We start from the raw sequence: 43,824 nt of genomic DNA on the forward strand, positions 1-43,824 counted from the left end.
CACAGGCCTATATGAACAACAATGATGTCACAAGCACCGAAGTTGAGCAGGTAGAAACCACTCAGCCTGATCAAACAGTTCCATCCAAGACCGATGTCTACGATCAAATGAGGAGTTCCGACGCGTCCATGAATGATCAAATGCAAAACATGCCGATAAATACTCAGATGCAAAATATGCCTATGAACACTCAAATGAATGACCAGATGAATAGTTCCCAACACACGCAAGGAATGACTGGAACGAATAAACCGAACAAACCGAACAATTCTAACGCTTCTCAACAGCCAGCCCAAAAATCAAGCGGCAACAATATGATGGGATCCATGGGAAGATAAGTCCTAAGAAGTGGCATAAATGGAAAAAGAAAAGTAGTGGCTGAGGAAATCTAATCCTCAACCACTACTTTTATCTCTATAGGAAGCTGGACGATGAATTCAGTCTCTTGTCCGACTTTACTCTGTACGCCGATCGTGCCTTGATGGAGGTCCGTAATCTGGCGGACCAGCGCCAGACCAATTCCGGTTCCCCCTGTCTCACGGGTCCGAGATTTGTCAGCACGGTAAAAACGCTCGAATATTAAAGGCAGGTCGTCTTCTGAGATGACTATACCTGTGTTTCTAATCTTAATTACGGCAAAATCCGGTGTTTTTGTAAGCATCGGCTATTACTTCGGAAACCGTTGGCATTCTTATGCCTTCAAATGTCTGTCTCTGGGATGATCTTTGTCTTGTAACATTTATTCACATTTTCGCAAAACAATTTCATAGTTTGGTAAATGCCATTTAATATGCCTCCAGTATAATTGGCTTCGAGAGGAGGAGTAGTTCAAATCTCCAGGGAGGAGGCGATAATCTATGCAAATTCTATAAAATGATTTAATGTTAGAAATTTACGAAGGTAGAATTGTGTTTTCTTGCGCTGAAACAACGAGAGTGTTCCTAAATCTTATTAAGCCAAGGAGGAAAGATTTATGTTTATAACAAAAGATAAATTAGCAAAGATTGCCTTAGGTTCTATGATGACATCAGTTATGACTTTCGCGACATTAATGCCTGTCAGTGCTCATGAATTACAGCCCAATGCAGACAGGAATGCCAGTATGTCCATGCAAAGGGGAGTTCAGGAGGGCCTATTACCCTTATCCAACTTAGGTATTCTGGATAAAGCTGCAGCGCAGATTATCCCCCTGATGGGTGGACAAGTCGCCATATCTGACGGCGATGAACAAGTGGCAAACAGCGAAACTGCTACTACCACAACGGACCATGGCCAGGTGATAAATTGCGGAACTACCACTCCAGTGGACGAAGAGGAAGCGGTAGAAAATGAAACCGCTGCGCCAGTGGAGGAAGAGGAAGCGGTAGAAAATGAAGCTGCTGCTCCTACGGACGAAGGACAAACGGTGAATAGAATGTACGCTAAGCTCCTCACCTCTTACGATAAATTGCTGAGCATTTACGACCATCTGTTAAGTATTTTTGGAACAGCTTTCACCCACTAATCGGATTACCATAATAACGATCTACCAATTCTTAACACCTAGCTAGCACAGGAAGTATATTCCTAGTGCCAAAGGGTTGACATATTCTTAACTAACAACTTATAATAATGATAGAGGTTGTCAGTCGTTCCGACTAAATAGTTAAAGACGCGCTGAGTTCAGCACAAGTGGAAACGGGGGACCCATCATTTTGGGGTGAATCCGGCTTTTGCCGGTAGGGCTGTCTCTTTAGCCCGAATCTGTCAGCTAACTTCGGAAGCGCTTCCCAGAGAGAAAAAATCTTCTGTAAAGGGTCCTACGTCTAGTTCAACGTGGGACCCTTTACGCATTATTGAGAGAAGGACAAACTATAAACCTCCGGAACGGTCTAGTGACGACTTACCAACCTCGCCTGACTCTTTTGAGATGAACCCCTTAAACGTCAATTATCCTTTCGTACAACTAATTGGAGATATTATGGAAGTTACAAAGGAGGTAACAAAAATTGAAGGAAATTAAATTTAGAGTTTGGGACAAGGTTAGGCAGAAAATATTTAAGCCACAAGCTATAACATTTGATACACAAACTCTGGTTCCATTTGCCGTAAGTGTGCCCGGTCGTTCGTGGGAACCAGCCGGAAAATTTGAATTGCTACAGTGGACCGGTTTGCATGATGCCAATGGAACTGATGTCTATGAAGGTGATTTTATTAAAATTTCATCTGCAATTTACAAAGTGATTTGGAATAAATCAACAGCGAGTTTCGACCTTGTTGAACCAGGAAGCTCTTTAAATCGAAATATCAGTGATGTTGGGATTGGTGATATAGTAGGAAATCAGTATCAAAATGCTGATCTCCTCCGGTAATAGCTCCGTGATAGTAAATGCCAATATAACCAGAATTATAGGCAATTAGTACAATTCAGAGGAAAGATCGGTACCATCCCATCAAATACATAGATGGAAAAGGATACCGCTGAGGGAGGGAGAAATGGCGTATTGTGGTAAAGTTTTGATAGTTGACGACGACCAAAACGTATTGGAACTGGTCACGTTATATGGTGAAAGGGAAGGTTTTAAAGTCATCGGGGTAAGCAACGGTGACTTGGTTCTAGCCGCATTCGATCGGGAAAATCCTGATGTGGTAATACTGGATATCATGCTTCCGGGTCAGGACGGGCTTACTCTATGTCGCAATTTAAGGGCGGTACGCATGGTTCCCATAATCATGCTTACAGCCAAGGGAGAGGAAGCAGATCGTGTTTTAGGACTGGAAATGGGAGCCGATGACTACGTTTCCAAACCTTTCAGTCCCCGGGAACTGGTAGCCAGAATCAAAGCGCTACTGCGCCGTACCCAACCTGTGGATGCAGCGACGAATTGGAAATTGAAATATCCCGGGCTGGAAATCTTCGCCGATTCCAGGACAGTTTTGATTGATAGTCAAGAAATAGAAGTCACTCCCAGAGAATACGATTTGCTCTATTACCTGGCCCAGAATCCTCGCCGGGTTTTCAGCAGAGAGGAGCTGCTGGCGGCTGTCTGGGGATATGATTTCTTCGGTGATGAGCGTACGATAGATGTCCACATTCGCAGGCTGAGGACCAAGCTGGCACCTTTGCCGTTTGAATACTTGACAACTGTATGGGGTGTGGGATACCAATTTACACCTCCTGCCAAAGGGGGAGAGACCACGCCGTGAATACTTATCTACAGCAGGGCAGGGAAAAACTTCAGTTGGTAATCCGTGCCCTACGTCGGTTCTGGCTTATTAGTAAACGCTTACTACAGGAACAATTCAACAAAAATCTTTACACAAGGATTTTGTTTACCAATATAACGGCCTTTGTTATCGCTCTGATTGGCCTGATGATATTTTCCAGCTTTGTGGTAAAGCAGGTAAGCTATGATCAGGTCCAACAGGAATTGTTACGTGAGGCCAAACGAGTAAACTTTGCCTTACTCCAGCAGACGGACAGCGCGTGGAGTATTCCACCTGACAAGCGAACAAGCACTCAGGTCCAGGCACAACAGGACTTCTTGAAATATCTGGCTGATATCTTTGACGCTAAGATTACGATCTTTGACATGGAAGGAAAGATTACGGCCACCTCGGCAGAGCAGGAAATGGTGCCCGGTAGCAAGATAGAAGAAAAATACATCGATATACTCAAAAAAAGTCCAATTGCGACGACCCAGACAGTGGATACTGATACCGATCAGCCCATCTTTGCTGCAGTTGTGCCCATGGGGAACAACAAGGATGCCATTAAAAACGGTATCCTGCTGGAAAAGAAATCATTTAATCTCGACCTTGCTTTAAGCAAAATGCGTTTGTACATGATTATCGGGGGAATGGTCATCCTGCTGATTATTATTTTCATTTCCGTTTACCTGGCTATGTACATTTCCAGGCCAATTTCCCGTTTGACTACCACAGTGGCAGAGATCAGCAGAGGGAGTTATGTGTTGAGCGATAAGGACCAGCCTCTGGATGAAATCAACGACCTCGGCGGCCAGCTTAACAAATTGGCGGAAAGACTGCAGAAGGTACAGACCGAAAGTCGCAGGATGGAAGAAGAAAGAGCCCGTTTATTTGCGGAGATATCGCATGAGTTACGTACCCCGCTGACTGCTGTGCAAGGCTTTGTCGAGGCCATCCGCGATGGTATTGTGCAAGATGAGGCAATACAGGAGAGGTATTTAGACACGATTTACACGCAAACGGTTCATATCAGCAGGCTGATAGATGACATCTTGGAATTAAGCCGTCTGGAAAGCGGCAATCTAACGGTTGAAAAACTACCTGTAGACTTGAACGCCTTGGCCCACGGTGTGGCCATGTCCATGGAGCCTCTGGCCAAGCGCACGAATACCTCGATCCTGTTGGACCAAAAAACAGAAAAAGCCATCGTGCTCGGGGACGCTGACCGGATGGAACAGGTTATCAGGAATCTACTGAAGAATGCGACCAGGGCTACTGAGAACGGCACCATCAAGGTTGGCGTAGAGACCCGACAAGGTAAAGTGGAACTGTGCATTGAGGATAATGGTATTGGCATATCGCCCGAGGATTTGCCGCACATTTGGAAAAGGTTTTACCGGATCAAGAATCAACGTGCTGATCACATGCAGGAAAAAGGGAGTGGTCTGGGGCTGGTAATTGTGAAAAAACTGGTTCAGTTACAAGGCGGCAACATAGATGTGGCAAGCCAGTTAGGGAAGGGGACAACTTTTTACATAAGCTTTCCATCTTTTGATATATCCTATCGGACTAAACACAAGTTATTAGGGAGTTGATAGCATTGACTTGTCCCTTGTGCGGTGCGCACGACACTGGCCGGATCGGCCGCAAACGTTACTATTGTCACGAGTGCTGTCTCGAATGGACAAAGGACAGTGGTGAGCTGAAAATTTATCGCATTGATCCAGACGGGACAGTTTGCCAGCTGAAAGGCGATCAGGTTCTTGAAACTGCGGTTCGCCATAGTCAGAGGTTAAGATTCGTTTATTTGTGAACTATGCCAACGGTTATCGACTATTGTTCGAAAGCCGTTGGTGTTTTTATGTCTCTGTCTGTCTCAGGATCGCTTTGTTGTAACATTCATTAACATTTACGAAATAAATTTTCAAGGTTTGGTAAAAGCTGCTTAATATTTCTCAGGTATTATTAGCTTCGAAAGGAAGGATGGTCTGTCGTCGATGTTCCCGGTTTGGTGGCAACTTTAATTGCTTTCTGGCCATACTTCGAGATTCAAAGGATTATAGTTTAAATGGGGTTGATGTAGGAAAAGATTAATGACAAGTTTTATCTTTATCGGTAATCCTATTGGGAATGACAGTTGCGATTACATGTTTTAGTTAGGTATTGATATAAACAGTGTTACTTAAGCTTCGACCTAGGCAGAAAAGTGCACTGAAGTAATGGAGGCGGTCTTTTAGTGGCTGAATACATCCTAATTGTGAATGACGAATGTACCATCAGGAATATGTTACAAGAATTTTTAGGTGAATCGGGCTACAGAACTAAAAGTGCAGCCGACGGGCGGGAATGCTTAAAGATTGCCGGATTTGCGGAAAAACCTTCTCTAATCCTGTTGGATTACCAGCTGCCCGAGATGACAGGAATTGAAATGTTAACAATGCTTAAAAAGTATAGTGCTACCTGGGAAATCCCGGTCATTATGCTCAGTGGCAAAGAAAACATTGAAGACATCGCCAAGAGTCACGGTGCCCATGTGGTGTTGAAGAAACCTTTGGATTTGAGCGCCTTAATGGAAGCAATTCATAATGTGATTACTCCTGGTTAATCCCAGTTCTTTGCCAACTCTGGCCAGCCGGCTGTTCACTTGCCACCAATTTAACCCCCTTAAACTTTGGCTTACTCACGTATTTAATATATAGCTTTGCTCAAGACCAATCCGTCTCAGACAGATGGTCTTTTTCTTTGAGCCCGGTTTCAAATGACATCTGACTATCACAGGTGAAAGAGGAGGAAGCTATGCTTGATAAGTTAAAATCTTTATTCATAAGTTTACGTTCTTCAGTACATAAAAGACTAGACCGCCTCAAGACTTCAAAGTTTTGGCAAAACCCTAAATTTAGGCGACGGTTTGCCCTTACTGCACTGCTCGGATTTCTGTTAGCCACCGGAGGAATCGCTTTCTGGGTTGCTTCCCTGGACGTAAGCAAACTGGAGAGCCCACTTGCTCATCCAACCTTCATCTATGACCAAAAAGGGAATAAGGTTTCCCAGCTTTCCTCTTCCAAAATTGAGCCAGTTTCCATTGATAAGGTACCGCTCCAAATGCGTGAGGCAATAATCGCTGTCGAAGACCGTCGTTTCTATGAACATAAAGGTGTTGATGTCTGGTCAATCCTGCGGGCCTTGGCCCATGACCTCAAATCAGGGGATTTTTCAGAGGGGGGAAGCACAATAACCCAACAATTAGCTAAAAATCTCTTTCTGCCTTCTGATAAGACACTTAGGCGAAAATTTAAGGAAGCGGCTTATGCCTTAAAGATCGAATTGACCTTAACCAAGAATCAGATTCTTGAGTCTTATCTGAATCATATTTACTTTGGCGAAGGTCGTTGGGGAATTCAAAATGCCGCCCGTTTTTATTTTGGCAAAAACGTTCAAGACCTCAGCCTGGAAGAAGCAGCCCTGCTCGCCAGCCTTCCGAAAGCTCCCAGCATTTACTCTCCTTTGAAAAGCAAAGATAAGGCTTTGGAGCGCCGCAATTTAGTACTATCCTTAATGAAAGAACAAACTTATATCTCAGAGTCTGAATACCTAAAGGCTAAGGCCCAACCGATTAACTTGAAAAAGGGCCCGGACGGGGAACTCTCCGGCAAGTATGCTCCCTATGTGGATTACGTCATCGAAGAGGCTATCTCCCGCTATGGTTTTACGGAAGATCAAATCCTGGGTAGCGGACTGCAAATTTATACTCAGATGGACCAAGCTGTTCAAAAAGCTGCTGAAGATGTGTATCATGACAACCGTTTTTTCCCTCCCGGTAAGTCTGATCAGATCGTGCAAAGCGGTATTGCGATCATCGATCAACATAACGGTGGAATTCGGGGGCTTGTCGGTTACCGGGGAGAAAGTTTGTTCCGGGGGTTTGACCATGCCACCCAACTTAAACGTCAGCCGGGTTCCTCCTTTAAACCCTTGTCAGTCTATGGTCCGGCTCTGGAAAAAGGATATATCCCTTATTCAATTCTATATGACGGCCCGCTTAATTTAAACGGCTATAAACCTACGGACTGGGATTACCAAACCCGGGGCTATGTCACAATGCAGGAAGCCCTTCAGAATTCTTGGAATATCCCTGCAGTCTGGCTCCTGAATGAAATCGGTCTGGATACCGGTATGGCATTTGCCCAGCGGGCCGGGGTTCCTCTCACTAAAGAGGACCGAACTTTGAGCCTGGCCCTTGGGGGACTTTCTACCGGGGTATCTCCCTTGCAAATGGCTCAAGCCTACAGCGGCTTTGCGAATTTGGGCGTGATGAACAAAGCTTATGCGATTACGAAGATTACAACATTTGACGGATATGTTCTGACCCAGGCGAAACCGGAAGCGGTTAAAATCACAGATCAAAGCACCGCCTATACCATGACATTTCTGTTAAAAAATGTCGTTGACAACGGGACCGGCAAAAATGCTGCTTTCGGTCGCCCAACAGCCGGGAAAACCGGCTCCGTAGAGCTTCCACATACAAAAGAATTTGCCGGTATCAAAGGGGTTAAAGATGTCTGGTTCGTCGGTTACACTCCAGAGCTTACCGCTGCTATTTGGATGGGATATGACAAAACTGACCGGGAGCACTATCTTACGATCTCTGGAGGATCAGGGCCGGCTGTTGTGTTCCGGGAAGTCCTCTCCCGGGCTTTGAGTAACAAACCCGTCGTTCCATTTAAAATACCCTCAAATTACTGGCTTAACTCTGGAAAAATGTATCCATCTTTCACTGATGAAAAGGACGATAAAAAACCGGATAGAAACAATGAATCTTTAAACAATTTTGGTATTGACCCTAACTTTTTTAATAGTTGGCTTAACCCTGGAGAAACGGATAAATTTCCATCGAAAGGAAAGGGTAAGAAAAGATAATATTCTATACGTATTATGGGAAATATAAGGAAAAGTAAGCATATCATTTTGAAGAAACGGATGTGAATTCATGTCACATGATAAGGGCTGTCTTCAGGTAAAAAGCGCCGTTTATTACATTCTTGGTGTTTTAGAAGTCTTATTGGCATTTAGATTCATGTTTAAGCTCTTAGCTGCGAATCCGCAGAACGGGTTTGTATCGCTGATATATTCTATCACTAATGCCTTTTTAGATCCTTTCTTGGGTATATTCAGAACCGAGACAGTTAGAATGGATAACATAAAGGGCATTTTAGAGCCGGCGTCGATTGTAGGGATGATGGTTTTCGCGGTGATTGCCTGGGGAATTGTTGAGTTAATAGAAGTCTTTAGGCGTAACAAATAAGAGGGTAGCAGACACCTTTATGAAGAGAGGAAAACAGATAATGCTTGAGAAACCATGAAAATATTCAGAAATTTTTATTACCGTTATTTAAGGCCAAAAAACAAAAAGCCGGTCCACCCGGAACAATTCAAAGATCACAAGCTGCTGGGCAAGCTCCAAGAAAATATAACAATCATCAGCCGCTTTTTTGTCCGGTAGCAGCATAATTATGCAAAACCTGACAGCAGCGGGAAGGGATACCTGGATATCGGTTGCTTTAGCTGTTCCTGTTTACACTTTTCCTTTTCAGGTTGTTTCGCTGGTGCTGATACTAATTTTAGCTTCCATACCCACGGTTAAAAATTGAGAATGAGAATGGACTGGTCGAAATTGACCAGCCCTCTTTTTGTGTGAATAGCTAGCAAGAACTTCTTTCTCAAAAATGGAGAAATCTTTTTCACATGCCCATGTTAAGAGACCATTGACCGGATATCTGGCTTCCACCCAAGGTATTTTTGAAGTACCCGTTAGTATTAACATTAACAGGTATTAGAACATTTTGCTGTAGTTGGAGAACATTTTGGAGAGATGGTTTTGGGCTGGAAGGTTTTTGGGGTGTTGGTTGCTGAGGAGCGCTTTGACTGGATTCCAGTTGTTGAGGAGCCAATTGTTGGATATTGGTGTCCAATGGTTGGCTATGAATGTTTTGACCGACATTCATCTCCATAGCAGCTGAGTTTCCATTAGCACCAGTATGTGTAACTGCAGTTTGAGAGTCGGCATTCATCTCTACAGCCATCGTATCAGGTTTGAGCGATGCAGCAACTTTTTCTTGGAAGTCTGTTGAAGTGGCAGCACTTATAATACCTACTGTCCCAACTATTAAGCCAAGTGATAATGAACTAACCAAAAGAGTGTTCTTAATTATTTTCACAAAAATCATCCTCTCTTAAATTATAAATACAGCTTTTGATAAAAATTGAAACAAAAAATAACGTTTTTTGGATTTTGTCTATAAATTTTTCACCACCCCCATATTCATCCAGTTGTTCGTTTAGGTTAAGTACTTTTTGAGGGGTAGGCACTTCATTTAAATCCAATAATATATTAATTCGTTGTAACATGATGTCTAAAAATAGTTATATAATTTTTTATTCTACCCCTCGAAAAGTTCTTGATTTTACGAATGAACTGATAAGCGGAGTGATAAAAGTGCAAGAAAAGGTTTTAAAAGATACTTTAATATCAGCTAAAAGTGGTAATAGGCAAGCTCGTGAGGAACTCATAAGATCTCACAAACAATTTATAGTTAAGGTAAGCTCTAAAGTATGTAACAGGTTCTTGACCTGGGATAACGATGATGAGCTAAGCATTGCACTTATAGCTTTTAATGAAGCAATAGATAACTTTAACCCTCAGGAAGGGTCTTCTTTTCACAGTTTCGTGCAAATGGTAATCCGCAGAAGGTTAATTGATTACTTTCGCAAAGAAGGAAAACATCAACATTTATCCCTCTCCCCAATGGATCCGGAGGGTGAGGAAATGAGCCGTTATGATCTTGACGTTTCCCAAGAACAATATCAAGCAAAAGAGAACATAGAGGTCTTGGCGGAAGTGGTGGAAAATTATGTCCGTATGCTAGGTGAGTATGGGGTTACCTTAGATGATTTGGTCAAAGTGTCTCCCAAACATAGGGATAGCAGGGAAACCCTAATAAGGGTAACTTTATCCTTAAGTGATAACCCCAGTCTGATGACCCATCTTAAAAAACTCAAACTATTACCGATTAAAGAACTGGGATTATTGACCGGAGTAAAACGCAAAGTATTGGAGAAGGGCCGGAAATATCTGATTGCCTTGGCACTCATCCTATCTGAACCAGAATTTTATCCGTTAAGAACTTTCACCAAGATTCCAGCACAACTTAGGGAGTAGGTGTAGGACAATGGAACAAACCAAAGGCATCGTAATGCGAACCTCAAAAAAAATCACTGTCATTTACACAGAAAAAGGCGACTTTTTCGAGATTCCTACTCCAAAAGAATTACCTCTAGTAGGACAGAAGATTGAAGTTAATCTCAAGCCCAATAGTTTATCCCAATTCAAAAATTTCGCCTTAAAATATGCATCAGCCGCAGCGGTTTTATTACTAGTTCTGAGTATAAGCGTTTTTTATTTATTATACATTCCTAATATGGCGGTAGCCGCAGTCGCTCTAGATATTAATCAAGGAATAGAATTATTAATAAACAGAGAAGGCAAAGTTATTAATGCACAAAATGTAAATGGTGCTTCAACTATTTTAGAAGGATTGTCTGTTAAAGGAATGGATGTCTATCAAGCGGTTGATTTAATCCTGGAAAATGTCCATAACAAAGGAACTCTGAACAAAACACAAAACCTGGTTTTAGCCAGAGTGGTTCCACTCAACAGCCGGGGTGACCAAATTATCGATACCGAAAAACTCCGGAACACCATCCGGGATGAATTGCTTCGCCGAAACCTTTACGGAATTGTGGTTGTGGGTAAAGCCGACGAGGAAATCCAACTGGAAGCCCGGAAACATGGGATGACCATTAACAGTTATTTGATTTACGAACGCTCTCAGCAAAAAGGTGTGGATATCCAACCGGATACACTTCGTAATGATGTGCAAAAAGCTCTCAATGATGCGAAAATTAGTGTCCCCAGCCTCTTTCCTGAAGAAAACTTAGAGGTAATACAAAACCGACAAGGGAACTATTCGGATTCTTATAGTGAAAATGCCCCAAGTAAAACCAGTCCTATAGATGAGCACGGGCAACCTTCAAACGTAGAATCGAACTTATCATCAGGTACCGCTTCCGGTAGTTCGCGAGAATCCGGTCCTTCCGGCAGTTCTTCTTTATTAGATCAACTTCCAGAAACAAATATTCAAAATCAGTTAGGTATAACCTCCGGTATTAATGTGCCGGGCAGTAAGTAAATTGCAACAGCCCGGGGTTAACCCCCATAGGATTCAGCAAATTCTATTACCATCTCCTTTATCAAGGTAGAGCCTACTCCTCTAACTTTTGCTGTATGCGAGTTTTTCATAGCCATTTGGAGCTTATCAGGATAATTGCTCGAACTCCATTCCACTAAAAGAAACAGGTTCTTAGTTGTACTGCGGTAAATTCTTTCGTATTTTTATATGTAATTTCCATATCTCCACTCCCTCAATCTTTAAGATTCAATTCTATTTTTATCTTAAAGATGACCCTGATTTAAACCAAACGCTCTGTTTATATGATGTATCCGCACTCCCCAAATGCGGAATTAGATTAAACTATATAATTGTCGAGAAAATAGCACTCTATCCTTACCGGGTCCGTCGTAATTTGTGTTTATCAAAATCCCATTAACTAGGGAACCACCTTCTGCAATTTGGAATCCCATACTAGTGTGAAAACATATCGAACCCTTGTTAACAGGAGAGGTAATACTTCGAACGATACTACAGCCTTTTGTTGCCACTTTGTCAAAGAAAGACTCGTACAATTTCCGCCCCAGCCCCTGTTTTCTATAATCCGGATGAACCCCAACAAAATGAATATAGGCTTCATTCGAGTAGCTTTGAGATACAAAACCAATTAGGAAAGCAACTATCTTACCATCTGTCTCGATAATGAAACTTGTATCCTTGAAGTGTGTAAAAAACAATTTGGGGAGCATATCCGTCATTTGACGACCAGCCCACCATTCGTCGACTACAGAAATTATTGGTATGAAGTCCGATTCATCTAACGACCTTATAATCAAGATCAAAACTTCCTCCCTTTAAAATATGAAATTAAATATATCTTCTGGACTCAAATGTTTCTTCCTCTGAGTAGAGTACAACCCCTAAAAACATTTATCTAAAAATCATACTCCGATATGTGGATATGTGGACTCTACTCTTCGAAGAGTTTCAGTAAATAACGACCTCTATTTTCTAAAAATCCTTTGGTAATCTGATAATGAGAGGTATCTTCGTATGTTGTTTGAGAAACCGGTGAAGTATCGAAATCAAGAATCTGTGCATCTGGATAAGCCAGAATAATTGGAGAATGAGTTGCAATAATAAACTGGGATTGACCCTCTTGTTCTAATTCCCTTAGGATCCTCAACAAGGTGAGTTGGCGAGCTGGTGAAAGAGCCGCCTCGGGTTCATCTAAAAGGTAAATTCCTTGTTTTCCAAACCTATTGGTGAATAGTGACAGAAATGATTCTCCATGAGATTGTTTATGTAGTGATTTTCCTCCATAAGACTTATAAGCTTCTGGACCAAGACTATCAATATGAGATGCAAAATTGTAGAGGCTTTCCGCCCTTAGAAAAAAACCATTCGTAATTTTCGGGGCCCAGGAAAGCCTTATAAAATCACCTAACGCTGATTCAGAGGAAGGGACTTCATAATAGTTATTCCTTCCTCCACCAGCTGTGTTGAAATCACTTTTATAGGCAATGGCTTCAAGGAGTGTTGATTTTCCCGAGCCATTCTCGCCAACGAAAAATGTCACGTTGCTGTTAAACTCTATCGTTTCCAATCCATTGAACGCAGCTATGGAGAATGGATAGACCTTGTGACCAGAATTGTTAAGAGAAGACCCTGAAAATGTTTGTCATTACGATGCTAGGTATTGGGCAAAAAATATAAAAAAAGAACTAAGATTTTAGTCATTTTGATTTTGATTCATTATAAGATTTAGAAAGACCTCCCTAATAGAGGTTTTTTCTCATTTTCTCCATTCCTTCCGAAACATTCATTTCACATTCATTTACGAAACTACAAAGACTAACAATCAATTATGAAGCATGATAAGAATACAGAAGTTCAAAGACCCAAAAGGAATGCGTGGGTACGGATATTTCGGGTAACGATGATTATCCGAAATTAGTTCGCATTATATGCCATATTTGGATTATATACGAAACAGGTTCGTATATCTATACTTTATATCCCCCATGTATAAGCCAATGGTACAGATAATGTCAGATCCATGAATGAAAACGACCTTTTCCGCTATGCTAAAGGATCCGGCTCTGCAATCCCTTGTAAAGGAAGCACTTAGTGAAAAATAATGATTCTGGGGATATGCAGAGATCAAATCAAATGGGCTTACATATGAATCTGATATCGTAAATGTTCTAAATAAAAGTGGCCGAGGATTCATTCCTCAGCCACTTTTATCTCTTTTGGAAGCCGGACGATGAATTCAGTCTCATGGCCGACTTTACTCTGTACGGTGATCGTACCTTGATGGAGGTCCGTAATCTGGCGGACCAGCGCCAGACCAATTCCGGTTCCCCCTGTCTCACGGGTCCGGGATTTGTCGGTACGGTAAAAACGCTCGAATATTAAAGGGAGGTCGTCTTCCGAAATTCCAATACCTGTGTTTCTAATCTTAATTTCAGCAAAATCCGGTATTTTTGTAAGCACGACTGTAATCTGACCGCCTGAGTTTGAGTACCGATAGGCATTATGCACCAGATTGTAGAAAAGCCGGGTCAGAAGGCGCTCGTCCCCGGACGTAGTCACGGATTCTTCCGGGGCGTTCCAATTGAGAGTTAATTCCTTTTCCTGGATGAGGGGATTGAGGCTGCGAATGATTTTTTCAAGAAGATGCTTTAAGTCCACAGGTTCAAGGTTTAGCTGTAACCCACCGATTTCTGCTACATTTAAGTCTTTTAGATCGCTGGACAAGTCTACTAATCGGTCAATCTCCTCATGAATGGAGGAGAGATTTTCTTGATTAGCTGGAAGGACGTTATCTTGGAAGGCTTCAATATAGCTTTTGATCGAGGTTAAGGGAGTACGCAGTTCGTGGGCGATATCGGCGGTAAACTGTTTGCGGAGGGTTTCTTGTCGATCCAAATTGTCGGCCATCATATTAAAAGCGTTCGCGAGTTGCCCTACCTCGTCTTTGGAGCGAAGGTCAACTCGTTCGTCAAGGTGCCCATGGCCAATACGATCAGCAGCTTTCGTTAATCGTTTGAGAGGAGCGACGAGTTGACGGCTTGTAAAGTAACTGAGAATAATCCCAAATAGAAGCGCCAATCCTCCAGCGAAGAGTAGAGAGCGAAAGACTGCGGATTGGAAGCGGACATCTTGGGGATTGAGAATCTGGGCGGTCGCTGGATAGCGGACATGGGCGATGGCTAAAGTCCCGAGGGGTCCTGTCACCGTAAGGTCTTTAGTTTTCCAATTTGTAGTGGAATAGGAGGACATACCCATACCCATACCCATGCCCATTCCGCTTTGTCCATGCATCATATCTTCCATGGTGTTGCTTAACGTGGCTATAAGCTTACCGTTTGGATCTGTCAAAGTAACAACGGTCCCCATTGGGAGGGAGTGAGCAACTTCATTCAAAGACGTAGGATTCCAAGTACCCTTGGTCTGATAAAGGGCACTCAGACGCAAGGGTAACTGCTCTAAGGTTGTTTCATTCGCCTGGGTTAAATAAACACTAAACTGTTGGTTGAAGACAAGTTTCACGGAAAGCATGCTGAAGGTTAGAGTAATTATCGCGATGATCAGGGTGGAAAGAAACAATTTTGTGCGCATTCTTATCCCCCCGCACTTGGATTGAACTTGTAGCCGATACCGTAAACGGTCATAATAATTTGTGGGTTGCTGGGAGTCGTTTCGATCTTTTGCCGAATCTTCTTAATATGGGCATCAATCACACGGTCATCTCCGTCAAAGTCGTGCCCTTGAACAATTTCTACCAATTGACCTCGAGATAACACCCGTCCAGGGTTTTTCGCTAAGGCTCCAAGGATCTTAAATTCGGTTGGAGTTAGCAAGATTTCCTGATCGTTAAGCCGGATTTCATGCTGGATGTTATCGATGGTGAGGCCATTATCATAGGAAATTACGTCGGCAAGGGGTGCAGTTTCGTTATTGGTCCGACGTAAAACAGCTCTGACGCGGGCAACCACTTCACGAGGGCTAAAAGGTTTTGTAATGTAATCATCTGCACCGATACTTAATCCTTGGATGCGGTCCTCTTCTTCGACTTTAGCGGTGAGCATGATAATAGGGACGGAGGATATTTTGCGGATTTCGCGGCAAATTTCTGTCCCAGACATACCAGGGAGCATTAAATCAAGGATAACCAGATCAAAAGGATTTTCTTTAAACATGGTTAAAGCGATTAGCCCGTTAATGGCCGTGCTTACCTGAAAGCCTTCCTGTTGAAGATAGGCTTTGAGAACGGTCGTAATTTTTTTTTCATCATCAACTAGTAATATCCTCATAGACAAATAAACTCCTCTCAGTCCCAAAACTTATCTAAGATCATTATATGAGGAAACAACTGACCTGGGCAATTCTGTCAATCAGCTGTATCCTTGTATTTATGCTAAACCAGTGCGTACAAGGAAGTATAAACCCAAAATGATGAGTAGGGCGCCGCTTAGATACGTAATAGTGTGGCCCCATTTTTGTAAGCGGGGTAAACTTTTTAAAACGGCTGTAAAGGTGCCCGCAATAATTAACGGTAGCCCGTGGCCAAGCCCATAGATGAAGAGCAACAAAGCCCCATACCAAAGGACACCTTGCCCCGCTACATAAGTCATCAAAACTGCTAAAACAGGAGTAGCACAGGGCGAAGCAACCAGACCGAATAATAAACCTACTCCAAACGATCCTAAAACTCCACCCTTTTTCTCTGGCATAGCCTTTAAACCCGGTAAATTGATATTGATAACCCCTATTAGCTGTAATCCCATCAAAATCGCAAATAGACCAATAATATAAAGCCATGTCGAGCCAATTTGGCCGAATACTTTACCTAATAACGATGCTACTATACCTAAAATAGCAAAGGTAACGGCCAAACCTAGGACAAAGGAAACGGACGTGATAAAACCTTTTGTTTTAGTAGGCTTTTCCAAGCCACCGATATATCCCAACATGACGGGTAACATCGACAAGATACAGGGACTCAGACTGGTCATTAATCCCCCTAAGAAAACAAGAGCCAAGATTAACAACCCGCCTTCATCCAAAGCATTCGGAATTGTTTCTTTGAAGAAGGATTCGTACCAGCTATTGTTTGGACTTCCGGAATTTATGGCGTTTTCTAAAGTAGCTTTACTTTGAGGACCAGTATCGTTGTATGTGATTTGCCCTTGTTGATCAATCACAAAAAAGGCAGGGATATAGTTGATGTCAAATTGCTGAGCAAGAACCTGTCCTTGCGGGTCATCAACATCTACTATAATAAAGTTTATATTATCGCTATATTTTTTCTCTAGAGCCAGCACCACGGGCTCCATGCTCCTACAGCTGGGTCACCATTTTGCATAAAACTCCAAGAAAATTGGTTTGCCAGATTTCTGCGCTTCTTCGAATGCAACTAACGATTGATTGGTTACCTGGAATTCGGAGGGGCCTGTAAATCTAGGGATAGCCAAAGCCATAATGGATAGGACTACAACCGTTAGTATCATAAGCATTTTTGTGTTTTTCTTCATACTTCACCTCTTCACTAGATATAGGAAAGTGCATCTAAGGGATCTAACTGAACAGCCCGCCTAGCCGGGAAAATAATACAGACAATCCCGATTAAGACAGAGGCGCTTACTGCAACCAGAGCCATCAAGGGATGAAATTGAAATGAAACGGCTTTTTGGAAAGCGATTGGACCGAGTAGAGTGGGAGCGATTTCACCTAAGAGATACCCGAGAACCCCTCCAGCAAGGCTAACCAAGGCAATTTCTCGAATTAGAATAGATAGAATATGGCGACGTCGAAAACCAATAGCTCGGAAGACACCGATTTCGGCAACGCGATCGTTAATGTTACCCATTGTCGTAACGAATACAATCAACACGCCAATAACGCCTAAGAGAGTGGAAGCTATTAGAGAGAAACTTGAAAAACGATCGACACTTTCTTTGGTACCCTGAACCAGTTGGGATATTTCAGCGACTTTGGCCTCAGGTAAAAGTTCATTCATGCGGGCTGCAGTTTTATCCGGTTCAGCCGTATTGAGTTCGATCATGGACCAGGAGTCTAGTCCGGTAATTATTCGTGACGTCGTAAAATTCGTGAACACTCCATTGTCTTCTGAGCCACCTGTTTCCTGCATCACTCCGACAACAGGGTATTTCTGGTAATTAAGTTCTAGAGTACTCCCAACCACCAGATTTTCTTGGCGTGCCAGATCAGAACCGATAATAACTTCTCGGTCACCAGGCGGAAGTCCTTCAATACGCCACCATGGTTTAATTTTTAGTTCGCTGGGAAAGTCGACTCCGATGATAAGATAACGTTTATTAATTCCAGCGACAGAACCAATTATTTTGGGCGCAATTTCTCGGATATTAAGATCTTGACTAGTTTGAATCGTAGTGAATACGTCGTAATCCAAATGTTTGATTTCGTAATCAACTCCAGGAACAGAGAGTCCTCCATAGCTGAGGGTAAAATGTTCAGATTTGGGGGTAATTACGACGTTAGCACCATATTCGGTTAAACTTTTTTGTAAATCGTCTTGCATGCTTTTAGCCAGCGTATTCAGCGTGACGGTTATGCCAATTACCAAGAGAAATGTTAGAAATAAAAAGGTCGTTTTACCTTTACGCCGGCGCAGGTTTTGGATAGCAATATCTGTTAAAGTCATGTTTCCCTCCTATATAAATGTCGAAAGTCGAAGCTTGAGGTTCCATGTTCGACTTCAAACTTCACGCTCCGAACTTCGCATATGTGTCCCGCGAATCGTATTTCGAAACACATTCGACCGCATCTGGCCTCTGTTTATCGGGCTCGAAGCACTACCTGATCTACGGTCGCTCATCGAAAACCTTACATCAAACCACGATCTGGCCTCAGGCTTCTGAACTCCGACCTCTGGTATCACATGTAGCGTAAGGATTCAGTTGGGTCAAGTCTAGCTGCTTTCCAAGCAGGATTAAGACTTGCTATTAGACTAATTAAAAGCGAGGCAAGTATTGCATAGGCGAGCAAATTAGATTGCCAAGGAATCGGAACTTGAGCCCTGACTAAAATAGATCCATACTGCACCGCGGCACCCATCCCAAGCAGGAAACCTAAAAGCCCTCCCAAACTCCCTAATAAGCCTGCCTCAGTTAGAATGATTTGGATGATGTGGCGTTTTCGGAAACCGATCGCTCTCAAGATACCGATTTCCCGGGTCCGTTCCTCAACAGAGGATTTCATAGTCATAGTTATGACGAGACTGCTGGCCAGGAAAAGTATTAAAGAAACAATTCTGGCAAATAAATTGAACCTATTGACTGTATCATCTCGGGATTCTAAAGTCGACTTAAGAGCAGTAACTTTGGTACCAGGTAGTTTGGCACTTAACTGCTGAGTTACTTCTTCGATCGGACAGGTATAACATAAAGCGGCAGTTTCTATGAGGCTGATAGCATTAGGGCGATTAGTCAGTTTTTGGAGTACAGCTAAGTCTATAAAAATAGCTTGGTCATTTTCCGTCGACCCTGTCGGTTGGATGATCCCTGCCACCGTAAAATCCTTTTCTTTGATCGTTATAGTTTGCTTAGGGCTAAGGCCTAGGGACTGAGCAACCTCGCTCCCTAAGATGACTTCGTTGGCTGATGGGATTTGGTTTTTGGCAAGACCATTCAGCTTCCACCATTTTTTAAGGTGCAATTCTTGCTCGAAGTCGACTCCCAGTAACAAAATAGTTTGTCCCTTGATTTTAGTATCGACTAAAAGTTTAGGTGCTATTGTAGCCAACGTTTCCTTATTTTTTATTGTTTTCATAAGCGGAATAAGGGACATGTCTAGTTCTTTGACCTGAGTTGGAGCTTCAACCGTTATCCCGCCAAAGGTCATAGCTTCACCGGTGTCAGGAAGGATGAGGATATTGGAACCAAATTGATCGAGTTTGTTGGCGACATCTTCTTTCATTGCTTGGGTTGTCGTATAGAGGAAAATAATCGAAGCTACCCCAATTACGACACTGAGAACCAATAAAGCAGAGCGCATTTTACGGCGGCGTAGGTTTTGAAGCGCAATATCTGTTAAACGCATATATCTTCCCTCCTTAGGACTCTAAAACCCCATCACGGATATAAACTGCGCGGGAGACCCATTCCAGGTTTTCTTGGTTATGAGTCACCATAATAATGGTTAAACCACCTTGGTTAAGGGATTGAAATAATTCCAACAGCTCCACTGCCGTTTTCGAATCTAGACTGCCTGTAGGCTCATCAGCAAAGATAATAGCTGGCTCATTAACGATCGCCCGAGCAATAGCGACTCGATTTTGTTCGCCGCCGGATAATTGATTCGGTAATCGTAGAGATTTGGCTCCTAAACCAACTTTATCGAGGACAGTTTGAGCCATATCTCGTTGTACTTTACCAGGGCGAGAGGTTATAGCCAGAGGGAGCATGACGTTTTCCAGGGCTGTAAGATAAGGAATTAATTGATATTGTTGGAAAACAAAGCCGACGTACTCGTGCCGAAAATCGGCTAACTGTTCAGGTGCTAAGGCGTAGACATCAATATCATCGATCATGAGTTTACCAGAGGTGGGCGGATTTAACCCGCCTAGAACACTTAGCAAGGTGCTTTTCCCGGAACCGGAAGGACCCATCAGGGCCAAGAATTCCCCTTCAGCAATATCTAAATTAATATTCTTTAGGGCTTCAACAACCCCGTCCCCACCTTTATAGGTCTTAGTGACCTCGTGAACCTTTATTAAAGACATAGAGCAATATTCCTCCTAAATCATAAGTTTATCCTACAAAGGATGGTCATTAATGAATAGAGTACCCATACTTGTTAGAATGAACGCACCCGTAAAACGAGTGCGTTCATTCTTATTCATTCAATGATCGGTAGTTTTCCGTAAACTAAACTCTAGGTTCCCATGCATCTAATACGGTTTGCGGAATCTCTAGATTATCCCCGTTTAAAGTGTAGGTCAATGCTTCCGGGGGATAGGTTTGACAACCACCACTTATTCCTTTGAGGGTCTGAAGGTCCCAGATCGTTCCACAGACATTACAAACTATTTGGTTACCTGTAATGTGAAAGGTTTCACCCTTACAAGGTTCACAAAAGCTGACTGCCATCATGACTTTTCCATCGGGTTGGATAAAGGCTGTCAATGGAATTCTCTTACCATTCGCTTTATACTCAGTCCAAATAAACTTTTTGTCTTTAATTGCACTTAGGGTCGTCACGATTGCCTTTCCGTTTTCAACTTTGCTTTCGACGACCGTTTGCTCAAGTTTATCATTTTGGCTATAATTCATGGTTTGTCCGATGTCCGCAGCTGCCTTGACAGAGGAACTAGTACTATCGCTTTTAGCAAATACAAAATAGGCACTTATCATTATTATTACTGTTACTAGACCAACTATACTGAAAAGCGCTGCGTTGCTCTTTTTGGGTTGGGTAAATTTCTGGTTTTTCTCCACACGGTTATTCAATGGAATTTCCTCCTTATAAAAGTTAATTTCGGAACAATAGATAGTATCGGAACCATAGTTCAGGTGAAGCTTAAGGCTTCACCTGATGTTTCTAAGAACTTGATTCAAAAGGAAGCGATAATTTATTATTATAGAGTTTTTCTTTAAGTTTTTAAAGATGAAAATCTTGGAGTCTTTTCAATCTTGCAATCGATCTGACCTCTGGCTTCCGAACTCTGCTCTCTGGTACTACATCCGCATTCCCATTCGCACTGTAAACGTAAGGAAATTCAGAATACCGAAGAGCAAGATGACAACTAAATACGGCATAGCAACTGATAAGGCTTTACTCGTACCATAGTTCTTTTTAGCAATCCGATAGGCAGTGTAAAGAGAACCAAGAGTTCCGGCAATGACTAAGACGTATTGCATTATTTGGATTATCGGGTCAGAAACAAAGTCGGTTGACCCCTCAAGATGAACTCCAAATAGCCCCATGAACGTGTAGTAGATTGATTTTCCTTCCGCCAATAGGTGGAACAAGTTGTGGGCCATGTGAGCTGCGAGGTCAAGCGGAATGACAGCATATCCAAAACGTGCGAAGGCAGTTCGCATAGTTTCACCATTGAAACGCTTAGATACTGCAGTAGCTGCGAAAAGTAGCAATACCGGAGTAGTCATAGCAATTATAAAGATAATCGTAAAGGCGATATCCTTACTAATACCCAATGTCAGCTCGGCCCACTTAAGGTAGGACTGGTAAAAGTCCAACATGGTAATATTCTGCACAAAAACAATCCCGACGATAACAATAGCTAAGAAAGACTCTTCGAAATGTGCCCTGGTCATAGACCAAAATTCACTGGTGGGTTTGCGGGATGTTAGTCGGATAGAATCGTGTGGGCAGCTTTTGATACAGTTCCCACAGAGATTACAGTTAGCATTGTTTTCCATAGCCATCGGAAATTCAAACATAGGACAGCCCGGTGTTTTAGTATTGCCCTTGTAACAATCTCTAGTAGTACAAGTTTTGCAGGTTTCTCTGTTGGCACGAAGCTCTAGCATACCGGCTCGGGAATAGTTACCGGACAAACTGCCGAGGAAACATAAATAACGGCACCAGGTACGGCGTTCAAAGAACATTGCGGTTACCATTACACCGCCTAAGATGAGTAACAAGAGGGCGCCGGATCCTCGGGGAGATTCCACTATCCCCCAGATGTGGTCAGACCAAGTTATAAAAATAAAGGTGATATCAATGATCCATAGTCCATATTTTCTTAGAAAATTCGGGACTTTTCGGTTGGCCCCAAAAAGCTTCTGTGTTAAATCACTCACCAAGCCAAAGGGGCAGACGCCGCACCAGAACCGTCCGAATAGAAAGAAGAAGAGAGGTAAGAGTGGCCACCAAAGAACCCAAGTTGCGGCAGTACCGAAGTTATCGTGGGCGCTTGTGGGTCCCGCTAAAGTTTCGACCATGATGACCGCGAAAACAAGCACAGCGAGCCATTGGAAAATACCTGGATACAGTGAACTTTGCAAAAACCTTTTGAGAGGTTTAAACTTAAGAAAGTTACTAGTTTGTGTGGATTTAGGTTGTTTTGATTGACTCATTTTTGAACCTCCTTCAAAGCATTTTGCTTACGTTTTAGGATTTGGGCAAAAATACCTGCCAGTACGACTGCTCCGCCAACACTTCCGATGAGGATCCAGTTCGGACCAGACTTGGTAACGGTAAGTGGCATAGTAACGGTGGTTTCCCCAAGAGTCGGAGAACTGATATGAATATCTTGGTTCCATTCCCCTTGTTTCGTTGGGGTGAGAGTGATTGAGTACATTCCTGGTTCCATGCTGTCGAGCTTTGCTTGTCCTTTGTGGGTAGTGTCTGAGTCCGCACTCATTCCGGACATGTTACTGTGTGAACTTTTATCCATGAGCATCAAATCGACATTCACGGATGCATCGAGGACAGGCTGTCCAGTAGCCTCGTTTTTTACGGTAATCATGATGTTAACAGGTTTATTCGGAGCGGGTTGCTCAGGTTCTACCTGTACACTCACTTGGAACTTGCCGTCCTTGGCAACGGTCACTTCGGATGAAGGAGAGTCACCGTGTGCAGCTTCAGAAGAAGGGTTGTCAGACATGTCCATATCAGACATGTTGTTGGATGGGGCAGGTTTTGAATCTGCTAATGCGGGAAGGGTAAAAACTAATAGTGAGAAAAGGGCTAATACTATAAAAGACAATAATTTCTTTTTCATTGAGCACACTCCTAAAAATTTATCCTGGATTAGGATATATGCAAAAGCTGTGCCAAGTTCGATATTCGATATTTATATTCGAGTTTAAACTACTTGAAATTCGAGTAAGCTCGTTTAAGCTTAAGCTGAACATCGAGAGTATGACGACTTAATGCTTTAAGAGTAGCGTCCAGAACGAATACTATTACCAAAGACGCAAATTCTGTTATTAGCACTATGGTGAAAAGATGCTAAAGTTTAAAAAAGAAAATTTACAATCGATAGTGATCAATGGCTTAAAGGGACCGAAAAAATATACTTTTAAAGGGTTTTAGGTTAAAAAACTGTGGGATTTCCCACACTATGCTGTGGGAAATCCCGCAATTGAGGAGAGTGACTATGCGAAGGGTTTTAATTGCAGATGATGAAGCGAATATGCGCTGGGTTTTAGAACGAGCATTAAGTAAAGCCGGCTATGATGTGGAGACAGCGGAGGACGGGCAACTCGCCTTAGAACGAGCCTTGGCAGAACGTCCGGATCTTGTCCTTTTGGATTTGAAAATGCCGAAGATGGATGGTCTAAGTCTTCTTAAGACGCTGAAAGAGCATTATCCGGATTTAATGATTGTCATGATGACTGCTCACGGAAGTACCGCAACGGCGGTCGAGGCCATGAAGGCCGGAGCCCACGATTATTTGATGAAACCCTTTGATATTGAAGAACTTCTCATTACTGTCGCTAAGGCCTTTGAAGTGGAAAGCCTGCGTGAGCAGGTGGATTACCTAAAGGGAGAGGTCCAAAGTGATGGGTGGCAACTAGTGGGAAACAGTGACGCGATGCAAGCAGTTAAACACTTAGTGGAGAGAGTCGCCAATACTCCTGCAACGGTGCTTATTCAAGGGGAATCGGGGACGGGAAAGGAATTAGTAGCCCATGCTATACATACCTTAAGTCCACGCGTTAATGGGCCATTTATTCGAGTGAATTGCGCTGCATTGACAGAGACCTTGCTGGAAAGCGAACTGTTTGGACATGAAAAAGGAGCTTTTACAGGAGCTCATGCTCGCAAGTCGGGTCGATTCGAGTTAGCTGATGATGGCACACTCTTTCTCGATGAGATCGGCGAACTGTCCTTTAATGTTCAAGCTAAGTTGTTAAGGGTTCTTCAAGAGCGGACGTTTGAGCGAGTCGGCGGTGAGAAAACGATCAAGGTGGACGTGCGGATTATTGCGGCGACGAACCGGGATTTACTAAAAGAAGCTCAGAAAGGGCGTTTTCGGGAGGATCTGTACTATCGTCTTAGTGTCTTTCCTATATCTATTCCTCCCTTACGGGAACGTCGGGAGGATATCCCTTATCTTGCTGAACATTTCTTAAAGAAACTAAAGTATGGGCAAGGCAAGACTCTTGGTCCAGGAGTCCTTACTCAACTTATGGCTTATGACTGGCCGGGAAACGTGCGTGAGCTGGAAAACGTGGTGGAACGCATGGCTATTATTTCCCAGGAGGCAGTAATCGGAGTGGACGGGTTGCTCGTTTATAACACCATCTCAAAAGAGGAAAAGAGCACCGGACTCTTTGTGCTACCTCGAGAGGGGGTTTCACTGGAAGAAATCGAGAAATCCTTTCTCCAGCAAGCCATGGAACAAACGGGAGGGAATCAAAGTCAGGCTGCCAAACGTTTAGGGCTTTCTAGACATGCCTTTTTATACCGTTTAGAGAAATACGGGATTGATCCTCACTGGGGGATTTGAAAGGAAGTAACCTTTTAGGACAAACAACATAAAATGGAGTAGGTAAGGTAGTATTATTACGTTCCTGTCCTTCTCATCTCTAATCTTATGGACCGAGTTAACGGTCACACGAAAGAGAGGGGTAATAATTATGCTTTTCCAAAGAAATTTTACAACTACCCTAGGTGCACAGACGGCTGCGTGTTGCCGTCCACCACATTGCGATCAACTGCCAGGAACACTATTGCGCGTTGCTATACCCCCAGGTGCAGTCATCAATCTCCTGAACCTAATCGAAGTTGCTTCACCTAGTGGGATATGTTTCATTGTACGCTTACCCTTCCTGGGTAACTGTTCAGCTAGCTAGACGAATGTTTAGTCACTATGGATGCAGTACAAGTAGCTTGTGAAACAGTGGCATTTCCGCGATGAAAAATGCGGCGGTCTCAGGAACCGCCGTGCTACTTAGCAAATTACTGTATGGTATAACAGAAGGAGGAGCATTATTGCTAAATAACGAACCCCCTGCCCAAAATCGTGCCCGGACTCTGTTTGACCTGATTGCTATAGGGCTTGTCGTGGCGATTCTGACAATTATTCACTATACGAATTATCATTACGAAGTGGATTATCACATTCTTCTGCAATTCGCCTATTATCTCCCGGTGATTTATGCGGCTATGCGTTTTGGACCTGCAGGAGGGATCATATCTAGTTTTGTCATCACGCTGCTTTTCCTACCGCTCATGACGCATTTTCAGCATACTATGACACCAGCCGCTAAGTATACACAATGGGTAGAAGTCGGCTTAATTAACGTCATCGGCTGGTTAACAGGCTTCTTGACTGAAGAGGAGCGGAAGGCCAAACGCAAATACCAGCGAGCTTTAACGGTTCAAAAAGAGTTGGTAGAGAAGTTAAAGCGAGAAGGGCAGGAACGCGAACGATTAGAGGGTGAGATTCGGCAAACGGAACGAGTAATTGCACTGGGGCATATGAGTGCCGGCTTAGCTCATGAAATACGCAACCCCTTAGGGATAATGAAAGTGAGCATCCAAATGCTCGCCCAGGAAAAAAGCGACGATGGGGTCGTTACGGAATACTGCCGGGTACTTCTGGAAGAGTGTGAACGGTTAAATCGCTTAATGAGCGAGTTCCTGACCTTTGCTCGTCCTAAAGAACTGGTACGAGAAAGAATTCCGGTAGGGAAACTCTTGGATGAAGAAGTTTCCTTGATCCAACCAACTCTGTGGCAAAAAAATATTGAATTAGAACAAGCTCGAAATTCTATTGACAGGCAAGAGGTTGAGGTGGACCCGGATCAGATGAAGCAAGTCATACTTAATATTTTACTTAATGCCATCGATGCTCAGGGGGAAGGTGGTGTGATTCATCTAGAGGGAGTTCAGCAGGATGGCTTGGTAGGCTTCGCTGTTAGTGACGAAGGACCTGGTATTTCTCCAGATGCCATGCCCTATATTTATGATCCGTTTTTTACGACGAAGGAAAAAGGGACTGGATTAGGGTTATCCGTCGTGCACCGCATCCTTGACCAGCATGGAGGGAAGATATCCGCAACAAATCGGAGTAAGCGTGGGGTTCGGGTGGAGATACTGTTGCCTTCCGTTTAAACATAAGGAATTGCCGATTAGCATAGCCCCACGGTCTTTACAAGGACCGCGGGGCTTTAAAACGTTTTTATTAATTCCAATCGATAGCCCAGTCTTTAAAAGGGGCAGAAGGTAGTAGAGCAATCTAAATTCAGAAAATTGGGGATAGGGATTGACAGTGCGTTCTGTAAAAGTTAAAATAATATTAGAAATGTAACCGTTTACATGTGGGTTTTATGTCCCAATAGTAAAGTACCAAAACTTTATGAAGTTAGCAAAAGTGGCCAATATAAAGCCTTTCTCCGAGGGAGTATGAAGCAGAACTATAGATATATACAAGCAGGATATAGAAACAGGGATATAAAAAATGTAACCGATTACAATGAACGGATAGAGGGTGTGCCGATTGGCGACGATTAGAGATGTTGCTCGTTTAGCGGGGGTGTCTGTGGCTACAGTCTCCCGAGTGATTAACAAAACGGACTCTGTAAATCCCGAAACTGCAGGACAAGTCCTGAAGGCGATTGAGCAACTGCAATATGAGCCCAATGCTGTAGCTCGGGGCCTAGCGGGCAAGAAGATGGGGATCATTGCCTTAATCTTGCCGGATATTTTGAATCCGTTTTTTCCTGCTTTGGCCCGCGGTGTCGAAGATGTAGCCCATAAGAAAGGCCTGACAGTTATCTTAGGCAACTCAGATGATCTAGGCTTAAAAGAAAGTTCTTATATCAAAGTCCTTAAGAAAAAGTACGTGGATGAGTGGATATTCGCCCAGTCTGATGGTTTCCGGGAACTTTGATATCGAGAGTGGTCGGAACGCTGTAGAACAGCTTCTAGCCCGTCATCCTGATCTGGATGGTATTTTTGCTGGAAATGATCTCATGGCGGTAGGAGCTCTCAAAGCTTTGCATGAACGAGGAATCCGAGTCCCAGAACAAGTCAAAGTCTGTGGGTTCGATGGAATTAGCTTGACAGAGATTACAGAACCGGAATTAACGACAGTTGCCCAGCCCGTCTATGAAATGGGAGCATTAGCTGCCCGGATTTTGCTGGACGAGATTGAGAGTGGGAGCCATGAGAATACGCTCATTGAGCTGGACGTCACGTTAATTCCCAGAAAATCGACCCAATAGGAGGAGACTTAAATGGATCAGCGACCCAAGATTGTCGTTATTGGTAGTTTAAATATGGATTTGGTCGTCAAAGCCGTGCGTGCTCCTAAACGCGGGGAAACGGTTCTCGGAGAAGAAATTCATTTCGTTCCCGGTGGCAAAGGTGCAAACCAAGCGGTGAGTTTAGCCCGTTTAGGTGCGGAGACAACCATGATTGGAGCGGTTGGGTCCGATGCGTTTGGAGTGGAACTCATGAAGGCCATACAAAAGGATGGCGTAAATACCTCGAGCATTAAGGTCCTCGATTCAGAAGCGACAGGTGTTGCCTCGATTCTCCTAGCAGAGGGGGATAACAGTATTGTGGTGGTTCCAGGAGCGAATGCCCAGTGTTTACCTGAGGATTTGGATCAGTATGAGGAAATAATTGCCGAAACAGATCTTGTGCTCTTACAATTAGAAATTCCGCTAGTGACCGTGGAGCATGCAATCAACTTGGCACGAAAGCACGGGAAGCTCGTGATGCTCAATCCTGCCCCAGCCCAAAGCCTTTCACGAGATCTGCTCAGCAAGGTTGATTATTTAACCCCCAATCGTTCCGAACTCGCCTTACTGACAAGGATGTCCGAAGAGTCTACGATTGCTCAAGGAATTGAGAACTTATTGGAGGTTGGAGTTTCGTGTTGTGTCACGACTCTGGGAGCTGAGGGAGTTGCTCTCATGGAAAAAGACGGCAGCTTGGTGGTAGTTGCAGGTCATAAGGTTCCTGTGGTGGATACTACGGGAGCGGGAGATGCCTTTAATGCGGGCTTGGCGTATGCTCTAGCCCAAAGGAAATCGATACGAGAAGCCACGGAATTTGCAGTTCAGGTTTCGGCCCTGGCCGTGACTAAATTTGGAGCTCAGGGCGGGATGCCAACGTTGGCTGAGGTAGAAGCGTATTTCAGGAGGGACGAAAATGAAGAAGATCGGCATCTTAAACAGTGAAATTTCCCGAGTAATTAGCGAGCTTGGGCATATGGATAGGATCGTCATAGCGGATGCAGGTTTACCCATTCCTCCTCATGTCAAAAGGATTGACTTGGCTTTAAAAGCAGGTGTCCCATCGTTCATTGAAACGGTGGAGACCGTTCTTCAGGAAATGTGTGTGGAAAAGGCTTATGTAGCGCAAGAAATGGGATCAGCAAGCGCTACCAAAAAGGAAGAGCTGGTCGCAGTGTTACCCGGTGTTCAGATTAAGGTCATTACTCATGAAGAGTTGAAAGCTTTAACTCTTCATGCTAAGGCTGTGATCCGCACGGGTGAGTTTACTCCCTTTGCCAATGTCGTCCTTGAGGCTGGCGTCATCTTCTAAAAATTCAAAGGAGGGATTCAGGTATGACTGAACTCTTGACAATGGAGGGCATCAATAAGAGCTTCAGTGGAGTCAAGGTGTTAGAAAATGTTCAATTTTCGCTCTGCCAAGGGGAAGTCCATGCCTTGATGGGAGAGAATGGCGCGGGTAAATCAACCCTGATGAAAATCCTTTCTGGGATTTATAGTAAGGATGCAGGATCAGTTCGAATTCACGGAACCGAGTCCTTGGCTTCTTCGCCTAGAACTGCCCAAGCTCTGGGAGTGGCGATCATCCATCAGGAACTTAACATGATCCCTGATCTATCCATCCAAGAAAATATGTTTTTAGGACGTGAATTTAAATGGGGTCGAACGGGCTTTGTTAACTGGCCCAAAATGCGCTCAGAAGCGAAGAGCTATTTACAGCAACTTGGGATGGATTTGAACTCAGATAGCCTAGTGGGGGGACTTTCAGTTGGACAGCAGCAAATGGTGGAAATTGCCAAAGCGCTTTCCATGCACGCCAAAATTCTGGTTCTAGACGAGCCGACGGCGGCATTGACCAAACGAGAAATCGAGAAACTCTTCCAGCTCATTGCGACCTTGAAAACCCAAGGGGTGGGAATGATCTATATTTCCCATCGTATGGAGGAAATTTTTCAAATCAGTGATCGGATTACTGTGTTACGGGATGGGCGTTATATAGGTACCCGAGATACAAACGTGACAACGATGGATGAGCTAGTGCAGATGATGGTTGGCAGGGAGATCAAAGAGCGTTTTCCTAAGGTAGACGCTAAAATTGGGGAAGAGCGTCTTCGTGTGGAAGGGCTAGCTCAAGAAGGAAAACTCTGTGATATTAACTTCAGTGTACGAGCTGGAGAAATCCTGGGAATTGCAGGTTTAATGGGTGCTGGACGATCAGAATTAGCCAAAGCGCTGTTTGGCGTAGGGAAGTATCAAGGAAAGATCTTCGTGAATGGTAAACCGGTGAAGATTACGAGCCCTGCTGAGGGAATTAAGGCCGGTCTGGCCTTGATTACGGAGGATCGGAAAGGGGAAGGCCTTGTCACTGATCTTTCGGTTCGAGAAAATCTAGCCTTACCTAACTTACGGTCCCTGTCGCGCTTTGGGTTTATCAGTCATCGGTCTGAACGGGAATTTGTGGACGAGAGCATTAAGAAATTGAACGTCAAAGTCCATCATTCTGGACAAGGGGTGAGCTCTTTAAGTGGGGGTAATCAGCAGAAAGTCGTGATTGGTAAGTGGCTGGCCACTCAGCCGAATGTTTTAATCCTAGATGAACCGACTCGAGGTGTGGATATCGGGGCAAAACGTGAAATCTATGATTTAATGAATCAGCTCGTTCAAAAAGGGGTGGCCATCATCATGATTTCCTCAGAACTTCCAGAGGTCCTCGGAATGAGCGATCGAGTACTCGTCATGAAGGACGAATCACTGGAGAATTCACACGCGAAAACGCGACTCAGGAAACGATTATGATGGCGGCTACAGGAGGGAAAAGTCATGGGAAAAGTCATGGATAAAAGTGGAATTCTGCAGCGTATGGGACCCCTTGTGGGTTTGATTCTCATCGTTTTCATCTTATCAATTATCAATTCAGACTTTATGACCGTGGGTAATATTTTCAATGTACTCCGGCAGGTTTCGATTAATGCCTTGATTGCCTACGGAATGACCTTTGTCATTCTGACGGGAGGGATCGACCTCTCTGTCGGTTCGATCATCGCCCTTTCCAGTGCCTTTGCTGCAGGGATGATGGCTACAGGCGGGAACTCCTGGCTGGCCATTGGGGTAGCCGTACTGTCTGGGACTTTGATGGGAACCATAAACGGGGTTGTCATTGCTCGTGGAAAAGTCGCACCGTTTATTGCCACGCTGGCGACCATGACGATTTTCCGCGGCTTAACCTTGGTTTATACAGAAGGTAAACCGATCACCGGACTCCCAGACTCTTTTGGCATGATTGGACGAGGGTACCTCTTCCAAATTCCGATGCCCGTGATCTGGATGTTAGTTGCCTTTGGGGTACTCTATGTCATTTTGAAATTCACATCCTTTGGACGCCACGTTTTCGCCTTGGGAGGAAACGAGGAAGCAACTCGTCTTTCTGGAATTAATACGAATCGAGTCAAAATCCTTGTTTACAGTATGAGCGGTTTGATGGCTTCTTTGAGTGGGATTATCCTGACTTCGCGCTTGAATTCCGCTCAACCGACGGCAGGAGCATCGTATGAACTTGATGCGATTGCGGCCGTAGTCTTAGGGGGCACGAGTCTCACGGGAGGTAAAGGGTGGATTGTGGGTACCTTAATAGGGGCCATGATTATAGGGATTCTCGATAACGGCTTAAATCTCTTGAATGTCTCATCTTTTTACCAACAGGTCGTCAAAGGCGGGGTCATTCTGCTGGCGGTTCTGCTGGATCGGTCGAAAGGGAAATAGCAGAAGGGTAAAATTGCGGATTTCCAACTGAATGGAGCGACGGTTTCGTCAGTTGTGGAATATAGGTTCTCTTAGAGGGGGAGGATGCACAGGCTTAGAAACGGTCCTTGAAGTCTATAGTTTAGAATCATTGTTACCATTCTTTAAAACATGGTGGCTAGACCACCCTAATAGAAAGGAAGAGGAAAAAATGAAACGAAAGAATAGTCTATGGATGATGATCCTCGTAGTTCTTATGTCCATTAGTTTGATTGGTTGTGGAACGACTGAATCCAAATTAGAGAATAAAGAAGCACCTAAACCGGCAGATAAGGTAACGATTGGTTTTTCGATCTCAACGTTGAACAACCCCTTCTTTGTAACCCTCAAAGAAGGTGCTGAAAAAGCAGCTAAGGACGCTGGCGCAGATCTGATAGTTCTAGATGCTCGTGATAATACCGCTAAGCAAATCAGCGATATTGAAGATTTGATTCAGAAAAAAGTCAGTGTGATTCTGATTAACCCAACCGACAGTGCAGCGGTTGTATCAGCCGTCGAATCGGCTAACAAAGCCAACATCCCTGTGATCACGGTTGACCGAGCTTCCAATGGCGGCAAAGTGGTTTCCCATATCGCCTCTGATAACGTCAAAGGTGGCAGCATGGCGGCTGATTATATCCTAAAAACCTTAGGCGATAAAGGAAACCTTGTCGAGTTACAAGGGATTGCCGGAACATCAGCAGCACGTGACCGGGGTCAAGGTTTCCATAATGTTGTGGATGGCAAAGCTGGAGTGAAAGTCGTAGCTTCTCAACCTGCCGATTTCGATCGTGCAAAAGGATTAAAAGTTATGGAAAACATCCTTCAAGGAAATAAAGACATCCAAGCTGTATTCGCCCATAACGATGAAATGGCTCTAGGAGCTCTCAGTGCCATTCAAGCAGCGGGTAAAAGTGACATCATGATGGTCGGTTTCGATGCTACTGATGACGCTGTGAAAGCTGTTAAAGACGGAAAAATGGCAGCCACAGTCGCTCAGAAACCTGATCTGATTGGTAAAACTTCGTTAGAGATCGCCCTGAAAGTAGCTAAAGGGGAGAAAGTCGACGCGAGTATCCCAGTTGAGTTAGAGTTGGTTACGAAGTAATCGGGAACAAGAACAAGTATACGAACTAGAGAAGAGGTTGGAGCAAATGCTTCAACCTCTTTTCTTATAAATGGGAAATAAACTCAGCAGATAACTGCGATACAAGGGAAGGAGTAGTTCTATTCGATCGGGAAAGACTACCCGCACTTGAGTTTGGTATGTATCTTGATAAAGGGAAGAGTTTGTCGTGAAGAGGAGAGATTACTTGACAGCTATCAGCCATTAATGACTGCTCTGTTAAAAAAAATTATAAACTACTTCATTTAAGTGGGTTTAAGACAAAACCAACTTTATTTTATATTGCCAGCCATGGGAGTTGTCTTATGAGGTAAGAGTCCTCGATGGTAAAGGTAGCATTAGACTGTAGCATAAAGCAAGGATATCCGTCGCGAGGTGGAATCTGAAGGTAGGCAGCGTCAAATCCCCGGTCTGAGGACCACTGACCAAGTTGATAAGCCGAGAGGAGCTTACGTTCATCTATATAATCATGAAATTGTCAAGACTTTTTTACGCCGTCATATCATGCACTCGATGTCTTTTCCTCGCCCATCTTTCCTTGACATCATTGACAAAACAGTTTTAAATATACATAGCCATAAGGTGGCACAGGATTAAGAAGAAATGGTGGGATAACATTGGTAAAGTCTGAAGAAATAATCGGGACCCGAGATAGAATAATTTATGCTGCTTTAACTCTATTTTCTCAAAATGGATTTAGTGCTACCTCCGTCAGACAGATTGCGCAGGAAGTTGGTATTCGTGAAAGCTCTATATATAACCATTTTAGTAGTAAGGATGAAATTCTTAAGGAAGTACTGTCCAGCTTCGGATTCGGTTTTGTAAAGACAATATTAGAAAAAGATTATTTAAAAGGGGAAATCAAAGATCCCCATGCCTTGTTATCCTCAATTATTGACGACATCAGCCAGATCCCGACCTGTTTCTTAGGGTCGTAGAGAAGCGCGAGGACGAAATTATTGTCAACGGGCCAAGGCTCACACCATCAGTGCTCCAGTGCAGCTTTGCTTAACTTCATTCTAATACCCTTGCTGGCTATGGGGATCAAAGGAGGCTTGATCCGATAGGGTTCTTTGATGATTATGCTATGGAACATGTTAATCATTTATGACGAACTATGCTTAGGAAAAATCATTGACGAATCAAGAGCCAGATATAAAGCATCAACCAATTAATACCCCGTCAAACTCTACAGTATAAGCTGAAAATGTTTAACTTATCATCCCCTGCTAATCGCCAATGAACATCATGGAATCCAATGGGATCACCAAAGGGTCAATGGTTCACTGAGTAATATCGGTGGAAAGATGCACAAACCAGTAGGTCAATTGCATTAAAATTGACCTACTGGTTTCATTTTTTTCTATGTGTCTTTTTGATTGCTGTTTACATAGAAGGAGAATTGACACAATAATGCAATCCGTAGTAGTGTTATCACAAACGTAAAGAAAGTAAAAATAGAATAGTGAGGGGATCAATATGATTTTAGGAAAAAGTATTGAACTATGGCAGCAGGAGTATCCATTGCTAACTGAAATGATCAATACTAAGGAAGTATTCTGGACAAATCCGAACTATCAAGCATATACCGATGCCATTTCAAAGATTCCTTTAACTGAAGAGGATTTATTGGATGCGGAGGAACGACTAAAAAGATTTGCACCTTACATAGCAAAAGCATTTCCGGAAACAAACGAAAGAAACGGGATTATAGAGTCGCCTACAATCAGAATTCCTCGAATGAAAGAGCATATGGAGGAAATGTTTAACCAAAAAATAATATGTAAAAACTTGTTGCTAAAGTGTGACAGTCATCTCCCTATTTCTGGGTCAATCAAGGCAAGAGGCGGAATTTATGAGGTGCTTAAGCATGCGGAAGATTTAGCTTTCGAATTTGGAATGCTTACCAGGGAAGATGATTATTCAATTTTAGACAGCGATAAATTTAAAGAGCTCTTTTCTCACTATTCGATTGTAGTTGGTTCAACAGGAAATTTGGGATTAAGTATTGGCATAATGAGTGCTAAACTCGGGTTCAACGTAACTGTACACATGTCGGCAGATGCCAAGCAATGGAAAAAAGACCTTCTCGGAAGTATTGGGGTCACTGTGATTGAATATCTGTCGGACTACAGCAAAGCAGTAGAAGAAGGTAGAAAACAGGCCAAGAAAGACCCTAATAGCTATTTTGTAGATGACGAGAATTCTAAATATTTATTCCTAGGATATGCAGTTGCAGCACTTAGATTAAAAGATCAGCTTCAAGAGTTAAATGTTACTGTGGATGAAAACCACCCGTTATTTGTATACCTGCCCTGTGGTGTCGGAGGAGGACCCGGCGGAGTGGCGTTTGGACTAAAACAAATTTATAAGGATCATGTGCATTGCTTCTTTGCTGAGCCCACTCATTCACCTTGTATGTTGATTGGATGCATGATCGGGGAACACGATAAAGTAAGTGTACAGGATTTTGGAATTGACAACATCACTGCTGCGGATGGACTAGCCGTGGGCAGAGCGTCAAGATTTGTTGGAAAAACAATGGAAAATTTGTTAAGTGGCATTTACACTGTAAACGACAATACGTTATATAGGCTGTTAAGCGCTCTGGCAGATACAGAAGACATATACGTTGAACCTTCAGCACTGGCAGGTGCCCCAGGGGTATTTAAGTTGTTTATGACGGAAGCAGGGCAAAGATATCTAGAAAATCAAGGTTTAAAAGGCAAAATGCTGAATGCTTCCCATATTGTATGGGCAACTGGCGGCAACATGGTGCCGGAAGCAGAAATGAATCAATACTACCGAAAAGGTCTAGTACTGTGATTTGAGGTTATTTTTGCTATGTTTAGAGAGAATACATTGCATAGACAAGAGAAATTATTTATTAATTTGAGTGCAATGGACCCCCGCTATAAAAAGAGACTGTGTAGTCATGAACAATGGAGAAAATGAGTCTTTCTTACAGAAAAGAGATAAGATTGGGCTTTGGAGCTATTTTGGAAAAAAGGCATAAAATAGGTAAACATAAAACAAAAAACCTGAAAGTTAACTTCAGGTTTTTTGTTTTATGTTTATAATTATCTTAATTTTACTAATTGACTTAAAGCAAACTTCATGATTTATACTTTATAAAAGGATAGTTAGGATTTTCAATAAGAGGACTGGAATAATCTGGGTGGCATCTACGGCCGTAAAGTAGGGAACCAGGAGGCTCCTAGGTTTATTAATGTAGGTGCAGCTTCCAATGAAGAGGCGGAAGCTATGAGTTGTGGATAAAAATACAAAGTAAATGGGAGATTAATAAATGTTTGATATTTTAATTAAGAACCCTTTAATTTCAACGGTTACAGCATTTTTAAAATAACTATATAACAATAAAAAATACAAGGAGGTTCCCCCCATGATAGTCGAAACCACCCTTTACGTCCTCTCCGCCGTCGCAGTGACAGCCGGTGTCGCCGCCGGTGTGCTCAAAGTCAGCCGTAACAAGATCAAGCGCGAACTGAAAATCGACACACCGAACGGCATCCAGATTAGCGAAAAGGTCATGATCGGTGGCATCCCGCAGTGGATTCAGATCCGCGGCGAAGACCGCGGCAATCCGATCCTGTTCTTCCTCCACGGCGGGCCGGGCGGTGATCAATCTGACACATTTCTACCAGAAGGAATGGGAAAAGCATTTCACCGTCGTCAACTGGGACCAGCGCGCCTCCGGCAAAACGCGGTTCGAGTCGGATGCGGAGGAAGTGAAGAAGACCATTACGATGGAGCGCATGATCGAAGACGCATGCGAGGTCGCGAAATACATTCGCAAGCGCATCGGGCAGGATCGCATCGTTGTCCTCGGCCAGAGCTGGGGCAGCGCGCTCGGCTCGCAGCTCGTGTTGAAATACCCGGAGCTCTTCTCCGCGTTTATCGGCACCGGACAGGTCGTCGACACCACAAAGAATTTTCAGCTCGGCTATGAGCGCGCGCTGGCCATGTCCGAGGCGGCCGGTGATGAGGCGATGAACAAGAATCTCATCAAGGTCAAGCAACTCGAACGCGAGGGCAAGATCTCCTTCCACGACAAGGAGTTTCAGAAGGTCTACATCTCCGCAATTACGAAATACGGCATTGCCTCGTTCAAGTTCCGCAACCGCGTAAAGGCTATGCTTTTGTTTCTGCGCATCATGCTCACCTCGCCGGAAAACACGGTGTGTGAGGTGCTGCAGCGCAGATTCGGCAAAAAGAACACCGTCAATCTGTTCCTCGATTTCTGCAAGAGCCCTGAGTTTGATAAGTGGAGGCTGGACGAGCTCGGCACGGAGTTCGCCGTCCCTTATTATCAGATTAACGGCGACAACGACTGGCAGACGCCCTATCCGCTGGCACGGGAGTATTACGACCGCGTCGAAGCGCCAAAGAAGTGCTGGTATACGTTGAATGATGCCGGACATGCGGTGCAGTTCGACAACCTAACCGACTTCACACGGTATCTGATAGAGATCCGCGCCGAGCTCTTCGGTCAAGATAACCTCATCGGCAAGCTGGGGATGCATCAAGAGGATACCAGGTTGGGCTTGTTGACAAACTGAATAAAAAGGTACATGCTGAATCATAGTGTTCCGAGTATTTAAAACTCCAGAACACTCTTTTTTTGTGCTATTTGTCAACAAGCCCGGTTAGCTATCCTCTTTAAATTTACTGCCAATGCAGTTAGCTTTGCTTGTATTACTCCGTCCCTGTGACATGCAAATTCGGGTATTGTTAATAATGTCTGGAAATGATAAAATAAACATAATCGTACGGAGGGATGACATGAAGATACGTAGCTTTGCCAAAAAGCATAATGTATCCGAATCAACTGTCAGGTATTATATGAAACAGGGATTATTAATGCCTAATAGGAAAAACAAACAATATGACTTCGACGAAGAGTGTTCCAAAAACCTCGAGAATGTAAAATTGCTCAAAGATCTAGATTTTTCGCTTGCAAAAATAAAGAGTATCATTTTATATCAAGTCATAAATGAAAGCTTTAACTTTGGAAATAATGAGTATTTTCTCAAGATGTTTAGAGACAAAAGAGAAATTCTTCTATTGGAGCGGAATAAACTGGATGATAAAATTACTAAATTGTGTACGAAAATTGAAGAATCAAAAACCCACCACTCCCAACAGAACAAAACAGTGGGAGTACCAATAGATTTTCTGGAATATCTTTATTGCCCTACATGTCTGGTTCCTCTGGTGATTATTGAGGGAAAAATAGAGAATGGAGAGATCAACTGGGGGACATTAAGTTGCCCTTGTGGATTCTCGGCCAGAATTGATGATGGAATCTTAATAGTAGATGATCTGGATAAACAGTCAAACCGACCTAACCCCGAAGAGATAAAAATGAGTGTTGCTACTAATAGTGACCTAAATGTTGTCAAGCTTATCTGGGGCACCATAAAATGGTGTTTTAATAGATATGAATCTGTAAAAGTGTCCAGTAAAATTATCCTAAAGCATGATATAGGAATCGGGGTCTTAGACATTAAACTATGTTCTTTATTGCCCGAAGGTTATTATTATATAATGGTGGAAGAGGAGATTGAATTTCTCCGTGATAGTAGAAAAAACATAGAAATGAATGGATCCAAGGCAAAATTGATCTATATGTGCACTAAATTTACCCAGGTGCCTCTTAAAAATAATTCCGTGGATTTGATCATCGATAAAATATGCAGTCCCACTGTGGATCTTACCCAAGAAAAATACGCCATAGAAATCTTACAAGAGAAACTAAAAGTTGGGGGCAGCTATCTAGGTGTTTATTTGTATTTAGCAGGAAATGGGGTACCGAAACTGATGAAGTGCGGTCTTTCCCCTTATTTTAAACTAGATAAGATCAAAAATAGCTTAGCAAACATCTTTACGGAAGTGGATTGCCAGGATTTTGGCTGTGTGGTCTTGAACAATGGAGAAAATGAGTCTTTCTTACAGAAAGGAGATAAGATTGGGCTTTGGAGCTATTTTGGAAAAAAGGCATAAAATAGGTAAACAAAAAACAAAAAACCTGAAGTTAACTTCAGGTTTTTTGTTTTTTGTTTATAATTATCTTAATTTTACTAATTGACTTAAAGCAACCTTCATGATTTAAACTTTATAAAAGGATAGTTAGGATTTTCAATAAGAGAACTGGGGCAATCTGGGTGGCATCTACTGCCGTGAAGTAGGGAACCAGGAGGCTCTCAGGTTTATTAATGTAGGTGCAGCTTCCAATAAAGAGGCGGAAGCTATGGGTTGTGGATAAAAATACAAAGTACTGGGAGATTAATAAATGTTTGATATTATAATTAAGAACGGGATTATTGTAGATGGAACAGGAGAAAAAAGATATAAAGGAAATATAGGGATAAAAGATGGAAAGATTACATTTGTAGGAAGTTGCTGCGAAAATGAAATAAGTGAAGCAAAAGAAATTATTAATGCAGAAGGGCTAATAATTACTCCTGGATTTATTGATTTTCATAGCCATAGTGATTTTGTTCTATTAGTGGAAACAAGAGCAACAAATATGCTGAAACAAGGTATTACAACTGAAGTTACCGGTCATTGCGGCTTATCCCTGATACCATTATCTGATGAGATAGTAAGACAAATGAAACCGTATATTCCAAGTGAAAAATACAATGAGTTGGCTGTAATTTCTCGAAGGCCTCCAGACATTATTAGCAAAATAGAAAAAAGTAATTTAGGAACAAACATTGCATTTCTGGTTGGACATGGGACAATAAGAGCCGAAGTTATGGGATATGAAGATAGAAAGCCGAGCGATAAAGAACTGGAGAAAATGAAAGCTTTAATCAGGGAGGCAATGGAAGCAGGGGCAATAGGCATGTCATCAGGGCTTATTTATCCACCGGGAGTATATGCAAAAGAGGAAGAATTGACAGAATTATGTAAAATAGTCTCTGAGCACGGTGGCATATATACTTCACATATGAGAAGTGAATCCAATTTTGTGATTGATTCCGTAAAGGAAACTATAAGAATAGGCGAAAATGCTAAATTGCCTGTAGTTATTTCTCATCATAAAATCGCAGGAAAACAAAACTGGGGAAAATCAAAAGAAACATTAAAACTGATTGAAGAAGCTAATTTTAAGGGAATTAAGGTCAGATTGGACCAATATCCATATAAAGCAGGAGCTACATCTTTAATGAGTGCACTTCCTCCTAATTATGCAGTTGATGGATTCTCAAAACTGCTTGAAAAGCTTCAAGATAAAAAAATCAGACATGAAATAAAACAATTGCTAATGAGCAATCAAGTCGATTTTGAGAATCTTATTTATGGCTGTGGACTTGACGGCGTTCTTATAGTTGAAGCGCCAACGACGAAAGAATTGTGTGGGAAGACAATAGCTCAACTAGCAAAAGAATTAAATAAAGATCCATACGATACAATATTTGATTTGCTAATTGAAAATGAAGGCAATGTAGGTGCTGTATATTTCATGATGGACTATGAAGATATAGAAAGAATCATGGCATACAAATTTACAATGGGAGGAACTGATGCCATATACATTAACGAGCAATTGCCTGCAGGACATCCAAGATTTACAGGAACATTTACTAAAATACTAAGTGAATATATAAGAGATAAAAAAATAGTTTCGTTAGAAGAAGGAATAAGAAAATTGACTTCAATGCCTGCAGATATAGCAGGATTTAGCACTAAAGGGATAATTAAAGAGGGTTATGATGCAGATTTAGTTATTTTAGATTATGAAAATCTTAAAGCAAATTCAGACTTTATTAATCCATCTGCTCCAAATGAAGGAGTAAAGTATGTTCTGGTAAATGGTAAAATTGCAGTAAAAGATGACACTATAACAGGTATATGTGCTGGAAAAGTAATTAGATAATAGGAAACTAATATTATATGTAATAAAACAAAATAAGGAAGTGGGAAAATATGCATAAGTACATTTTAAAACGTATAATATTACTGATTCCAATAATTTTAGGGGTATCATTCATAGTGTTTTCAATTATGTCTTTTACACCCGGGGATCCAGGAAGGTTAATCTTGGGCCAAACGGCAAAGCAAGAAGCAGTTGATAGCTTAAATAATGAGCTTGGTTACAACAAACCATTCCTTGTAAGATACGTAAACTATGTAGCCAAAGCAGCAACAGGAGATTTCGGGAATTCATACAGGACAGGCAATCCTGTATTTAAAGAAATATTTACCCGATTTCCAACAACAATGACAATAGCACTTTTAGCAGTAATTACAGGAGTAGTGTTGGGTATACCGTTAGGAATTCTATCAGCAGTAAAGCAATATTCAACTGTAGATTTTATAAGCACAGTAGCAGCGATGCTAATGGCATCAATACCTGGATTTTGGCTTGGACTTATGATGATCATATTATTTTCACTGAAGCTAGGATGGCTTCCATCAAACGGAGTAGGAAGTTTTGCACACTTCATAATGCCCACAATAATACTCTCAATACCTTTTGCAGCCCAATTATTAAGAATGACAAGAACAACCATGCTTGAAACAATAAGGCAAGACTATATAAGAACTGCCAGAGCAAAGGGAGCAACTGAAAGAACAGTTATTTGGAAACATGCACTAAAAAATGCATTGTTACCGGTAATAACTGTAGCTGGAATGGAATTAGGAGCCTTGCTGGGAGGAACTGTTGTAGCAGAGGCGGTCTTTTCCATCCCGGGAATAGGGACGCTTATATTGACAGCAATAAGGATGAAGGATATCCCGCAGGTAATGGCGACAGTTATATTTTTAGCATCATTATTCTGCATTATTATGATGTTGGTAGATATACTTTCTTCATTTATTGATCCAAGAATAAGAGCAAGGTATGTTAAATAAATCATATGCTGGGCATAAACTGAAAGCTCACAGCCAACATTAAAGGAGCTAAAATAATGAGTCAAATCGAAAGTAAATACAAGAAAAAAAGTCAAGTAGGAGAAATATGGAGACGATTGAAGAAAAACAGAGCAGCAATGGTAGGATTGGTAATATTAAGTATATTTGCACTATCTGCTATATTTGCAGACGTTTTAGCAAATTACGATAAAATGGTAATAGCTCAAAATGTCAGAGAAAGATTACTGCCGCCAAGCAGTCACCATTTGTTTGGTACGGACGAATACGGAAGAGATGTTTTCGCCAGAATAGTACATGGGGCGCGGGTATCCCTGACAATAGGATTATCAACCGTGAGCATATCAATACTAATAGGAGGCATAATCGGATCAATGGCAGGATTCTACGGCGGAATCATTGACACCATTATAATGAGGATAATGGATACAATGCAGGCTATACCTCCAATATTATTAGCGCTTGCATTAGTATCGGCATTGGGGCCAGGAATGACAAATCTGCTAATTGCAATTACCGTTGCAACTTTTCCGGGATATACCAGAATAATTAGATCAGTAATATTGCCGGTGGTAGGTCAGGAGTTTGTTGAAGCGGCAAGAGCATGTGGTACGGGTGACAGAAGAATTATTTTGCGACATATTTTACCAAATGCAATAGGGCCAATAATTGTACAATCAACAATGGCAGTAGCTCAGCTGATAATAGCTACGGCGGCGTTAAGTTTCATAGGAATGGGAATACAGCCGCCAAAGCCTGAATGGGGAGCAATGCTGGCAGGATCAAGAGAATATATGAGAACTTCGCCTTATCTTGTTATATTCCCAGGATTAGCTATCGTACTCGCTGCACTGTCACTTAATCTGTTGGGCGATGGACTAAGAGACGCTCTTGATCCGAGGCTAAAGAACTAATACGATGAAAGGAGTTAATAAATGAGCGAACAACTCTTGAAAATAGAAGATTTGTGGGTACAATACAAAACAAATGAATGTATTAATAATGCAGTAAACGGGATATCGCTGGTTCTGAACAAAGGTGAAAATATTGGATTGGTTGGAGAAACTGGAGCTGGTAAGACAACAACAGCACTGAGCATATTAAGTCTTTTACCAAAAGGCATTGGAATAATAACAAAAGGAAAAATTGAATTTGAAGGGCAAGACCTATTGAAACTCAAAGAAGAAGATAAGAGAAGTATAAGAGGCAGTAAAATAAGCATGATATTTCAAGACCCTATGACTAGTCTGAATCCTGTCCAAACTGTAGGTGAACAAATAGCAGAAGTATTGTCGTTGCACAATCAAAGCAATGACACGAAAGAACAAATACAAAAAAAAGTAGACGCCTTATTAGAATTAGTGGGGATACCTTCAAAAAGAAAAACAGATTATCCACATCAATTTAGTGGAGGTATGAAACAACGAGTAGTAATAGCAATTGCAATAGCATGCGATCCCAAATTATTGATAGCAGACGAACCGACAACAGCATTAGACGTAACAATACAAGCTCAGGTATTGGAAATGATGAATAAACTGAAGAAAAAGTTAAATACATCAATGATACTTATAACCCATGATTTGGGAATAGTAGCAGAAATGTGCGATAAAGTGGCAATTGTATACTCTGGAGAAATCATTGAATTCGGAACACTGGAAGATATATATGAAGCTGAAAACCATCATCCATATACAATAGGACTATTTGGATCAATTCCAAACCTGTCCAAGGAAGCACACAGACTAAACTCAATTGGAGGATTAATGCCTGATCCTACAAATTTACCTTCGGGATGCAAGTTTCATCCAAGATGTCCAAAATGTATGGATATATGCAAAAAAGAAGAACCAAATGTAATAGATAATAATGGACATAAAATTAAATGCCATCTCTTTTAAGAGAAAAAAGTCAGGAGATGAAAAGGTGACGCAGCCTTTATTACAAACAAAAAACCTTAAAAAGTATTTTAAAACATCGACTGGAAAGTAATTGTCAAATGCTACGCACGTAAGCAAAGAAAAAGCCCAACCCTAAGGTTGGACATGAATTTCTAATTTTTAGTTTTGTAGCAGTTAGCTGGTAGCTCTTTCGACCAAGGAACAAACTTTTCAATCAGTTCCGGAGATTGGTTGAAATCTGTATTCGGCATCTGTTTCAATAAATAGACCAGATATTCATAAACTTTTAGGTCGTTGGCCAATGCAGTTTGTATGATGCTGTAAACCATGGAGCTACCGACTGCACCGCGATCCGTTTTCATTGTAACCCAATTCTTGCGTCCGATTGTAAAAGGACGTATACTTCGTTCGACCAAATTGTTTGTCAGGTCTAGGCGACCGTCTAAAAGGATGTTTTCAAAATACGGCCACTGGTTCAGCGCATAATT

42 protein-coding genes, 3 pseudogenes and 1 riboswitch are annotated in these 43,824 nt (G+C 42.5%); of the genes and pseudogenes, 29 read left to right on the plus strand and 16 right to left on the minus strand.

Annotated features, from left to right (window positions below; genetic code table 11):
• Positions 1-338: hypothetical protein (locus JL57_RS20405; RefSeq protein WP_034143817.1), on the plus strand; the 338-nt coding region annotated here is incomplete at its 5' end.
• Between the two features lie 50 nt (positions 339-388).
• Here the strand turns inward: JL57_RS20405 and JL57_RS20410 are convergent.
• Positions 389-658: pseudogene (locus tag JL57_RS20410) on the minus strand (sensor histidine kinase); the annotation flags it as partial.
• A gap of 315 nt (positions 659-973) precedes the next feature.
• On the opposite strand from JL57_RS20410, the gene JL57_RS20415 reads away from it, so the two are divergent.
• The 8 genes from JL57_RS20415 (at position 974) to JL57_RS35030 (ending at position 8,697) form a co-directional block, all read left to right on the plus strand.
• Positions 974-1,504 (plus strand): hypothetical protein, encoded by a 531-nt coding sequence (locus tag JL57_RS20415; protein WP_034143819.1) that lies wholly within the window; start codon positions 974-976, stop codon positions 1,502-1,504.
• Between the two features lie 140 nt (positions 1,505-1,644).
• Positions 1,645-1,782: riboswitch (cyclic di-AMP (ydaO/yuaA leader) on the plus strand.
• 206 nt (positions 1,783-1,988) lie between these two features.
• Positions 1,989-2,351 carry a YopX family protein gene (locus JL57_RS20425; RefSeq protein ID WP_034143821.1) on the plus strand — a complete coding sequence of 121 codons (363 nt, stop codon included), beginning with the start codon at positions 1,989-1,991 and terminating at the stop codon, positions 2,349-2,351.
• A 124-nt stretch (positions 2,352-2,475) separates the two neighbouring features.
• On the plus strand, positions 2,476-3,186 hold the full coding sequence (locus tag JL57_RS20430) for a response regulator transcription factor (RefSeq protein WP_034143822.1): 711 nt from the start codon (positions 2,476-2,478) through the stop codon (positions 3,184-3,186).
• Positions 3,183-4,784: a HAMP domain-containing sensor histidine kinase gene (locus JL57_RS20435; RefSeq protein WP_045691039.1), complete on the plus strand. Its 1,602-nt coding sequence runs from the start codon at positions 3,183-3,185 to the stop codon at positions 4,782-4,784. The genes JL57_RS20430 and JL57_RS20435 overlap by 4 nt, the downstream gene beginning before the upstream one ends.
• A 641-nt stretch (positions 4,785-5,425) precedes the next feature.
• Positions 5,426-5,794 carry a response regulator gene (locus JL57_RS20440; protein WP_034143823.1) on the plus strand — a complete coding sequence of 123 codons (369 nt, stop codon included), beginning with the start codon at positions 5,426-5,428 and terminating at the stop codon, positions 5,792-5,794.
• Positions 5,795-5,985: 191 nt separating this feature from the next.
• Positions 5,986-8,106, plus strand: coding sequence for a transglycosylase domain-containing protein (locus JL57_RS20445; protein ID WP_045691038.1), 2,121 nt, complete (start codon positions 5,986-5,988; stop codon positions 8,104-8,106).
• Between the two features lie 70 nt (positions 8,107-8,176).
• Positions 8,177-8,491 carry a YggT family protein gene (locus JL57_RS20450; protein ID WP_034143824.1) on the plus strand — a complete coding sequence of 105 codons (315 nt, stop codon included), beginning with the start codon at positions 8,177-8,179 and terminating at the stop codon, positions 8,489-8,491.
• A 44-nt stretch (positions 8,492-8,535) separates the two neighbouring features.
• Positions 8,536-8,697, plus strand: coding sequence for a hypothetical protein (locus JL57_RS35030; RefSeq protein ID WP_291300345.1), 162 nt, complete (start codon positions 8,536-8,538; stop codon positions 8,695-8,697).
• 230 nt (positions 8,698-8,927) lie between these two features.
• Here JL57_RS35030 and JL57_RS35035 read toward each other — a convergent pair whose 3' ends face one another.
• Together JL57_RS35035 and JL57_RS20460 are read right to left on the minus strand one after the other, a co-directional pair.
• Positions 8,928-9,404, minus strand: a complete 477-nt coding sequence (locus tag JL57_RS35035) for a hypothetical protein (RefSeq protein ID WP_291300346.1) — start codon at positions 9,402-9,404, stop codon at positions 8,928-8,930.
• Positions 9,391-9,570, minus strand: coding sequence for a hypothetical protein (locus JL57_RS20460; RefSeq protein ID WP_291300347.1), 180 nt, complete (start codon positions 9,568-9,570; stop codon positions 9,391-9,393). Before JL57_RS20460 ends, JL57_RS35035 begins: the two co-directional genes overlap by 14 nt.
• A 112-nt stretch (positions 9,571-9,682) precedes the next feature.
• Between JL57_RS20460 and sigI the strand changes: the two genes are divergently transcribed.
• Together sigI and JL57_RS20470 are read left to right on the plus strand one after the other, a co-directional pair.
• Positions 9,683-10,405 carry an RNA polymerase sigma-I factor gene (gene sigI, locus JL57_RS20465; RefSeq protein WP_034143826.1) on the plus strand — a complete coding sequence of 241 codons (723 nt, stop codon included), beginning with the start codon at positions 9,683-9,685 and terminating at the stop codon, positions 10,403-10,405.
• A 10-nt stretch (positions 10,406-10,415) separates the two neighbouring features.
• Positions 10,416-11,435 carry an anti-sigma factor domain-containing protein gene (locus JL57_RS20470; RefSeq protein WP_291300348.1) on the plus strand — a complete coding sequence of 340 codons (1,020 nt, stop codon included), beginning with the start codon at positions 10,416-10,418 and terminating at the stop codon, positions 11,433-11,435.
• A 332-nt stretch (positions 11,436-11,767) separates the two neighbouring features.
• Here JL57_RS20470 and JL57_RS20475 read toward each other — a convergent pair whose 3' ends face one another.
• The 11 genes and pseudogenes from JL57_RS20475 to JL57_RS20530 form a co-directional block, all read right to left on the minus strand.
• Positions 11,768-12,256 (minus strand): GNAT family N-acetyltransferase, encoded by a 489-nt coding sequence (locus JL57_RS20475; protein ID WP_291300349.1) that lies wholly within the window; start codon positions 12,254-12,256, stop codon positions 11,768-11,770.
• A gap of 128 nt (positions 12,257-12,384) precedes the next feature.
• Positions 12,385-13,050: pseudogene (locus JL57_RS20480) on the minus strand (AAA family ATPase); the annotation flags it as partial.
• A 593-nt stretch (positions 13,051-13,643) separates the two neighbouring features.
• On the minus strand, positions 13,644-15,041 hold the full coding sequence (locus JL57_RS20485) for a cell wall metabolism sensor histidine kinase WalK (RefSeq protein WP_034143828.1): 1,398 nt from the start codon (positions 15,039-15,041) through the stop codon (positions 13,644-13,646).
• 2 nt (positions 15,042-15,043) lie between these two features.
• Entirely contained in the window at positions 15,044-15,736 is a 693-nt protein-coding gene (locus JL57_RS20490) for a response regulator transcription factor (RefSeq protein ID WP_034143829.1), read from the minus strand.
• Between the two features lie 99 nt (positions 15,737-15,835).
• Positions 15,836-16,957, minus strand: coding sequence for a cytochrome c biogenesis protein (locus JL57_RS20495; RefSeq protein WP_366557063.1), 1,122 nt, complete (start codon positions 16,955-16,957; stop codon positions 15,836-15,838).
• A 14-nt stretch (positions 16,958-16,971) separates the two neighbouring features.
• Entirely contained in the window at positions 16,972-18,108 is a 1,137-nt protein-coding gene (locus JL57_RS20505; protein ID WP_034143832.1) for an FtsX-like permease family protein, read from the minus strand.
• A 233-nt stretch (positions 18,109-18,341) separates the two neighbouring features.
• Positions 18,342-19,505: an FtsX-like permease family protein gene (locus JL57_RS20510; RefSeq protein WP_034143833.1), complete on the minus strand. Its 1,164-nt coding sequence runs from the start codon at positions 19,503-19,505 to the stop codon at positions 18,342-18,344.
• Positions 19,506-19,518: 13 nt separating this feature from the next.
• A complete protein-coding gene (locus JL57_RS20515) occupies positions 19,519-20,187 on the minus strand; it encodes an ABC transporter ATP-binding protein (protein WP_034143834.1) in 669 nt (222 codons plus the stop codon).
• 145 nt (positions 20,188-20,332) lie between these two features.
• Positions 20,333-20,914 carry a DUF2318 domain-containing protein gene (locus tag JL57_RS20520; protein WP_034143835.1) on the minus strand — a complete coding sequence of 194 codons (582 nt, stop codon included), beginning with the start codon at positions 20,912-20,914 and terminating at the stop codon, positions 20,333-20,335.
• A gap of 228 nt (positions 20,915-21,142) precedes the next feature.
• Positions 21,143-22,507 carry a 4Fe-4S binding protein gene (locus JL57_RS20525; protein ID WP_034143836.1) on the minus strand — a complete coding sequence of 455 codons (1,365 nt, stop codon included), beginning with the start codon at positions 22,505-22,507 and terminating at the stop codon, positions 21,143-21,145.
• Positions 22,504-23,154, minus strand: a complete 651-nt coding sequence (locus JL57_RS20530; RefSeq protein WP_034143837.1) for a FixH family protein — start codon at positions 23,152-23,154, stop codon at positions 22,504-22,506. The genes JL57_RS20525 and JL57_RS20530 overlap by 4 nt, the downstream gene beginning before the upstream one ends.
• Positions 23,155-23,532: 378 nt before the next feature.
• On the opposite strand from JL57_RS20530, the gene JL57_RS20535 reads away from it, so the two are divergent.
• The 12 genes and pseudogenes from JL57_RS20535 (at position 23,533) to JL57_RS20580 (ending at position 35,357) form a co-directional block, all read left to right on the plus strand.
• On the plus strand, positions 23,533-24,888 hold the full coding sequence (locus JL57_RS20535; RefSeq protein WP_034143838.1) for a sigma-54 dependent transcriptional regulator: 1,356 nt from the start codon (positions 23,533-23,535) through the stop codon (positions 24,886-24,888).
• A gap of 130 nt (positions 24,889-25,018) precedes the next feature.
• The gene (locus JL57_RS35040) at positions 25,019-25,234 is read left to right on the plus strand and encodes a hypothetical protein (RefSeq protein WP_291300350.1); all 216 of its coding nucleotides are present in this window, start codon (positions 25,019-25,021) and stop codon (positions 25,232-25,234) included.
• A 139-nt stretch (positions 25,235-25,373) separates the two neighbouring features.
• Complete coding sequence (locus JL57_RS20540; protein WP_034143839.1) at positions 25,374-26,498, plus strand: ATP-binding protein; 1,125 nt, start codon at positions 25,374-25,376, stop codon at positions 26,496-26,498.
• 385 nt (positions 26,499-26,883) lie between these two features.
• Positions 26,884-27,276, plus strand: coding sequence for a LacI family DNA-binding transcriptional regulator (locus JL57_RS35045; RefSeq protein WP_291300351.1), 393 nt, complete (start codon positions 26,884-26,886; stop codon positions 27,274-27,276).
• On the plus strand, positions 27,257-27,610 hold the full coding sequence (locus JL57_RS35050; protein WP_291300352.1) for a LacI family DNA-binding transcriptional regulator: 354 nt from the start codon (positions 27,257-27,259) through the stop codon (positions 27,608-27,610). Before JL57_RS35045 ends, JL57_RS35050 begins: the two co-directional genes overlap by 20 nt.
• 12 nt (positions 27,611-27,622) lie before the next feature.
• Complete coding sequence (gene rbsK / locus JL57_RS20550; protein WP_034143840.1) at positions 27,623-28,573, plus strand: ribokinase; 951 nt, start codon at positions 27,623-27,625, stop codon at positions 28,571-28,573.
• Positions 28,545-28,940, plus strand: coding sequence for a D-ribose pyranase (gene rbsD, locus JL57_RS20555; RefSeq protein ID WP_034143841.1), 396 nt, complete (start codon positions 28,545-28,547; stop codon positions 28,938-28,940). Before rbsK ends, rbsD begins: the two co-directional genes overlap by 29 nt.
• A 23-nt stretch (positions 28,941-28,963) precedes the next feature.
• Positions 28,964-30,468, plus strand: a pseudogene (locus JL57_RS20560) (sugar ABC transporter ATP-binding protein).
• Positions 30,449-31,387, plus strand: coding sequence for an ABC transporter permease subunit (rbsC, locus tag JL57_RS20565; RefSeq protein ID WP_034143842.1), 939 nt, complete (start codon positions 30,449-30,451; stop codon positions 31,385-31,387). Before JL57_RS20560 ends, rbsC begins: the two are co-directional and overlap by 20 nt.
• Positions 31,388-31,577: 190 nt before the next feature.
• Positions 31,578-32,513, plus strand: coding sequence for a ribose ABC transporter substrate-binding protein RbsB (gene rbsB / locus JL57_RS20570; RefSeq protein ID WP_291300353.1), 936 nt, complete (start codon positions 31,578-31,580; stop codon positions 32,511-32,513).
• Positions 32,514-33,148: 635 nt separating this feature from the next.
• Positions 33,149-33,469, plus strand: a complete 321-nt coding sequence (locus JL57_RS20575) for a TetR/AcrR family transcriptional regulator (protein ID WP_291300354.1) — start codon at positions 33,149-33,151, stop codon at positions 33,467-33,469.
• Between the two features lie 541 nt (positions 33,470-34,010).
• Complete coding sequence (locus JL57_RS20580; protein WP_034143843.1) at positions 34,011-35,357, plus strand: D-serine ammonia-lyase; 1,347 nt, start codon at positions 34,011-34,013, stop codon at positions 35,355-35,357.
• 541 nt (positions 35,358-35,898) lie between these two features.
• Here the strand turns inward: JL57_RS20580 and JL57_RS20585 are convergent.
• Positions 35,899-36,177 (minus strand): hypothetical protein, encoded by a 279-nt coding sequence (locus JL57_RS20585; protein WP_291300355.1) that lies wholly within the window; start codon positions 36,175-36,177, stop codon positions 35,899-35,901.
• Between JL57_RS20585 and JL57_RS20590 the strand changes: the two genes are divergently transcribed.
• From JL57_RS20590 to JL57_RS20615, 6 genes are all read left to right on the plus strand, one after another.
• Entirely contained in the window at positions 36,170-37,111 is a 942-nt protein-coding gene (locus JL57_RS20590) for an alpha/beta fold hydrolase (protein WP_034143845.1), read from the plus strand. The two genes, JL57_RS20585 and JL57_RS20590, sit on opposite strands and share 8 nt — an antisense overlap.
• Before the next feature lie 223 nt (positions 37,112-37,334).
• Entirely contained in the window at positions 37,335-38,555 is a 1,221-nt protein-coding gene (locus tag JL57_RS20595; RefSeq protein ID WP_034143846.1) for a MerR family transcriptional regulator, read from the plus strand.
• Positions 38,556-38,844: 289 nt separating this feature from the next.
• On the plus strand, positions 38,845-40,437 hold the full coding sequence (locus tag JL57_RS20600; RefSeq protein ID WP_034143847.1) for an amidohydrolase family protein: 1,593 nt from the start codon (positions 38,845-38,847) through the stop codon (positions 40,435-40,437).
• Between the two features lie 50 nt (positions 40,438-40,487).
• Complete coding sequence (locus JL57_RS20605) at positions 40,488-41,417, plus strand: ABC transporter permease (RefSeq protein ID WP_034143848.1); 930 nt, start codon at positions 40,488-40,490, stop codon at positions 41,415-41,417.
• A 56-nt stretch (positions 41,418-41,473) separates the two neighbouring features.
• Positions 41,474-42,349 (plus strand): ABC transporter permease, encoded by an 876-nt coding sequence (locus tag JL57_RS20610; protein WP_034143849.1) that lies wholly within the window; start codon positions 41,474-41,476, stop codon positions 42,347-42,349.
• Between the two features lie 21 nt (positions 42,350-42,370).
• Positions 42,371-43,336 carry an ABC transporter ATP-binding protein gene (locus JL57_RS20615; protein WP_034143850.1) on the plus strand — a complete coding sequence of 322 codons (966 nt, stop codon included), beginning with the start codon at positions 42,371-42,373 and terminating at the stop codon, positions 43,334-43,336.
• A gap of 152 nt (positions 43,337-43,488) precedes the next feature.
• Here the strand turns inward: JL57_RS20615 and JL57_RS20620 are convergent.
• Positions 43,489-43,824, minus strand: a 336-nt coding sequence (locus tag JL57_RS20620; RefSeq protein WP_034143851.1) for a transposase, incomplete at its 5' end; no start/stop codon positions are given.

It is taken from the genome of Desulfosporosinus sp. BICA1-9, assembly GCF_000802135.1.

Excerpts from the sequence above, each read along its gene's own strand:
- JL57_RS20415 (WP_034143819.1), top strand. The coding sequence starts at position 974 with ATGTTTATAACAAAAGATAAATTAGCAAAGATTGCCTTAGGTTCTATG.
- JL57_RS20430 (WP_034143822.1), top strand. The coding sequence starts at position 2,476 with ATGGCGTATTGTGGTAAAGTTTTGATAGTTGACGACGACCAAAACGTA.
- JL57_RS20445 (WP_045691038.1), top strand. The coding sequence starts at position 5,986 with ATGCTTGATAAGTTAAAATCTTTATTCATAAGTTTACGTTCTTCAGTA.
- JL57_RS20450 (WP_034143824.1), top strand. The coding sequence starts at position 8,177 with ATGTCACATGATAAGGGCTGTCTTCAGGTAAAAAGCGCCGTTTATTAC.
- JL57_RS20470 (WP_291300348.1), top strand. The coding sequence starts at position 10,416 with ATGGAACAAACCAAAGGCATCGTAATGCGAACCTCAAAAAAAATCACT.
- JL57_RS20485 (WP_034143828.1), bottom strand. The coding sequence starts at position 15,041 with ATGCGCACAAAATTGTTTCTTTCCACCCTGATCATCGCGATAATTACT.
- JL57_RS20490 (WP_034143829.1), bottom strand. The coding sequence starts at position 15,736 with ATGAGGATATTACTAGTTGATGATGAAAAAAAAATTACGACCGTTCTC.
- JL57_RS20505 (WP_034143832.1), bottom strand. The coding sequence starts at position 18,108 with ATGACTTTAACAGATATTGCTATCCAAAACCTGCGCCGGCGTAAAGGT.
- JL57_RS20510 (WP_034143833.1), bottom strand. The coding sequence starts at position 19,505 with ATGCGTTTAACAGATATTGCGCTTCAAAACCTACGCCGCCGTAAAATG.
- JL57_RS20515 (WP_034143834.1), bottom strand. The coding sequence starts at position 20,187 with ATGTCTTTAATAAAGGTTCACGAGGTCACTAAGACCTATAAAGGTGGG.
- JL57_RS20525 (WP_034143836.1), bottom strand. The coding sequence starts at position 22,507 with ATGAGTCAATCAAAACAACCTAAATCCACACAAACTAGTAACTTTCTT.
- JL57_RS20530 (WP_034143837.1), bottom strand. The coding sequence starts at position 23,154 with ATGAAAAAGAAATTATTGTCTTTTATAGTATTAGCCCTTTTCTCACTA.
- JL57_RS20535 (WP_034143838.1), top strand. The coding sequence starts at position 23,533 with ATGCGAAGGGTTTTAATTGCAGATGATGAAGCGAATATGCGCTGGGTT.
- JL57_RS35040 (WP_291300350.1), top strand. The coding sequence starts at position 25,019 with ATGCTTTTCCAAAGAAATTTTACAACTACCCTAGGTGCACAGACGGCT.
- JL57_RS35050 (WP_291300352.1), top strand. The coding sequence starts at position 27,257 with ATGGTTTCCGGGAACTTTGATATCGAGAGTGGTCGGAACGCTGTAGAA.
- rbsK (WP_034143840.1), top strand. The coding sequence starts at position 27,623 with ATGGATCAGCGACCCAAGATTGTCGTTATTGGTAGTTTAAATATGGAT.
- rbsD (WP_034143841.1), top strand. The coding sequence starts at position 28,545 with ATGAAGAAGATCGGCATCTTAAACAGTGAAATTTCCCGAGTAATTAGC.
- rbsC (WP_034143842.1), top strand. The coding sequence starts at position 30,449 with ATGGGAAAAGTCATGGATAAAAGTGGAATTCTGCAGCGTATGGGACCC.
- rbsB (WP_291300353.1), top strand. The coding sequence starts at position 31,578 with ATGAAACGAAAGAATAGTCTATGGATGATGATCCTCGTAGTTCTTATG.
- JL57_RS20580 (WP_034143843.1), top strand. The coding sequence starts at position 34,011 with ATGATTTTAGGAAAAAGTATTGAACTATGGCAGCAGGAGTATCCATTG.
- JL57_RS20595 (WP_034143846.1), top strand. The coding sequence starts at position 37,335 with ATGAAGATACGTAGCTTTGCCAAAAAGCATAATGTATCCGAATCAACT.
- JL57_RS20600 (WP_034143847.1), top strand. The coding sequence starts at position 38,845 with ATGTTTGATATTATAATTAAGAACGGGATTATTGTAGATGGAACAGGA.
- JL57_RS20605 (WP_034143848.1), top strand. The coding sequence starts at position 40,488 with ATGCATAAGTACATTTTAAAACGTATAATATTACTGATTCCAATAATT.
- JL57_RS20610 (WP_034143849.1), top strand. The coding sequence starts at position 41,474 with ATGAGTCAAATCGAAAGTAAATACAAGAAAAAAAGTCAAGTAGGAGAA.
- JL57_RS20615 (WP_034143850.1), top strand. The coding sequence starts at position 42,371 with ATGAGCGAACAACTCTTGAAAATAGAAGATTTGTGGGTACAATACAAA.